Annotated in this window: 49 protein-coding genes (2 of these 49 running past the window's edge); 24 read left to right on the plus strand and 25 right to left on the minus strand. The window is 70.6% G+C overall.

The genetic code is table 11. The features are described from left to right. Positions 1-47, plus strand: partial view of a helix-turn-helix transcriptional regulator gene (locus ABZ794_RS23260; protein WP_210784696.1) — the 3' portion only. 703 nt of this gene lie to the left of the window's left edge; only the last 47 of its 750 coding nucleotides appear in the window; its start codon lies off the left edge, out of view; its stop codon occupies positions 45-47. 26 nt (positions 48-73) lie between these two features. After that, positions 74-544: an NUDIX domain-containing protein gene (locus ABZ794_RS23265; protein WP_210784695.1), complete on the plus strand. Its 471-nt coding sequence runs from the start codon at positions 74-76 to the stop codon at positions 542-544. 616 nt (positions 545-1,160) lie between these two features. Here ABZ794_RS23265 and ABZ794_RS23270 read toward each other — a convergent pair. The 3 genes from ABZ794_RS23270 to ABZ794_RS23280 all read right to left on the minus strand — a co-directional run bounded on the left by ABZ794_RS23270 (position 1,161) and on the right by ABZ794_RS23280 (position 8,307). Continuing rightward, entirely contained in the window at positions 1,161-4,403 is a 3,243-nt protein-coding gene (locus tag ABZ794_RS23270) for an NACHT domain-containing protein (RefSeq protein ID WP_210784694.1), read from the minus strand. 339 nt (positions 4,404-4,742) lie between these two features. Then, complete coding sequence (locus tag ABZ794_RS23275) at positions 4,743-7,130, minus strand: discoidin domain-containing protein (protein ID WP_357517522.1); 2,388 nt, start codon at positions 7,128-7,130, stop codon at positions 4,743-4,745. A gap of 124 nt (positions 7,131-7,254) precedes the next feature. Next, positions 7,255-8,307: an NAD-dependent epimerase/dehydratase family protein gene (locus ABZ794_RS23280; protein ID WP_210784692.1), complete on the minus strand. Its 1,053-nt coding sequence runs from the start codon at positions 8,305-8,307 to the stop codon at positions 7,255-7,257. Positions 8,308-8,607: 300 nt separating this feature from the next. Between ABZ794_RS23280 and ABZ794_RS23285 the strand changes: the two genes are divergently transcribed. Next, positions 8,608-9,915 carry a glycosyltransferase family 2 protein gene (locus ABZ794_RS23285; protein ID WP_210784691.1) on the plus strand — a complete coding sequence of 436 codons (1,308 nt, stop codon included), beginning with the start codon at positions 8,608-8,610 and terminating at the stop codon, positions 9,913-9,915. 93 nt (positions 9,916-10,008) lie between these two features. After that, entirely contained in the window at positions 10,009-10,446 is a 438-nt protein-coding gene (locus ABZ794_RS23290) for a hypothetical protein (protein WP_210784690.1), read from the plus strand. Here ABZ794_RS23290 and ABZ794_RS23295 read toward each other — a convergent pair. After that, positions 10,370-12,244 (minus strand): adenylyl cyclase, encoded by a 1,875-nt coding sequence (locus ABZ794_RS23295; RefSeq protein WP_210784689.1) that lies wholly within the window; start codon positions 12,242-12,244, stop codon positions 10,370-10,372. The two genes, ABZ794_RS23290 and ABZ794_RS23295, sit on opposite strands and share 77 nt — an antisense overlap. 320 nt (positions 12,245-12,564) lie before the next feature. Here ABZ794_RS23295 and ABZ794_RS23300 point away from each other — a divergent pair, with 320 nt between their 5' ends. Next, positions 12,565-15,606, plus strand: a complete 3,042-nt coding sequence (locus ABZ794_RS23300) for a BTAD domain-containing putative transcriptional regulator (RefSeq protein WP_357517525.1) — start codon at positions 12,565-12,567, stop codon at positions 15,604-15,606. Positions 15,607-15,613: 7 nt separating this feature from the next. On the opposite strand, the gene ABZ794_RS23305 is transcribed toward ABZ794_RS23300, so the two are convergent. The 6 genes from ABZ794_RS23305 to ABZ794_RS23330 form a co-directional block, all read right to left on the minus strand. After that, a complete protein-coding gene (locus tag ABZ794_RS23305) occupies positions 15,614-16,168 on the minus strand; it encodes a dihydrofolate reductase family protein (RefSeq protein ID WP_210784688.1) in 555 nt (184 codons plus the stop codon). Positions 16,169-16,241: 73 nt separating this feature from the next. After that, complete coding sequence (locus ABZ794_RS23310; protein WP_210784687.1) at positions 16,242-16,808, minus strand: hypothetical protein; 567 nt, start codon at positions 16,806-16,808, stop codon at positions 16,242-16,244. 17 nt (positions 16,809-16,825) lie between these two features. After that, complete coding sequence (locus tag ABZ794_RS23315) at positions 16,826-18,670, minus strand: S9 family peptidase (protein WP_210784686.1); 1,845 nt, start codon at positions 18,668-18,670, stop codon at positions 16,826-16,828. Next, positions 18,671-20,449 carry an N-acetylglutaminylglutamine amidotransferase gene (locus tag ABZ794_RS23320; protein WP_238688120.1) on the minus strand — a complete coding sequence of 593 codons (1,779 nt, stop codon included), beginning with the start codon at positions 20,447-20,449 and terminating at the stop codon, positions 18,671-18,673. Between the two features lie 99 nt (positions 20,450-20,548). After that, positions 20,549-23,218 carry a carboxylate--amine ligase/circularly permuted type 2 ATP-grasp protein gene (locus ABZ794_RS23325; RefSeq protein ID WP_357517528.1) on the minus strand — a complete coding sequence of 890 codons (2,670 nt, stop codon included), beginning with the start codon at positions 23,216-23,218 and terminating at the stop codon, positions 20,549-20,551. 113 nt (positions 23,219-23,331) lie between these two features. Then, the gene (locus ABZ794_RS23330) at positions 23,332-23,898 is read right to left on the minus strand and encodes a DJ-1/PfpI family protein (RefSeq protein ID WP_357517530.1); all 567 of its coding nucleotides are present in this window, start codon (positions 23,896-23,898) and stop codon (positions 23,332-23,334) included. Between the two features lie 53 nt (positions 23,899-23,951). On the opposite strand from ABZ794_RS23330, the gene ABZ794_RS23335 reads away from it, so the two are divergent. Next, a complete protein-coding gene (locus tag ABZ794_RS23335) occupies positions 23,952-24,896 on the plus strand; it encodes a DJ-1/PfpI family protein (protein ID WP_357517532.1) in 945 nt (314 codons plus the stop codon). Between the two features lie 123 nt (positions 24,897-25,019). Here ABZ794_RS23335 and ABZ794_RS23340 read toward each other — a convergent pair whose 3' ends face one another. From ABZ794_RS23340 to ABZ794_RS23360, 5 genes are all read right to left on the minus strand, one after another. Continuing rightward, on the minus strand, positions 25,020-26,390 hold the full coding sequence (locus ABZ794_RS23340; RefSeq protein ID WP_357517534.1) for a cellulase family glycosylhydrolase: 1,371 nt from the start codon (positions 26,388-26,390) through the stop codon (positions 25,020-25,022). 110 nt (positions 26,391-26,500) lie between these two features. Continuing rightward, entirely contained in the window at positions 26,501-27,103 is a 603-nt protein-coding gene (locus tag ABZ794_RS23345) for a dihydrofolate reductase family protein (protein ID WP_357517536.1), read from the minus strand. 136 nt (positions 27,104-27,239) lie between these two features. After that, a complete protein-coding gene (locus ABZ794_RS23350; protein WP_210784679.1) occupies positions 27,240-27,806 on the minus strand; it encodes a TetR/AcrR family transcriptional regulator in 567 nt (188 codons plus the stop codon). A gap of 4 nt (positions 27,807-27,810) precedes the next feature. After that, entirely contained in the window at positions 27,811-28,371 is a 561-nt protein-coding gene (locus ABZ794_RS23355) for a carboxymuconolactone decarboxylase family protein (protein WP_210784678.1), read from the minus strand. Positions 28,372-28,405: 34 nt separating this feature from the next. Continuing rightward, the gene (locus tag ABZ794_RS23360; RefSeq protein WP_210784677.1) at positions 28,406-28,765 is read right to left on the minus strand and encodes a hypothetical protein; all 360 of its coding nucleotides are present in this window, start codon (positions 28,763-28,765) and stop codon (positions 28,406-28,408) included. A 170-nt stretch (positions 28,766-28,935) separates the two neighbouring features. Between ABZ794_RS23360 and ABZ794_RS23365 the strand changes: the two genes are divergently transcribed. Further along, entirely contained in the window at positions 28,936-29,913 is a 978-nt protein-coding gene (locus ABZ794_RS23365; RefSeq protein WP_238688112.1) for an aldo/keto reductase, read from the plus strand. Here the strand turns inward: ABZ794_RS23365 and ABZ794_RS23370 are convergent. From ABZ794_RS23370 to ABZ794_RS23380, 3 genes are read right to left on the minus strand one after another with little or no spacing between them, the layout of a single operon-like run. Next, positions 29,907-30,671, minus strand: a complete 765-nt coding sequence (locus ABZ794_RS23370) for a DUF2071 domain-containing protein (protein WP_357517540.1) — start codon at positions 30,669-30,671, stop codon at positions 29,907-29,909. The two genes, ABZ794_RS23365 and ABZ794_RS23370, sit on opposite strands and share 7 nt — an antisense overlap. 37 nt (positions 30,672-30,708) lie before the next feature. Beyond that, on the minus strand, positions 30,709-31,866 hold the full coding sequence (locus ABZ794_RS23375; protein WP_357517541.1) for a winged helix DNA-binding domain-containing protein: 1,158 nt from the start codon (positions 31,864-31,866) through the stop codon (positions 30,709-30,711). Then, a complete protein-coding gene (locus ABZ794_RS23380) occupies positions 31,863-32,996 on the minus strand; it encodes an epoxide hydrolase (RefSeq protein WP_357517543.1) in 1,134 nt (377 codons plus the stop codon). Before ABZ794_RS23380 ends, ABZ794_RS23375 begins: the two co-directional genes overlap by 4 nt. A 62-nt stretch (positions 32,997-33,058) precedes the next feature. Here ABZ794_RS23380 and ABZ794_RS23385 point away from each other — a divergent pair, with 62 nt between their 5' ends. The 4 genes from ABZ794_RS23385 (at position 33,059) to ABZ794_RS23400 (ending at position 36,628) form a co-directional block, all read left to right on the plus strand. Beyond that, positions 33,059-34,027, plus strand: coding sequence for a YafY family protein (locus ABZ794_RS23385; RefSeq protein WP_357517545.1), 969 nt, complete (start codon positions 33,059-33,061; stop codon positions 34,025-34,027). 95 nt (positions 34,028-34,122) lie between these two features. Next, positions 34,123-35,046: a sigma-70 family RNA polymerase sigma factor gene (locus ABZ794_RS23390; protein WP_210784672.1), complete on the plus strand. Its 924-nt coding sequence runs from the start codon at positions 34,123-34,125 to the stop codon at positions 35,044-35,046. Positions 35,047-35,160: 114 nt separating this feature from the next. Further along, positions 35,161-36,045 (plus strand): alpha/beta hydrolase, encoded by an 885-nt coding sequence (locus ABZ794_RS23395; RefSeq protein WP_357517548.1) that lies wholly within the window; start codon positions 35,161-35,163, stop codon positions 36,043-36,045. A 121-nt stretch (positions 36,046-36,166) separates the two neighbouring features. Then, positions 36,167-36,628, plus strand: a complete 462-nt coding sequence (locus ABZ794_RS23400) for a DUF5709 domain-containing protein (RefSeq protein WP_210784670.1) — start codon at positions 36,167-36,169, stop codon at positions 36,626-36,628. A 125-nt stretch (positions 36,629-36,753) separates the two neighbouring features. On the opposite strand, the gene ABZ794_RS23405 is transcribed toward ABZ794_RS23400, so the two are convergent. The 4 genes from ABZ794_RS23405 to ABZ794_RS23420 all read right to left on the minus strand — a co-directional run bounded on the left by ABZ794_RS23405 (position 36,754) and on the right by ABZ794_RS23420 (position 41,677). After that, entirely contained in the window at positions 36,754-38,334 is a 1,581-nt protein-coding gene (locus ABZ794_RS23405; protein ID WP_357517550.1) for a DHA2 family efflux MFS transporter permease subunit, read from the minus strand. Between the two features lie 444 nt (positions 38,335-38,778). Beyond that, on the minus strand, positions 38,779-39,354 hold the full coding sequence (locus ABZ794_RS23410; RefSeq protein ID WP_357517552.1) for a DinB family protein: 576 nt from the start codon (positions 39,352-39,354) through the stop codon (positions 38,779-38,781). A gap of 78 nt (positions 39,355-39,432) precedes the next feature. Then, positions 39,433-40,236, minus strand: a complete 804-nt coding sequence (locus ABZ794_RS23415) for an IclR family transcriptional regulator C-terminal domain-containing protein (protein ID WP_210784666.1) — start codon at positions 40,234-40,236, stop codon at positions 39,433-39,435. Between the two features lie 4 nt (positions 40,237-40,240). Continuing rightward, positions 40,241-41,677, minus strand: coding sequence for an amidohydrolase family protein (locus ABZ794_RS23420; protein ID WP_210784665.1), 1,437 nt, complete (start codon positions 41,675-41,677; stop codon positions 40,241-40,243). A 195-nt stretch (positions 41,678-41,872) separates the two neighbouring features. Between ABZ794_RS23420 and ABZ794_RS23425 the strand changes: the two genes are divergently transcribed. The 7 genes from ABZ794_RS23425 (at position 41,873) to ABZ794_RS23455 (ending at position 48,426) form a co-directional block, all read left to right on the plus strand. Further along, complete coding sequence (locus ABZ794_RS23425) at positions 41,873-43,009, plus strand: CoA transferase (RefSeq protein WP_357517555.1); 1,137 nt, start codon at positions 41,873-41,875, stop codon at positions 43,007-43,009. After that, positions 42,994-43,764 (plus strand): citryl-CoA lyase, encoded by a 771-nt coding sequence (locus ABZ794_RS23430; protein WP_357517557.1) that lies wholly within the window; start codon positions 42,994-42,996, stop codon positions 43,762-43,764. The genes ABZ794_RS23425 and ABZ794_RS23430 overlap by 16 nt, the downstream gene beginning before the upstream one ends. Positions 43,765-43,794: 30 nt before the next feature. Further along, positions 43,795-44,658 carry an extradiol ring-cleavage dioxygenase gene (locus ABZ794_RS23435; RefSeq protein ID WP_210784662.1) on the plus strand — a complete coding sequence of 288 codons (864 nt, stop codon included), beginning with the start codon at positions 43,795-43,797 and terminating at the stop codon, positions 44,656-44,658. Next, the gene (locus ABZ794_RS23440; RefSeq protein ID WP_210784661.1) at positions 44,655-45,017 is read left to right on the plus strand and encodes a hypothetical protein; all 363 of its coding nucleotides are present in this window, start codon (positions 44,655-44,657) and stop codon (positions 45,015-45,017) included. The genes ABZ794_RS23435 and ABZ794_RS23440 overlap by 4 nt, the downstream gene beginning before the upstream one ends. Then, the gene (locus ABZ794_RS23445; RefSeq protein ID WP_357517560.1) at positions 45,014-45,985 is read left to right on the plus strand and encodes a zinc-binding alcohol dehydrogenase family protein; all 972 of its coding nucleotides are present in this window, start codon (positions 45,014-45,016) and stop codon (positions 45,983-45,985) included. The genes ABZ794_RS23440 and ABZ794_RS23445 overlap by 4 nt, the downstream gene beginning before the upstream one ends. 84 nt (positions 45,986-46,069) lie before the next feature. After that, positions 46,070-47,494: an aldehyde dehydrogenase family protein gene (locus ABZ794_RS23450; RefSeq protein ID WP_357517562.1), complete on the plus strand. Its 1,425-nt coding sequence runs from the start codon at positions 46,070-46,072 to the stop codon at positions 47,492-47,494. Between the two features lie 98 nt (positions 47,495-47,592). Beyond that, complete coding sequence (locus ABZ794_RS23455) at positions 47,593-48,426, plus strand: helix-turn-helix transcriptional regulator (RefSeq protein WP_210784658.1); 834 nt, start codon at positions 47,593-47,595, stop codon at positions 48,424-48,426. A 6-nt stretch (positions 48,427-48,432) separates the two neighbouring features. On the opposite strand, the gene ABZ794_RS23460 is transcribed toward ABZ794_RS23455, so the two are convergent. Next, entirely contained in the window at positions 48,433-49,236 is an 804-nt protein-coding gene (locus ABZ794_RS23460) for an AraC family transcriptional regulator (protein ID WP_210784657.1), read from the minus strand. Between the two features lie 50 nt (positions 49,237-49,286). Here ABZ794_RS23460 and ABZ794_RS23465 point away from each other — a divergent pair, with 50 nt between their 5' ends. Together ABZ794_RS23465 and ABZ794_RS23470 are read left to right on the plus strand one after the other, a co-directional pair. Further along, on the plus strand, positions 49,287-49,709 hold the full coding sequence (locus ABZ794_RS23465) for a DUF2000 domain-containing protein (RefSeq protein ID WP_210784656.1): 423 nt from the start codon (positions 49,287-49,289) through the stop codon (positions 49,707-49,709). A 96-nt stretch (positions 49,710-49,805) separates the two neighbouring features. Beyond that, on the plus strand, positions 49,806-51,416 hold the full coding sequence (locus ABZ794_RS23470; protein WP_357517565.1) for a ricin-type beta-trefoil lectin domain protein: 1,611 nt from the start codon (positions 49,806-49,808) through the stop codon (positions 51,414-51,416). Between the two features lie 52 nt (positions 51,417-51,468). On the opposite strand, the gene ABZ794_RS23475 is transcribed toward ABZ794_RS23470, so the two are convergent. After that, the gene (locus ABZ794_RS23475) at positions 51,469-53,988 is read right to left on the minus strand and encodes an ABC transporter permease (RefSeq protein WP_357517567.1); all 2,520 of its coding nucleotides are present in this window, start codon (positions 53,986-53,988) and stop codon (positions 51,469-51,471) included. An 8-nt stretch (positions 53,989-53,996) separates the two neighbouring features. Then, positions 53,997-54,755, minus strand: coding sequence for an ABC transporter ATP-binding protein (locus ABZ794_RS23480; protein ID WP_210784654.1), 759 nt, complete (start codon positions 54,753-54,755; stop codon positions 53,997-53,999). A 146-nt stretch (positions 54,756-54,901) separates the two neighbouring features. Here ABZ794_RS23480 and ABZ794_RS23485 point away from each other — a divergent pair, with 146 nt between their 5' ends. From ABZ794_RS23485 to sthA, 4 genes are all read left to right on the plus strand, one after another. Further along, positions 54,902-56,101 (plus strand): histidine kinase, encoded by a 1,200-nt coding sequence (locus ABZ794_RS23485; protein WP_357517570.1) that lies wholly within the window; start codon positions 54,902-54,904, stop codon positions 56,099-56,101. Then, entirely contained in the window at positions 56,098-56,736 is a 639-nt protein-coding gene (locus ABZ794_RS23490) for a response regulator transcription factor (RefSeq protein ID WP_210784652.1), read from the plus strand. Before ABZ794_RS23485 ends, ABZ794_RS23490 begins: the two co-directional genes overlap by 4 nt. Before the next feature lie 125 nt (positions 56,737-56,861). Beyond that, a complete protein-coding gene (locus tag ABZ794_RS23495; RefSeq protein ID WP_357517573.1) occupies positions 56,862-57,563 on the plus strand; it encodes a cellulose binding domain-containing protein in 702 nt (233 codons plus the stop codon). A 53-nt stretch (positions 57,564-57,616) separates the two neighbouring features. Beyond that, positions 57,617-57,671: the start of a Si-specific NAD(P)(+) transhydrogenase gene (sthA, locus tag ABZ794_RS23500; RefSeq protein ID WP_210784649.1), read on the plus strand. It continues 1,349 nt past the right edge of the window; only the first 55 of its 1,404 coding nucleotides appear in the window; the start codon lies at positions 57,617-57,619; its stop codon lies off the right edge, out of view.

Below are 57,671 nucleotides of genomic sequence, written 5' to 3' on the forward strand. Positions count from 1 at the left end.
TCAACCGAGTCCTCGGGAAGAAGCGGGCGGTTTGGCCTGAGCATTGAGATTCTGGCGGTGAAAGGCTAGGACCATGGCGCGGATCGAGCACTTCAACAACCCGAACGCCCCGAAGCCGAACAGCATCGTCGTCGCAGTGACCGTCTTCGTGCAGGACGAGCAAGACCGGGTGCTGCTCATCCAGCGCACCGACAACGGCCTGTGGGCGCTGCCCGGCGGTGCCCAGGACTTCGGCGAGTACATCGCCGAGACCGCCGCGCGAGAGGCGCGCGAGGAGACCGGTGTCGAGGTTGAGGTGACCGGCGTGGTCGGGATCTACACCAACCCGAACCACGTCGTGGAATACAGCGACGGCGAGGTGCGGCAGCAGTTCTCGATTTGCTTCCGTGGCCGGTACGCTGGCGGGCAGCTTACAACGAGCGATGAGTCGTCGGCGGTGTGGTGGACAGCTCAAGATCAGTTGAACGGTCTGTCGATTCACCCGTCTATGCGGCTGCGCATCGATCACGGTTTCGAGCGGCGAAACGAGCCCTACATAGGTTGAGCCGACGCCCGTGCCTGCGTCCGTCGCACGACTTCCAGCAGTGAGGGCTCGGCCTGTCGCCAGAACCACGTCACCAAATCACCAGGACCGTAACGCTCCCGTATTTCGGCTAGCCGTTCCGCGACCGATAGGTCTTGGCCGTCAGGTCCAGTCGTCATATCCGAGAACCATAGGGCGTCCGAGACGTCCGAATCCTCCCTCGGAAACTCGCAGTCCAGGACCTCATCGAGCCCTCGCCTTTCGGCCTCGTGGGATGCACAAGAGTGGTAAGCCACCAGTCCGGCTAGGCGATAGCCAAAGCCCTCATTCAGGACCCAACGCGCCCCGTCCAAGGCATGGAAGCCGGTTTCAGTGATGCCGGGCGCATATCCGACGTCGTGCAGCCAGGCTGAAGCTGTGAGGACATCCTGCTCTTCCACGCTCAGACCTAGCCTCAGCCCCGCAGCCTTCTGCGCGACAGCTTGGACGTGTCGCCAACGCCGTGGAAGTGCGGTCGCCAACCTACGTTCAGCTGCTTGGGCGGCTCGCTCCGAAAGAGACCTCACCCCTTCGAGCATAGAACCTGCCCGGAGGTCCGGCTAGATCCCAGAGCAGGTCTGCTGAAGTGGCCGGCCCATTAAAACGTCGAGCCGTTGATCGACAATTCGATCGTCGACCCGCGAGGAAGATTCGACCGGATTTCCCGGGCGACCGTCGGGAAGCTTTCAGCGCGCACGTATCGGATCCGGTTGTGTCGCACCGGTGAGTAAAGAGGACCTGCTGAGTCTGGTACGAGTATCCCTATTTCAAGCCGCTTTAACATTTTCAGTGCGCGGATTGTCCGTATCGCGCCCGAACTGACCGTCGGATAGTTATACTCGTGTCCGCCTGACAGGATCGCCTCACGCAAGCGATCCTCTGCGACCACAACTCGAAGGACTTCAAGTTGTGGCGATTTACGCAGCAGCTCAATTTCCGTTCCGGATGGCCATCCAGATATGGACACTTCCTTCAACGTGGGGAGATTACCAATCTTTGCCAGGCTCGGACGATGCCAATCCAGGGCAGTCCGGCCCGAACCAATGCAAGACCACGCCGGCGCGCGGTGAGCATAGTCTACCGCCGACGCCATCCAATGCTGCGCTAGAAAATCTACCCGTTCGAGGGCAGAGTTGTTTGGCAGATCGAGGCCATTCCCCGGAATTGCACTGACATCTATTGTCAAGCGCCGAAGATCAGGGAGCGTTCCAATCGCGTCGACGTGACGCTCAAGGGGTGCACTATCCGGAATACCGAGCAATGCCAGTTCCCGTAGTCGGGCGCCGCGTAGACCCTGCAGACCAGCGCGAATAAAAGAATCGTGAATGATCAAAGTGTTCAGTTCAGGGCAAGTCGCCGCATCCTCCAAGTCGATGACGGCTACCCTATCGAGGATAAGAGTGCGAAGGTTGCTGTGGCCCTTGAGGTCCGAAAGTCGATCGAACGCTACGATTTCAGGACCGGGCATCTCTTGCACTACAAGCGTGGTTAAACCCCCCAGTCTCGCAGCCGCGCGGAACTGTCCCGGGCCGCTAGCGCGGACGGACACATCATCAAGGCGCATATCACCGAGAACAGCACTGGCGTAAGATTCCACTGCGGATTCAGGCCAGTAGGTGGCAAGCTTACCCCTCACTGCCCGGCTTTGCGATTTGCTAATTCGAGCCAGCACGGGAAGCGAATCCTCGACATCGAATCGATTGACAACGTCGATCAGTAAGATGCCTTCTAAATCCGTCAGATGGGTGGGGTCCGGAATCACATCCAATACCACCTCGCCGGCAGCAGCAATTAGGTCGACCTGCCGCCATTCTTCCGGCACAACGAGCCGCGAAGCCTTCTCTCGTACTTCCAAGACGAGCGTCGGATCGAGGGCGCCAGGGTGCTCTAGGCATGAGACCGCTAGCAGATATAGCCGGCGCTTGACGTCCTCATCTTCCTCTCCGCGCTTCACAAGCCCTCGTATGATTCGCTCTCGCTCGTCCCTACGACTATGTCCGACGGCCATCACAACGACTTCACGCCAGTGATCCTCGTGGGCATGCTTTATCATGGCGTCGATATCGCCATCGTCAAGGATGGCCTGCGCAGCCAGATACTCTTGAAACGTCTTATGCAAAAAGTCGATTCTTCCAACGACCGGCTCTCTCAACGTTCCGGATCGAAGAAGGAGGAAGTTTAGAACCTCAGAAGGTCGAGACTCAACATACGGCATCGCCTTCATGTAACGCGACAATCGAGTAGTCGCGTCCCGCCTGTCGCAATCCGACCATCCGTTACGCACGAGCCAATACGCCAACTGGCCAAGCAATGCTTCTTGGTCCTGCTGAGACAAGTTGACTCTATCTGCGTTGATGCCCCGCGATTCGTCGCGACGTACGAGCAGCATTTCAAGGGCGGCTCGATACAAACCCATCCGGTCCTGCGGCAACTGCCGGTAGCGCTCAAGGTGTAGAGCGCAAATCAGAGCGCAAAGTAGCGGGTTAGTGGCTAACCTACGGAGGTCACGGCGCCGCGCGAGTTTGTCTAGGAGTTCTGACTCGTAAGTCGCCAATGCATGCCCAGAATCGTCCCGAACCTGTCGAATCGCCTTGTGCCATTGACCGACGAATGCTCGAACATCAGATGACCCCATTGGTAAAAGCATAAAGGTATCGAACTTGTTCGGTACAAGGGCCTTCCCGTCGACGGCAGGTGGACGAGACGTAATCACGTAGGTGGAATCCGGGTAGGTCTTCACTAGGTCATTGAGCCATACCCACACATCTCCTCGTCGGTTTTGCGGCAGTTCGTCCACCCCATCGATTAGGACGAGAGCCCGACCCGCTTTCAGAACCGATGCCACCCACTTCGGAGGCGCCTCGGATGACAGGGCGGGAGCGATCTCCCGCAGAAAGAGGTCAGGCATCGGCAGGTCTTGTAGCGCATATCGGCGGAGCGGAAGCAGGAACGGCACGCCCGCCGACCATCCGTCCGGCAGACTCTCGGGGGACTGCACCGCGTTAACTGCCAGCCATTGCAGCAACGTCGTCTTTCCTGAGCCCGCTTCTCCTCGTATTAGAACCCGTTTCGCGTCGGCTAAAGCTTCATGAACTCTCAACCGATCCGCGCCAGCACGCCCGTTGCGTCGATTCGCCTGCTCCGGGGACGCATTAAGACTCAGATAGGCAGTACTCAGGGAGTAAGCATCGCTGTGCCGAAGGGTTACACCGAAGAGTTGCAGGTTGTCGAGTTTATCAAGCACCAACTCCAGGTATCTTCTCTCGAAATCGAAGAGGTCGTGAGAATCCGAGCCTTCCGAGAGCCTGTCCAGCGAGTCAGCTATCTCGCCCGTGCGACGTACGAGCTCTACCTGCACCCGACGCGTAAACTCTGGCTGCCGCGTAATGAACTCAACGATCTGCCAGCAGCACTCTCGCAGAACACGCTCATATGCGATTGTTTCCTCGGAACTCAACGCAGCTTTTTCGGGTCGATCGGGATCGCTCCTGCGGATTTGTGTATATAGGCGATCTGGCTCTAAGTCAACCGCCAGGAGACTTGAAGCCGTGAACGTTGGCATTTTCCCGAGGGTGTCGCAGGCGGCAATGACAACGCAGGCCCAGTCGTCTTCTCCAACCGAGCCAAACTCGATCGCGCGAAGTTCAGAAAGCGCTGCGCCGACCTGGACCGCCAACTTACCGCTCAGGGAGCGCGTTAGACCGTTCAGTCGGCGGCCAGGAAGCTTGACTCGACCTTCGGGATAAACTGGACTTCTCGCAAGTCCTGCGCCTACGGGTCGTTCGATGGCAACTCGAACGAGTGTTCCGATAGCCGGTCCCAGTAGTTTGGCGAGATCCACTGCCCAGCCTCCATGAGTTTGGCTCACCATTGTGCACTGGTTGAAGCCGGGCGTCACTCGCCAGTCAGCGGAGTTCGGTCTACCAGGACGCTGAGTCAGGGATCCGACAGGTGTTGCTGTTGCCTGGATGCTGGTTCGCCAGGCCAAGTCATGGATGATCTTGCGCGGCCCTTATTTATCTACGCAGCCACATGCCTGTCACCCAGCCAAAGGTGCATGAGGGGGCGATGTAGTCGGCGGCGAGGATTTTCATCCTGGCCGAAGGCTCAGTTCTGATCCGCAGAGTGTGCTGCGTCCGGATGGGCGGCCGCCGCTCCCCGGCGGCCGCCCAAGCCTCGGTCAGCTGGCGTAGACCTCCAGCGTCGACAGTTGCCCAGCCGGCCAGCCGGTGTTTCCGGTGACGGCGATCCGCACGTAGCGGGCCTGCGCAGCGCTGAAGGTCAGCGTCACCTGATTACCAGTGGCCGGGTTGAAGGTCCGCCCCGCCGATCCGACAAGCGTGCCGAAGCTCCCCCCATCAGCGCTGCCCTGCACAGCGAGGGTCTGCGTCCGGCTGCCCCACGCCGACGACGGCGGCAGCTTCAGCACCACCCGCCCAACAGTGCGCGACGAACCCAGATCAACCTGAACCCACTGCGGGAACGCGCTGTTGGCACTCTCCCAGTAACTGTTCGCGTCACCGTCGACAACGTTCCCCGACCCGTAGGTCTGGACGTGGCTACTCTCGCTGGTGGACCGACCCCGGGCGAGGTCCGAGTTCGCCGCGGCGTCAGTCGTGACGATGACCGCCGAGGACGCGCTGGAGGTGTTCCCGGCGGCGTCGCGGGCGGTGACGGTGAAGGTGTACGCGGTGGACGGGCTGAGCCCGCTCACCGTCGCAGTGGTGCCCGTGACGGTGGCGACGACGTTGCCGCCCTGGCGCACCTGATAACCCGTCACTCCGGTGTCGTCGGTGGAGGCCGTCCACGCCAGGGACACGCTCGTCGACGTCTTGCCGGTGACCGTGAGGCCGCTCGGGGTGGTCGGCGGGTTGTCCGGGACGGTGGTGCCGGCGTACACCTCGACCTGGGCGAGTTGGGCGGCCGGCCAGCCGGTGTTGCCGCTGATGCTGAGACGGACGTGGCGGGCCGTGGTGGTCGTCAGCGTGCGGGTGACGGTGTTGCCGGTCGCCGGGTCGAAGGCGAAGGCGGAGGCCCCGGCGATGGTGGCGAAGGAGTCGCCGTCGACGCTGCCCTGCACGGTGATGGTCTGGGTGCGCGCGCCCCAGCCGGCGGGCAGCCGCACCACGAGTTTGTTGACCTGGTGGCTGGCGCCGAGGTCGACCTGCCACCAGTGCGGGAAGGAACCGCCCCCGCTCTCCCAGTAGCTGCCGGCGTTCGAGTCCACAGCGTTCGACGCCGGGAACCCGCCGCCCTGGCTGCTCGCCGAAGTGGGTCGGCCGGCGGCCAGGTTGCCGGTGACCGGTGGCGGGGTGCCGACCATCGGCGGGGTGGGGCGTACGGCGGTGAGCGCGAGTTGCCCCTTGAGCATCCGGCCGCCGTCGGCGGTGATCCGCAGGTAGTAGTCGGATGAGCAGGCGACGCCGTCCTCGTCGAGGGCTCGGATGTTCGCGCCGGCCGGGGTGGTGGCCTGGGTCTCGGACGTCTTGGCGATCTGGTTGCCCTCGTTGTATTCGTCGAACATGGACACGTACAGGCCCTGGGAGCCGAGTCGAACCATGTTGTAGATGTGCCGCCAGTAGAAGTCGCCGTGTTTGCGGTGGCCCCCGGCGAGGTCGCCGGGCATCACGCAGGGCAGGTAGTCGATGCCGCGCGCCGCGCAGTCGGCCATGTCGCCGACGTTGACGTTGTTGTAGTAGGAGTCCAACTCCTCCACGGTCCTGGCCCGGTAGACCATCCACGGGGAGATCGCGTGGAAAGCGTGGTAGACGTCGAGGAAGCCGGGGCGGGAGTCCTCGATGCCCTGCCGCCACCAGGTGGGCACGCCACCGATGACGTAGCAGCCCTGGGCCTTGAACCAGTTGATGACCTCCAGGCAGGGCCCGGGAGTGAAGGGGCGGCTGGGCTCGCTGAAGCCGAAACCCCAGATGCAGACGACCGGTTTGCCGTTCTGTCGGGCGTACGCGGAGGACGCGGTGTGCGCGGCCATCTTCGTCGTCCAGTCGGTCTTGATCTCCGATTGGAAGGTCAGCCAGTCGGTGACGTCGTACATGATGTAGAACTTGCGGTTGTGGCGCTCGGCGGCGGAGCGGACCTTCTGGGTCATCGCGTCGCGGGTGGGGCCCTCGTCGCCCATCGGGTTGAACCGTTGCAGCGCGGCGGTGTCGCAGCCGTTCTCCTGCATCCAGCGGAAGTGGGTGTCCACCGTCTGCTGGTCGTACGAGGAGAAGAGGGTGGCCGGCTGACCGTTGCCCAGGTTGGGGTACGCGGTGGGATAGGTGCGGGTGTACTCGCGCATGTCCGGCCAGGACACGATCGTGGTGTTGGCGGGTGAGGGCGGTTGGAACCGGTCGCGGCCCCAGTGCCACCAGCCGCCGATCGGCGCCCCGTCGCCGGGTGCGCTGAACCAGCCCTGGTAGCCGACCGTCACCTTGCCGACCACGTCCCCGGGAGGGCTGGCGGCGTGCGCGGGGCTGGACATGCTGGTGAGCAGCTCGGTGGTGGAGGCGGTGGCGAGGGCGGACCCGGCCAGCACCGATGTGACGAACCTGCGGCGGGAGACCGCCATGACGACCACTCCTTCGGGACGGAAGGCATTGACGGCCATCGTGGCAGCAGTGGATGCCGACCCGCAAGAGTGAGACTGATCTATGAAAATCCCGATCAGATGACGGGAATTACGCGCTGAGCCGTCACTGGCTGACGGCGCGCTCCAGCGCCCACACCGGAGACAGGATCTGACTTGGGGCTTGGCGGCGGCGGGCGTCGCGCACCGTCATCCGTACGCCCTCGATGAAGCCGATCTTCGGGTACCACCCGAGCAGCTCGCGCGCCTTCCTGGTGTCCAGCGCCATGTTGCGCACCTCGCCCGGCCAGGGCAGCGGCTCGTAGCGGGCCACGTTGTCGACGCCGGACGCCTCCCGGACCGTGTCGTACACCTCGTTGACGCTCGTCTGCCGACCCGAAGCGATGTTGACCATGCCCACCCCGGGGTGGTGACAGGCGACCGCGATCGCCTCGGCGACATCGCTGACGTGGACGAAGTCCCGGGTCTGCGTACCGTCGTCGTAGATCACCACCTGCCGGCCCCCGAGCAGCGCGTCGACCATCAGGGACACCACGCCGCAGTCGCTGCCGTCCTGCCGGGGCCCGTAGACATTGCCGAAAACCATCGAGGTGTACGACAGGCCGTGCTGACGTCCGTACCAGTCGAGGTAATGAACGCCGGCGGCGGTGCTGACGCCGTACGGGCTCACCGGGGCGATCGGGTGGTCCTCACGGACCGGCAACTCGTGGGCGGCGACGTTGCCGAAGATGGCGCTGCTGGCCGCGTTGATCACCAGGCGTACGCCGCCGCGGGCGCAGGCGTCCAGCACGTTGACGGTGCCGAACACGTTCACGTCGGCGTCGTACAGGGGTGAACGATGGGCGGCGGGAACGCTCGGCTGTGCGGCGAGGTGCACCACCACGTCCGGCTGCCACTGGTGGATGACCTCGACACCCTCCGGCGTACGGATGTCACCCGAGATGACGTCCGCCTCGGTCAGTCCGCCGATCGCGGCGTCGGCCAGGTTCTCGAACCGGCCGGTGGAGAAGTTGTCGAGCACCCGGACCTGGCTGCCCATCAGCATCAGCCGGGCGACCACGTGGCTGCCGATGAAGCCGGCACCCCCGGTCACCAGCACGCGCCCGGGAATCAGGTCCGTCGGCGGGCCGACGCCGACGGCGGTAACGGGCAGGTCCATGTCGGACTCCTTGGAACGACGGAACGGTCGGCCCGCTGCGGCAACCGGACGGCCGGACACGACCATAGCCCACCAAAAGGCCACCAAACGGACGATCCGTCGAATGTCTTACGTAGAGATATGCGAGGTTAGTACGAATATCCCTGTTTCGCCTATTCATCACGATTGAACCTTTATCGCTAGTACTTTCTCCCCGGGGGGGTGTCCGCCGGCATGCCCTCGGAGCACCGGACGGAGAGGGAGGACGGCGTGTTGAGAGAGACTGCGGGTCCGCCGCCGCGACAACCGGGCGGTGGCGTGATGAGCGCTCCGCTGCTGTCGGTACTGCTGGTCAGCTGGAACACCCGCGAGCAGACGCGACAGTGCCTGGAGTCGCTGGCGTCGACCGCCGATCCCGATCTGGACTACGAGGTGGTGGCCGTCGACAACGGCTCGTCCGACGGCTCAGCCGACCTGCTCGCCGACCAACCCCGGGTACGACTGATCCGCAACAAGCACAACAACGGTTTCGCCGCCGCCGTGAACCAGGCGTACCGCCGGGCGAACGGGCATCTGATCCTGCTGCTCAACAGCGACATCCGGTTCCACCCGGGCGCGCTGTCCCGAATGGTCGACCATCTGCGGGAGCGGCCGGACGTCGCAGGGGTCAGCCCGCTGTACCTCAACCCGGACGGCACCTTTCAGCAGCACTACGTTCAACAGCCCAGCTTCGCCGCCACCATCGCGCTGGTGACCGCGCTGCGTCGGCTGCCTGGGTTCCGCCAGGCGCTGCACCGGTTCCAGATGCGGGGCGAGGACTTCAGCCGTCCCCGGCAACTCGCCTCGGGCAGCTGCGTGCTGCTGCGCCGCACGGTCCTCGGGCAGCAGACCATCTTCGACGAAACGTTCCCCGTCTACTGGACCGACGCGGTCCTCGCGCGGCAGCTCGACCAGGCCGGGCACGAGCTGTGGATGCTCCCGGACGCCGTGGTGACGCACAGCCGGGGCGCTTCCTGCCGGCTGCTCGGGCCGACCATCCGCTTCCGACACCTGTTGGGCAGCCTGGTCGGATATCTGCGGCTGACCCAGCCCCGGTACCGGTTGCCGGTGTTCCGGGCCGCGCTGCTCGCCGACCACCTGGTCAAGCGGCTCTTCGGTCGATCCGTACAGCTGGGCCTGGGCGACCTGCTCGCCGCGCTGCGCGGCGACGTCGGCCCGCTGCCCGACGGTGACACCCGCGACTGGGTGGTGCTGTTCAGCCGGACCCGATGGTCCGTCGACGGGCATTCGACGGTGCTGGGGCAGTTGGCGCCCGGGCAACGGTTGCTCTTCGTCGACCCGCCGGGACGCCGGCCGCGCTGGCGGTGCGAGGTCACCCCGATCGGCTCGGCGGCCTGGCACGCCGTCGCACCGACCGCGCTGCCGCTGGGTGATGCGGCGCCGCTGGTGAACTGGATCAACCGGCGGATCGCGGCCGGCGCACTGCGTGGCTGGCTGGACCGGCACGCCGGCGCCCGCCTGCTGCGACTCGACGACGAGCGCGCCCGCCCGGTGCTCGGCCGCCTCGGCGAGGACGAGTTGCTGCCCGCCGGAGCGCCACGGCCGATGGAACGGTCGGGCCGTGGCTGAGCACAGCGCCGCCCGGCGCCGCGAGGTCGCCACCGGCAACAGCTGGTCGGCACGGGGTGTCCAGCTGCGTTCCCTGTTGGAGGGGTTGCCACGATGAGAACGCCGATCGTCGCGCCCGGTGTGCTGCTCGCCGGTGCCGGGCTGGGCGGCGTGGTCACTGTGGTCACCCTGCTCCCCGGGCCGGTCGGTCTGGCAGCCGCCATCGGCGTGCTGTGTGCCGGTGTGTTCCTGCTCTGGCCCTGGGCCGTGCTGCCGGTCGGCATCATCGGCGGCACGGTGGTCGGCGCCCTGCTCAGCGGCGGTGGCGTACGCGGCTACAACGTGGTGGAGGTGCTGCTGCTGGCCGCTGGCGGCGCCGCGCTGGCCGCGCGTCACCGGCTGGGTTCGAGACGGCCCCGCGACGATGGGGCCGGAGCCAGGCTGGCTCCGGCCCCATCGGTACGCCCGATCCCCGTTACGGGGTCGGATACCGGGTCAGGTAGACCGGAGCGCCGACCTTGGTCATGTCGGCAGCGTCCCCGACGCCGTTGACCACGTGGTCGATCGTGCCGGCGCTGAGGTTGACGGTCATGATGTGGTGCAGCCGCACCCCGGCCCGGTTCGGCACCTCGAAGCCGTTCTCGGTGTGGATCGACGGGTTGTTCTGGTTGAACACGTACACCCCGCCCCCGTACAGGGTGTGGTGACGCACCCGGTCACCGACCTTGTACCCGGCCCAGCCCTCGACCGCGCCGTTCATCCAGTCGGCCTGCGTCGGCGGGTCGTACGGCAGCTCGTTCTGGTAGAGGATCGTGGTGCCGTGCTCGCCGTTCCAGACCGTGTTGTAGCGCTGGAAATGCTCGACGAAGAGGCCGGTCGCGGTCACGTGGTCGCCGTTGATCACGGCCCCGTAGCGACCGGTGTTGGTACGCCAGCGGTCGGTGTCACCGTTGACGCCCTCGGTGAAGCCCTCGACGCCGTGATCGCCGCGCCACACCCAGGTGTGGTCGATGAGCACGTTGTCGCTGTTGACCTCCAGCGCGGTGTTCGTACGCCCGATGTGCGGGCCGCCGACCCGGAAGTACACGTCGGAGAGCGTGGTCGGGTTGTGCGGGCTGCTCGCGTTGCGGCCGTGCTCACGTCCGACCCGCAGCAGGACCGGCGACTCGACGAGGCCGGCGTCGATCGTGACACCGGCGACGACCACCCCGGGGACACCGGCCACGTCCAGCGGGATCGCGCCGTTCACGGCGGTCAGCGTGGCGTGCCCGATCCCCAGCACCACTGTGTTAGCACGCCGGACCTCGATGCTGCGCGCGATGTCGTACGTGCCGGGCGTGAGCAGCAGGTGCTTGCCGCGCGCCAGCTGACTGTTGATGACGCGCACCGAGTCCGACGGCTTGGCGACGAAGAAGTCGCCGATCCCGATGGTCCGCCCCGGCGTGATGCCGTCAGCCCAGGAGACGCCCCGGCTGTCGCGCTGCGCGGCGGGCACCCGCACCTGGTAGCGCCCCTTGCCGTCGACGAAGAGGTAGGGCTTCTCCCGGCTGAGCGGGGTGGTCTGCAGTGTGGTGTACGGCGGGTCGGGGAACGTGGCGTCGTCCGGCGCGCCCTCGACCCCCGCGAACACCTGGTTCCACACCGCGTTGGACCAGCTACCGACCTCGCTGTTGCGGGTCAGCCACTGTTGCTGCGAGCCGTTCGTCGTGGCCGGCAGCCGTGAGTCGGCGATGAACCCGCCGCTGGCGTACTGCGGGCCGGCGGTGCAGTAGTCCATCAGCGACAGACCGCCGCCGCCGATGTTCAGCCGGCGCATCGAGACCGCCTGGGAGACCGCCCAGAAGTTCGCCGACGACCGGCAGTCGTCCTGGCCGGCCGCGTTGATGGTGAGCGAGAGGTTGGACAGGGTGCGCCAGAAGTTGACCAGCGCGAGGCAGTTGCCGGTGCCGCCGTCGGCCAGGCAGCGGTTGTAGACCTCCAGCTTGCCGTTGACTGTGACGTCGGTGGGCGAGGCGCCCAGGCCGGACACCTCGGTGTAGTAGCCGACCTTGGCCTGCAACGGCTGCGCGGCCGTGCCGTACGTGCCGGGCTTGAACAGGTAGGCGTGCCGCTCGGTGCCCATCTCGTTGTCGACCTGCCGGGCGTGCGCCGCGTCGAGGGTCTGCTGGATCTCGCCGACCGGCATGGACGGGTCGAAGATCGTCACGTTCGGGCCGAAGTCGGGTGCGCCGTGCGTCGGGCGGCCGGCGCTGGCCGCCGTGCTGGTCATCGTGGTGGCGGTGGTCAACACCAGGGCGAGCAGAAAGGCGCGACCGGATCTCCGGCGCACGTCTCGGGACGGGGTTGTCATGTGGTTCGTCCTCTCCGCTGGCCGGGCGTACTTCCGGCGCAGCTGGGGGCGGTGAGAGCGCTCTCTGACCCTTGCCGCCGGAGGTTGGGCCGGGCCGGAAGGGGTTGAGATGTTTCTACCCGTTAATCCGCCCACACGCCACGACCACCGGTGGCGAACCTTCGCGCCGGGCCGCGACGCGAGCCCTCTCCCCGCGATCTTGCACTTTCTGCGGGCGTTACGCGGCTTTCGCGGCTTATGGCACTGCACAAAGCGCAAGATCGTGGAGTTTGGTCGGCGCGCTGACGGTTCACTTCGGGTCGCGCGTTACCGGCACTAGGATGACCGCCGTGCAGTTCGGGGTGCTCGGGCCGCTCGCCGTGACCACGGACGCCGGCGAGCCGGTGGTGGTGCCCGGCACCAAGGTGCGGGCGTTGCTGGCCGACCTGTTGGCCAACCGCAACCAGGTGGTCTCGGCGGACCGCCTCATCGACGACCTGTGGGGTGACGACGCCCCCGCCAATCCGGCCGGAGCCCTCCAGGTGCGGGTGTCGCAGCTGCGCAAGGCGCTCAACGATGCCGAGCCCGGCGCCCGCGAGCTGGTCGAGTCCCGGCCACCCGGCTACCTGCTGCGGGTCGACGCGGTCGACGTCGGCCGCTTCGACGAGCTGGCCCGCTGCGCCGACGTCGAGCGGCTGACCGAGGCCCTCGCGTTGTGGCGCGGCGAGGCGTACGCCGACGTGGCCGACGCCGAGTTCGTGCGGGCCGAGGCGGCCCGCCTCGCCGAGCAGCGCCTCGTCGTTCAGGAGCGGTTGGCGCAGGCCCGGCTGGCCCGGGGTGAGCATGACCTGGTGGCCGCGGACCTGGCCGAGTTGGTCGCCAAACACCCGCTGCGCGAAGGACTGCGGGCGGTGCAGCTGCGCGCGTTGTACGCGGCCGGCCGCCAGTCCGAGGCGTTGGAGAGCTACGCCGAGCTGCGGGCCCGGCTCGCCGAGGAACTGGGCCTCGACCCCGGCCCGGAGCTGGTCGCCCTGCACCGCAGGATCCTCGACCAGGACGCCGGCCTGAACGCCCCGCCGAAGGCGGCGGTCATCCGGAACAACCTGCCGGCCCCGCTCGACGAGTTGATCGGGCGGGACGAGGCGCTGGCCGAGCTGCGGGCGCTGCTGCCCCGGCAGCGGCTCGTCACGCTGGTCGGGCCGGGCGGCGTCGGCAAGACCCGGCTGGCCACCGAGACGGCCCGCGCGACGTCCTACCCGGACGGTGTCCGACTGGTCGAGCTGGCCCCACTCCCGGCCGGTGACGCCGGCGTCGCCGAACAGGTGCTCGGCGCTCTGGGCGCCCACGAGGCCGCCGGAACGACCCAGTCCCCCGCCGACCGGGTGGTCACGGCCCTGCGGCACCGGCAGCTGCTGCTCGTGCTGGACAACTGCGAACACGTCATCGAACCGGTCGCCGAGCTGGTCGCCCGGCTGCTGCGCGACGTGTCCGGGGTGAGCGTGCTGGCCACCAGCAGAGAGCCACTCGGGCTGACCGGTGAGCTGCTCTGGGAGGTACCCCCACTGCCGGTGCCGGACGACGGTGACCTGGACGCGGTCCGGCGCTCGGCGGCGGCCCGGCTGTTCGTCGCCCGCGCCGCCGCGCAGCAGCGCGGTTTCCGCCTCGACGGGCAGACCGCGACGGCGGTGGCCCAGCTGTGCCGCCGCCTCGACGGTCTGCCGCTGGCGTTGGAGCTGGCCGCGACCCGGGTCCGCGCGCTGGGCGTACGCGGGGTGGTGGACCGGCTCGACGACCGGTTCCGGCTGCTCACCACCGCGCAGCGGGACATGCCGCCCCGACAGCGGACGCTCACCGCGGTGATCGGCTGGAGCTGGGACCTCCTGGACGAGTCCGACCGGGTGGTGCTCGCCCAACTGGCGGTGTTCCCGGACGGCTGCACCCCGGAGGCCGCCGAACAGGTCTGCCGAACCGACCTGGACGCCCTCGCCCGGCTGGTCGACCGGTCGTTGGTGGTGCTCGACGACTCCGGCGCGGCCCCCCGCTACCGGCTGCTCGAGTCGGTGGCCGCGTTCTGCCTGGAACGCCTCACCGACGCCGACGAGGTACGCGGGCGGCACGCCAGCTACTACACCGAGCTGGCCGAACGCGCCGACCCCGGGCTGCGCGGGGCCGACCAGCAGCGGTGGCTGGCGCTGCTCGACACCGAGCTGGCGAACCTGCGGTCGGCGCTGGCGCACGGTGGCGGGCTGCGCCTGGCGGTCGCGCTGAGCTGGTACTGGTTCCTGCGCGGCCGGCTCACCGAGGCGCGGCGGGCGCTGGCGGTGCCCGGCGACCCGGAGCAGGAGGCCCGCGCGGCACCCTGGCGGGTCGGTTTCGCCCTGTCGCAGGGGGAGGTGATCGCCCCGGACGACGTGCGCGCCGCAGTGGCCGCCGACCCGAGCAGTCACGCCGCGTGGTTCGCTGTCAACGCGCTGATCGAACACGGCGACCTGGCCCTGGTGTCGGAGCTGCTACCCACCGCCGCCACCGACCCGTGGACCGAGGCCGCGGTGCTCACCTCCCTCGCCCACATCGCCCACGCCAACGGTGACCAGGCCACCCTGGAGCGCACCGCGACCCGCAGCGCCGCGCTCTTCGCCGACCTCGGCGACCGGTGGGGTCGGCTCCGGGCGACCGAGTGGGTGGGTGGGCTGGCCGACATGCGCGGCGAGCACGAGCGCGCCGCCGCGCTGCACCGGGAAGGGCTGCGCTGGGCCGAGGAGTTGGCGCTGTGGCCGCAGGTCTGCGCCGAGCTGTCCTGGCTGGCCTGGCTCGCCGTGCAGACCCGCGACTACGCCCAGGCTCGGGAACTGGCCGAACGCGCCTACGATCTGGCGGTGGAGCAGGGCTCGCCCGGCGCGCTGATCTTCGCGGAGATGAGCCTCGGGCTGGCCGCCCGCCGCGACGGCAAGCTCGACCTGGCCGTCACCCACCTCAGCCACCTCGCCGACCTGGGTCGGGGAGAGAGCCAACCCGCGCTCTACCTGCCGATGGTGCTGGTGGAGCTGGGCTACGCGATCGAGCAGGGCGGCGACCCCGACGCCGCGTTGGCCCTGCACATCGAGGCGTTCGAGGTCGCCGAGGCGATGGCGACGATGCGCGACGCGGTCGGCCCCCTGGAGGGGATGGCCGCGGCGGTGCGCTCACCCGAGGTCGCCGCCCGGCTGCTGGGCGCCGCGGCCGCCGCCCGGATCGCCACCCAGTCCCCCGCCGCGCCGGCCGAACGCGACGACACCGACCGGGTGACCGCACGACTGCGGGCCGAACTCGGGCCGGAACGCTTCGACGCGCTGCTCGCCGAGGGCGCGCGGCTGAGCCCGGGCGAAGCCCGGGCCCAGCTCTGAGCGGTGCTCAGGAGGTCACCTTCGGCTGGTACGAGGCGACGATCACGCCGCTCTTGTGCACCCGGGTGTCGACCAGGTCGAACGACCCCTTCACGTCGCTCAGCGGCGCGGTGAGGCTGGGGCCGCCCTCCAGCACCGGGTGGATCCAGAACCGGACCTCGTCCACCAGGCCCGCCCGGATCAGCTGGGCGGTGACCGAGCCGAAGCCGTACTGGATGATGTTCTTGCCCTCCTGGGCCTTGAGCGCGGTGACCGCCTCGACCAGATCGCCCTGGAGCACCTCCGTGTTGTTCCAGGTCGGGTTGGTCAGGGTGGTCGAAGCGACGTACTTCTTGACGTTGTTGAAGTACGCGGCGCCAGTGGTCGGGTCGCTCTCGTCCATGTTCGGCCAGGCGGCGGACATGCCGTCGTAGGTGGCCCGGCCCATCAGCATCGCGTCGGCCTCCTCGGTCTGCGCCCCGGCCAGGCTGGCGGCCTCCTCGTCGAAGTACGGCGCGGTCCACATCGGGTTCTCGATGACGCCGTCGAGGGTGATGTAGGTCGAGTTGATGAGCTTGCGCATCGGGATCTCCTGGGTGTGTGTCGTGCTCTCCGGTGACACCCAGAACTCTGCCGGAGGCCGCTTACGATTCGCTTCAGGTGCCCTTACCCGCGTCGTCGGCCGGGGCCTGCACCGGGTCGGTCGACGGGATCGGCAGCGCCTGCGGGGTGACAGTGCCGCCGCCGGTCGAGTGGGCCGGGGCGGGGCGGTCGCCGCCGCGGCTGTGCAGCCGTCCGCGCCCGGCCGGACCGGCCCGCCGGGTCACCTCGACGGTCACCATCCGCACCGGCGGTGGCGGCGCTGTGAAACGCCCGACGCCCCACCGCACCCAGATCGGGATCCGGCCGGCGTCCGCCTCCGCGCGCAGCTTCTGCACCGTACGGGCCCGGTCGGTGTGGTCGACCTCCACCACGACGGGCGGACCGTCGGGACGGGCACACGCCACGTCGAGCACCGAGTGCCGCTGCTCCAGCGGCGGTGGCAACGGCAGCACGCTGGGCGCGCGCCGGTAGACCCGCCAGCCCTGGGCCTCGGCCCACCGCACCACCGAGTCGATCACCCGCGCGGTGACCTCGTCGGTGTCCAGGTCGACGAAGGTCACCTCGGCCAGCCAGCGACCCAGGTCCGCGGCCAACCGCTCGTCCTGCGCAGCGACCTCCACCGGCGCAGGATAACGCCTCAGCCGACGACGGTCGCGGTCGCGGCGAGGTGCCGGGTCAGCCAACCGGTGGTGGCCGTACGGGCCGCCTCGGCGTTGGTCCGCGACAGGAAGTCGTGCCCCTCCCCGGCGAGCACCAGGTGCCCGTGCGGCACCCCCCGGTCGGCGAGGGCCTGGGCTACCTGCGCCGACTCGCCCGCCGGCACGTTGGTGTCGTTGGCGCCGTGGATCAGCAGCACCGGCACGTCCAGCCGATCGATGTGGGTCAGCGGGGAGAGGTCGCGCAGCAGGTCGGCGTCCCGCTGGGGGTCGCCGTACTTGCTGACGGCGGCGGCGGCGATCCACGGCTCGGTGCCGGCGAAGAAGGTCCGGAAGTCGGAGATGCCGCACTCGGCGACCCCGGCGGCGAACAGACCGGGGAAGTTCACCAGCACCGCGAGGACCAGGTAACCGCCGTAGGAGCGGCCCAGAACGCCGAGCTGGCCGGGCCTGGCGACGCCGGCGTCGACGAGGAAGTCGGCGCAGGCCGCCACGTCGGCGATCGCACCGTAGCGGCCGGCGAGGTTGTCGGCGGCGACGAACGAGCGGCCGAAACCGGACGACCCCCGGACGTTGGGCGCGAAGACCGCGATGCCCTGCGCCACGAGGGCCTGGAACAGTGGGTTGTAGCCGGGGCGCTCCTGCGCCTCCGGGCCCCCGTGCAGGCTGATCGCCGTCGGCCAGGGGCCCTGCCCGGCCGGGCGGTAGAGCCAGCCGGAGAGCGGCAGCCCGTCACGCGCGCGCAGGTCGACCAGTTGCGGCGCGACACCGGCATCGTCAGTGCGCGGGCCGGTGTCCGGCCGCAGCGGGCGCGGCGCCCCGGTCGACGGGTCGACCAGCCACACCTCCCGGGGCTGCACCGACCCCTGCGCGGTGAGGCAGAGCAGGCCGCCGTCGGCGGCGAAGACGGCGTCGCCGAGCACCTCGCCGGGTGCGGTGACGGCACGCTGCACACCGCTGGCGAAGTCGAGCAGGCTCAGCTCGCTGCGCCCGCCGTAGGTGTTCCACAGCAACGCCCCGCGCTGCCCGTCCGCGCTGGGCGTGACGTGTTCCAGCTCGGCGTCCGGTCGCCCGGCCAGCCGGGTCGGCGGCTGCTCCGGTCGGGCCAGGTCGACCCGTACCAGCGCGGCGAGTTCGGAGTACGCGTCGGTGCGGGCCAGCACGCTCGTGCCGTCCGGGCCGAACCAACCCTGGTCGGTGCTGCCCCGCCCGGTATCCGGGAAGAGTCGCCGGCGAACGCCGGTGGCCACGTCGAGCACCTCCAGCCAGCGGGCGTTACGGGGGCCGCGGCGCAGCAGCGCGGTGCCGGCGTCCGGGGTCACGTCCAGGAGGGTGAGCAGGTCGCCCTGGGCGAGCACCCGCCGGTGCCCGGTGGCCGCGTCGACCAGCAGGGCCTGCCCGTGCTCGTCGGTCTCGGTGACCGCCAGCACCGCGCCGTCGGGCAGCCAGCCGGCCAGCGCGGCGCTGCGGCGACCGAACCCGGCGACCTGGTGGCGTCGCGTGCCGTCCGGGCGCAACACCCACAGCTCGGTGCGGGGCGCGCCACCGGGGGCGACGACACAGGCCAACCACTTGCCGTCCGGGGACCAGCTCAGCGCGAGGACCGGCTCGTCGCCGACGGGCAGCGCGACGGGCGGGCCCGCGTCGACCGGGCAGACCCAGACGCCGGGCGTGCCCGCCCGGTCGGAGAGGAATGCCACCTGGCGCCCGTCGGGGGACGGCGCGGGGGCGAAGTCCTCGCTGATCGGCACCGGCGACGACACCGGCCGGTGGCTCGCGGGTCGGGGCCGCCGGGTGGTGCGCGGCGGCTCAATCCGTACGCTCATCTAAACCCCGATCCGCTGCAACCAGAGCTCCAGCAGCCCGAGCTGCCAGAGCGCGTTGGAGCCCAGCGTGGTCCGCTGGGCGTTCGGCGCGTCCAGCAACTCCTCCAGGTAGTCCTTGCGGAACAGGCCCCGCTCGCGCGCCGGTCGGGCGGTCAGCGCGTCCCGCACATCGTCGAGCAGTGGGCCGGAGAGGTGCCGGATGGCGGGCACCGGGAAGTAGCCCTTCGGCCTGTCGATCACCTCGTCCGGGACGATGCCCCGGCTCGCCGCCTTCAGCACCCCCTTGCCGCCCTGCGCCAGCTTCATGCCGGGTGGGCAGGCGGCGGCCAGCTCGACCACCTCGTGGTCGAGGAACGGCACCCGCGCCTCCAACCCCCACGCCATCGTCATGTTGTCGACCCGCTTGACCGGGTCGTCGACGAGCATCACCAGGCTGTCCAGACGCAGCGCCGCGTCCAGCGCGGTGTCCGCGCCGGGCGCGCCGAAGTGCGCGGCGACGAACTCCAGGCTGGCGTCGTGGTCGAGCATCCACTCGGGCGCCAGCTGCCCGCCGAGCACGTCGTGGCGACGATCGAAGAACACCCGGGCGTACGCCTCGACGGCGTCCGCGCGGGCCACGTTGGCCATCGGCGGGTACCAGTCGTAGCCGGCGAGGATCTCGTCGGCGCCCTGCCCGGACTGCACCACTGTGATGCGCTGCGAGACCTCCTCGGAGAGCAGGTGGAACGCGACGCAGTCGTGGCTGACCATCGGCTCGCTCATCGCCGCGATGGCCTGGTGCACGGCGGGCACGAACCGCTTCGCGCCGATGCGGATCTGCTGGTGGTCGGTGTCGAAGTGGCGGGCCATCAGGTCGGAGTAGTGGAACTCGTCGCCGCTCTCCCCCGCCGCCGCCTCGAAGCCGATGCTGAAGGTGGCCAGGCCGGTCTGACCCTGCTCGGCCAGCAGGGCGACGATCAGGCTGGAGTCGAGACCGCCGGAGAGCAGTACGCCGACCGGCACGTCGGCGACCATCCGCCGTCGTACGGCGGTGCGCAACGCCGCCATGAGCCGTTCCTGCCACTCGTCGGCGGACATGGCGGGGACGGCGCCCCGGTTGAACTCCGGCCGCCAGTAGGTGGTGTCGGTGCTCCGCCCGTCCGCGGTGATCACCCGCACGGTGGCCGGTGGCAGCTTGCGGACCCCGGCGAGGATCGTGCGCGGCGGCGGCACCACCGAGTGGAAGCTCATGTAGTGGTGCAACGCCACCGGGTCGAGGTCGGTGTCCACGTCACCGGCGGCGAGCAACGCCGGCAGGGTCGAGGCGAAACGCACCCGGCCATGTCCCTCGGCCAGGTAGAGCGGTTTGATGCCGAGCCGGTCGCGAGCCAGCACCAGGGTGTGCGTGGCCAGCTCGACCAGGGCGAACGCGAACATGCCGTAGAACCGCTCGACGCAGGCCGTCCCCCACCGGTGGTACGCCTTGAGGATCACCTCGGTGTCCGAGGTGGACCGGAAGGAGTAGCCGGCGGCGGTCAGTTCGTCGCGCAACTCCCGATAGTTGTAGATGCAGCCGTTGAAGACCATTGCCAGACCCAGCTCGGTGTCGACCATCGGCTGGGCGCCCGCGTCGGACAGGTCGATGATGCGCAGCCGGCGGTGCACCAGGGCCACCGGCCCCTGCTGCCACCGACCCTCGCCGTCCGGGCCCCGGGAGGCCAGCGCGGGGAGCATCCGCTCGACGGCGGCCAGGTCCGCTGGCGCCCCGTCGAGGCGGAACTCGCCTCCGATACCGCACATGGCACACACCTTTCGTCGGCTGAATCCGCTGAGGGCCGCTGACCGGTCCAGGCTTGGCGGACCGGGTTGCGTCCCGATGACGGGTGGGTCAAGCGTCGGTTACGCCGACGGTTCGTCGGCTCCACCGAGCAGCCAGGTGTCCTTCGACCCGCCGCCGCGTGACGAGTTGACGATCATGCTGCCGGCCGGAGCCACCCGGGTCAGCGCCACCGGCGCGACCTCGGCGGTGTCGCCGAGGAACACGAACGCCCGCAGGTCGACGTGGCGGGGAGCCAGCGCCGTGCCGTCGAAGACCGGGTGGGTGGTCAGCGCGATCATCTCCTGGGCGATCCACCGGTGCGGGGCCGCGAGGATCTGCTCCCGGACGGCGTCCAGCTCCTCCGCCTCGGCACGCGGGCCGATCACCACCCGGTCACCGCCGTACCCGTCGACCGGCTTGAGCACCAGCTCGTCGAGCCGGCCCAGCACCTCGGCCCGCTGCTCGGGCAGCCCACACAGGTACGTCGGCACGTCCCCGAGCAGCGGTTTCTCGCCCAGGTAGTACTCGATCAGCCGGGGCACGTACGCGTACAGCGCCTTGTCGTCACCGACACCGTTGCCCAGCGCGTTGGCCAGCGTGAGCCGTCCGGCGTGCACGGCGGCGAGCAGCGGCCAGCCCAGCGGCACCCCGTCCGCGCCAGGCGCGTGCAGCAGCGCCTCCTCGTCCATCCGCAGGTAGATCACGTCGACCTCGCGGCGGCAGCCCTCGCGGACCAGCCGGACCCGACCCTCCTCCACCAGCAGGTCGCTGGTCTCGGTCAGCGGAACCCCCATCTCGTCGGCGAGCAGCCGATGCTCGAACCACGCCGGATCACCGGGGCCGCTGCTGAGCACCACCACGGCGGGGTCGTCGGCCGCGGCGGGCGCGGCGGCGACCAGCGCCCGGTACAACATCGCCGGCGTCTCGTCGGCGGGCAGCAGATCCTCCGGCACCGGCAGCTCCGGCAGCACCGCCTGGGTCAGCCGACGGTTCTGCACCGCGTAGCCGATCCCGGAGGGCACCCGCAGGTTGTCCTCCAGCACGTACCAGCCGCCGTCCGGGTCCCGGACGAGGTCGGTGCCGGACACCTGGGCGCGCGTGCTCCGTCGGCCCATCAGCGCCCCGGTCGGGCGCAGCCCGGGTGAGGACTCCACCACCCACGCCGGAACCACGCCGTCGGCCACCACGGCCCGGTCGGCATAGACGTCGCGCAGGAACGCGTCGAGGGCGCGGGCGCGTTGCACCAGGCCGGTACGCAGGGTCCGCCAGTCGGCGGCGGGCACCACCCGGGGCACCAGGTCGACCGGGAAGAGCCGGGTGCTCGCCTCGCCGGCCACGCTGAACGTCACCCCCCGGGCCCGCTGCTCCTCGTCCCGGTCGTGTTCGCGTTGGCGCAGGGCGCCGGCACCGAGTTGGCGCAGGGCCGCGAGCATCGGGGCGTACGCCGGTTGCGGTCCGGCCGGTCCGAAGACCTCGTCGCCGGCGTCGGCGTACGTGGGCAGCGCCGGCGGTGTCGGCGCACCCGGCAGCGGACCGCGGACCCGGCCCCGGGTCTCGTCGAGCAGCAGGTCGACCACGTCGGCCAACCGGCCCCGTCGCTCGTACGCCCGCCGCTGCCGGGCGGCGGAGCTGCCGCGTTCCAGCGCGTACCGGGTCAGCTCGCCGACCTGCTCCCAGTCCCCGGTCGCCTCCAACTGTGGGCGCAGGTCGGTCACCAGGCGGCGGACCGCCTGGGCGGCCGGCACCGGTCGGGCCGACCGGGGCAGGTCGAGCAGGTCACCTTCCAACCCGGAGCGGGCGGCCCGCCACACGGCGGCGCGCAGCACCGGTGGTCGTACGGCAGTGCGCTCCGCCCCGGCGCGCAGGGCGGCGACCTCCCGCCGGACGAGCGCCCGGAACAGGCCGGTGAGCAGGACGATGGTCTCCACGTCGGCGTTGGCGTCGGTGATCCGCAGCTCCACCGTGGGCACGTGCGCCGACGGCCGGACGTCGAAATAGATCATGGCGGGGTCGGTGATGGTCTCGGAGGAGATCAGCTCGGCGACCAGCGCCTCGTGGTCCGCGGCGCTGGTCACCTCGCCCGGGTCACCGGCGGTGGGCCAGCGCTGCCAGACCAGGGACCGGACGCTGGCATAGCCACTGTCCTGGCCCATCCAGTACGGCGAGCTGGTGGAGAGGGCGAGCAGCACCGGCAGCCACGGCTGGACCCGGCGGGTGACCGCCACCGCCAGGTCCCGGTCGGAGACGCCGACGTGCACCTGCGCGCCGCAGATCAACTGCTCCCGGGCGAGCAGCTGGTACTCGTCGAGCATCCGCCGGTAACGGGAGGTGGGGGTGACGCTGGGGTCGCCGTCGGCGCGCAGCGGCACCGTGCCGGCCGCCACGATGCCCAGACCGGCCCGGTCGGCGACCTGGACGGCCGCCTGACGCAGCCGGGTCAGCTCGGCACGGATCTCGTCCAGGGTGCGGCAGACCGCGGTGTTGGTCTCCACCACGCTGCGGTGCAGCTCGGCGGTGAACGAGGCCGCCGGCAACCGGTCGAGCAACTCTCCGGCGCGGGGCACCAACTCCCGGGTGTGCAGGTCGACGACGTGGAACTCTTCCTCCACCCCGATCGTGGCCAGGTCCGCCGGATCGCCGTCGTCCAGCGACAGGAGCGGGTTCGTACGGGGGGTGGGCAGCGTCCGGCCGTTGCCGGACCGGCCCACCGGCTCGTCGTACGTCGGCGCGTTCGTGGTGTTGTCGGCCATGGTCACCCCGGTTCGCGTGTCGGTGGTCTCGACTGTCCGACGAGCGTTCCCAGGGTTGGTACCGGGGGTGTTTCCGGCGCGTTAAGGTGACGCGCCCGTTCTGTCCGGGCTGCTCAGCGACGCGGCGCCCGGTACTCGATGGACGCCGCGACCCGATCGGCAGTGGCGGCGCCGAGTTCCCGTTCGGTGAGCCACAGACCCAGATCGAGCCCGGCCGAGAGCGCGCCAGCGGTGACCCGGTCACCGTCGTCGACCACCCGCTCGTCGAGGACTGTGACGTCGTGGGCGCGCAACTCGTCGTACGCGTTGCGGTTGGTGGTCGCCCGCCGGCCGGTCAGCAGGCCGGCGGCGGCGAGCAACAGCGCACCGGTGCACACCGACGCCATCCACCGCGCCGATGGCGCCAACGCCGCCAGCTTCGCCGGCAGCACACCGCGCTGCGCCTGCGCCCAGGCGCCCTCGGGGGCCCGGTTCAGCCATCCGCCACCTGGGACGACCACGCCGTCGGTCTGACCCAGCACCTCGGGCAGCTGAAGTTGGACACCACGCATGCTGGTGACCGGCCCCGATCGTTCGACGGCGACCAGCGCCACGTCGAAGCCGGCCATCGACAACACCTCGAACGGCCCGAAGACGTCCAGTTCGTCGAAGCCGTCGAACACCACGATCTCGATTCGCATACGGCCCAGAATCTCCTGCCGACCGGGCGGCGGCGAGTGGCATCCTTGCCATCATGCGTAAGAAACCCGCCACGCATCGGGTCGCCGTCCTCGCCCTACCCACTGTTGTCGCGTTCGATCTGACCATCGCAACGCAGGTGTTCGGCCACGAGGGCCACGGCCGGTACGCGATGACGGTGTGCGCACTGGACGGTGGTCCGGTCACCACCACCACCGCCGGCCTGGAGCTGACGGTCGCCGCGACGCTCGACGCGCTCGACGGTGCCGACACGGTGATCGTTCCCGGATTCCGCCGTGGCCCGGCACCGCCGCGTGCTCTCGAGGCCCTGCGGCAGGCACACCGTCGTGGCGTCCGCATCGCGTCGATCTGCACCGGCGCCTTCGCGCTGGCCCAGGCCGGTCTGCTCGACGGCCGCCGCGCGACCACCCACTGGGCACACGCCGACGCGCTCGCTCGCGAGCATCCACTGGTGTTCGTGGACGCGAGTGCGCTGTACGTCGACGAAGGCGAGATGATCACCAGCGCCGGACTCGCCGCCGGTCTGGACATGTGCCTCTACCTCGTCGGCCGCGACCACGGGCAGGCTGCTGCCATCCAACGGGCCCGCCACATGGTCACGCCGCTGCACCGAGCCGGCGGTCAGGCCCAGTTCATCCCGGTCGGCGTTCCGGGTGAGGGCGACGAATTGGCCGGGGTCATCACGTGGGCGAGCGGCAACCTGCACCGCCCGATCACCGTCGCGGACCTTGCCCGGCAGGGTGTGATGTCCAGCCGTACGCTGCACCGCACCTTCCAGAGTCGGTTCCGGATGAGCCCACGAGCGTGGTTGATCCAGCAACGGCTGCGTGCGGCCTGCACCCTGCTCGAGAACGGCGGGATCACCATCGACGAGGTCGCACGGCGTACCGGCCTGGGCACGGCGACCAACCTCCGTGCGCATTTCCAGCGGGCCTTCGCCACCACCCCCACCGCGTACCGGCGGGCTTTCACACAGTGACCCTTCGGCGGTGGCGGTGGCGTGGCCGTGGTGGCGGTCGGTGATGTCGGGGTGTCCCGCCGGCCTGGACACCCCGACATCAGCAGTCTCGATTCGATCAATCCCGGTCAAGCAGGGGCGGGATCACCTCATGTTCGTCACCACGAACGGCGCGTGGCCGTGCAGGTAGTTGGTCCACCCACCGGTCACCGGCGCCCCCGGGCTGAGCAGATTGGTGGTGTCGGTGCCGACGTCGAGCTTCCAGGCCGTCCAGGAGATGCCGTTCGCCTTCATCCAGTCGATCCAGGACTGCGCCTCCGGCAGGCAGGCCCGACCGTCGAGGCCGCCATCGGCGTTGCTGGCGCCCCACTCGGTGACGAACAGCGCCAGACCCGCGCGGATCGCCGCGTCGCCCTTGGCACGCAGCGACGCCCCGTGCGTGCAGGAGTAGAAGTGCAGGGTGTACATCAGGTTGGTGCCGGTGACCGGGCTGGCCGCAGCGACGTCCACGTCCTGTGACCAGGTCGGGGTGCCGAGCACGACGATGTTGTCCGGGTCGGCGGCGCGGATCGCGGACACCACCGCCTGGTGGTACGGCTTGATGACGTTGGTCCAGCTGACCTGGAGCGGCTCGTTGTAGGGCTCCCAGATGACGTTGGGCAGGTGGCCGTACCGGCGGGCCAGGTCGCCGAAGAACGCCACCGCCTGGGACTGGTTGTTCTGCGCCTCGTGCGCGTGCCAGTCGACGATCACGTAGACCCCGGCGGTGACCGCGTTGTTGATGATGGTCTCCACCTGCGCGCGCGCCTTGGCCGGATCACTGAGGTACGCCCCGGCCGGCTCCACGCCCATCGCCGCGCGGATCACCTGCAGGTTCCAGTTGTCGCGCATCCAGGTCAACGCGGAGAGGTTCTCGGCGTACGGGGCGGTCTCCCAGTTGAGCCACATGCTGCTGATGCCCCGCAGCTGCACCCGCGCGCCGGACCTGTCGCACATCGTGGTGCCGCAGACCCGCAGTTGCCCGTGCCGCTCGACCGGCGTACCGGTGGTCGGCGGCGGCGTGGTCGGCGGCGGGGTCGTGGGCGGCGGGGTGGTCGGGGGCGGCGGGGTGGTCGGGGGCGGGCCGCCGGCGCAGAACGCGCCGTTCACTGTGCAGTTGACCGGGGTGCCGGTGCCGTTGACGAGGAAGCCGAACGAGGTGGAGGCGCCGGCGGCGAGGGTGCCGTTCCAGGACACGTTGGCGAAGGTGTAGTGGCTGCCCGAGGTGCTCTGTTGCGCGTTCCACGACTGGCTGACGGTCGAGGAGGACGGCAGGTCGAACTCGACCCGCCAGCTGGTGATCGGTGCGGAGGTGTCGTTGGTGACGGTGACCTGCCCCTGGTAGCCGTTGCCCCAGTTGTTCGTCACGGAGAACACGGCTGTCGCCGCGGCGGCCGGCGTGGCGGCGACAAGTGCCACCCCACCGGCGAGCAGGCCGGCGACGGCCAGGGTCGTGACAAGTCTCAGTGTGCGCATACGGAACCCGCTTCGGATCGACGGTGATGGCCTGAGGCGGGGCGGCGCCTGCGCGCAGGATATAGATCAATCCCTATGGGGGCAAGATGGGGGATTGGTCCCCGCGGCGCTCAGGTCGTTGGGCGTACCCGGTAGGCCAGGTGGGTGACGCCGTCGCCCTCGACGACGCTGAACGGGCCGTCCAGCCGAAGTGGCGCGATCTTCAGGTCGGCGAAGAGCGGGATGCCGGCACCGAGCAGGACCGGGACGAGTTCGACGTGCACCTCGTCGAGCAGGCCGGCCTCGACGACCTGGGCGGCGATGGTGCCGCCGTTGACACCGACCTCCTTGTCCCCGGCGATCGCCTTCGCCCGGGCGATCGCGCTCTCGATGCCGTCGGTGACGAAGACGAAGGAGTCGTTCTCGGGTGCCCAACCCTCCGGCACGCTGTGCGTGACCACCACGACCGGCACGTCCAACGGATGCCGGCCACCCCACCCGCTGGTGATGTCGAAGAGCCGCCGGCCGACGACGAGCGCGCCGGTCCGCTCGGTGAGAGCCCGCAGGTGCCGGGCGCTCGTGGCGGAGGTCCGAAAGGTCAGCTCGGGGTCGGCCGTCGGCGTCTCGACGTCGCCGTTCTCGTACCACTGGAAGAGGTACTCGAAACCACCGTGGGACGCGTCCGCGATGTAGCCGTCCAACGACATCGTCGCCCAGGTCGTCACCTTCGTCATCGATCCACTCCTCGGTCCGTGCCGTGTCGACTCGTCGGCGAGGCCGGCTGCCTCCGGCCCTCGACCCATTGTCGAAGCCGGCGCGACCGCCCTCGACCCGTCGGTCGAGCTTTCCCCTCAGTGTCAGCCTTGGCCGTCAGGGGCGCAGCGCGTTGAGCACGAGGTCGGCGTACCGGCGCCACACCGCCGGGTCGCGCTCGTCGAGCACGATGAGCTGCCGGACCGCTCCGCAGAGGATTACCCGGATGTCCAGCTCCCCGGCGTCCGGGCGAATCTTGCCGGACGCTCGGGCCGCCGCCACCAGTTGCCCGATCAGATCCAGGATGCGCGCGGCGGGCACCAGCCTGCCCTCGAAGAACGCGTCGGCGAGGACCCGGTCGCGGGCGAGGCGTCCGAACAGGTCGGGCACGAAGGAACACCACTCCCGGTACGCGTCGGCGCCGTCGAGCGCCGCGCGGGTGCGCTGCTCCAGCTCCTGAAACTGCCGCTGGACGACCGCGACGATCAGGTCTTCCTTGCTGGGGTAACTGCGGTACACCGTGGCGCGTCCCACCCCGGCCCGCTCCGCCACCTGCGGCACCGTCACCTGGAGACCCTGCTCGCTGAAGAGTTCCCGGGCGGCGGCGATGACCCGCTCCTGGTTACGACGGGCGTCCAGACGCCGGTGGGGAGCATCCGGGTCGCTCGGCGTCGGTGGGGTCATGGCCTCAGTCTGCCCGCTCGGTCTCGTCGGTCAGCAGCGGCTCGTCGCCGTAAACGGTGGTGAGTTCGACGTCGAGCACCGTGGCCACCCGGCCGAACGACCAGTAGTAGCCGATCACCTGGAGCACCTCGACGATCTCGCGCTCACTGAGGGTGTTCCGCGCCTGCTCGAAGAGGTCGTCGGGAACGCGCGGTGACCGCACCACCTCGGCGGCGAACCGGATGAGCGTCCGGTCGTACCTGGAGAGGTGCGGGTTGTCGGCGTCCCGGCTGCTGATGATCTCCCGGGTGCGCTCGTCGACGCCGGCCGCCTCGGACATCGGAGCGTGCTGGGCCGCCACGAACTCGCAATCGGTGTACTCGGCCACGGTGAGGATGACCAGTTCCCGCGAGCGGGCGGGCAGCTCCAACGAGGTGAACTGCGCCCTCGCGAGCTGGATGAAGAGGTTCACCGTGCCGGTCGAGTGGGTCAGCATCTTGACCATCGGGTCGGGCGGCAGGGCGGACAGGACGTCGCGGACGTCGGCCGGAATCGCGTTCGGGTCGGGGTCGGCAAGGCGGGGCATGGCTCTCTCTCCTGCGTTGGTCGTCGAGACGGTTTCAGGCGGGCAGGTCGAAACCCGTCTCGCTGAGGTGGCGGAAGCGGCCGTCCTCGGCGTACGTCCCGAAGATGGCGATCTCCCGTCGGGCGGTCGACCCGTCGGCCAGGGTGATCTCGTAGACGTGTCGTTCGGCGTAGCGGAGACCGTCGCGCAGCTCGTCGAGGACCCGCACGGTGCCGCTGGCGATCTGACCGCGTACCCGGGTCACCATCGCGACGAATCCGGCCCGGTCGAGGGTCTCGCCGTCGCTGCGGTGGGTGTAGTCGGGGGCGTAGAACTCGTCGAGCGCCTCGGTCAGGTCGCGCGTCGGCTCGAAGACCACGGCGCGCAGGGCGTCGCTGATCCGTACCGGATTCATGGGGCTCCTCGTGGGTCGCCGTCGGGCACATCCGGACTCGTAGGTCCGCTTAGCGCCCACCGTACCGGACTCCCGAGTCCACTTCCGGTGAGAGTCGTCACGTGCCCGGGGAGCAGCCGCACCCACCACGGCGGGTGCGGGTCCGCCGGTCCGGTCGTAGCGTGGGGCGCATGCGAACCACCACGCTGGGCAGCACCGGGCCCGAGGTCGGCGTCATCGGCCTCGGCTGCATGGGCATGAGCCACGGCTACGACATCACCGGCCCTCGCGACGACGACACCTCGATCTCCGTCATCCGACAGGCACTGGACCTGGGCGCGACGCTGATCGACACGTCGGACGTGTACGGGCCGTACACCAACGAGGAGCTGGTCGGGCGGGCGCTGGCCGGCGGGCACCGGGATCGGGCCGTGCTGGCCACGAAGGTCGGCCTGGTGGCCACCTCCCCCACCGGCGGCCCCGGCAACTCACCGAAGATCGGCAACAACGGCCGTCCGGAGCACATCCGAGCGGCGATCGACGACAGCCTGCGCCGGCTCGGCACCGACCACGTCGACCTCTACCAGCTTCACCGGGTCGACCCGGAGGTGCCCATCGAGGAGTCCTGGGGTGCGATGGCCGAGGTCGTGGCGGCGGGCAAGGCCCGGCAGCTCGGCCTGTCCGAGGTGACTGTCGCGCAGATCGCGCGGGCCCAGGCGGTGCACCCGGTGGCGTCGGTGCAGTCCGAGTTGTCACTGTGGACGCGCGACCCGTTGACCGAGGTGTTGCCGTACTGCGCCGAGCAGGGCATCGCCTTCCTGCCGTTCTCCCCACTCGGTCGCGGTTTCCTCGCCGGCCGGTTCAGCTCGTTCGACGACCTGCCCGCCGACGACTTCCGGCGCGGCCTACCGCGCTTCCAGCAGGACGCGCTGCGCGCCAACCTCGCCATCGTCGCCCGGGTCCGGGAGATCGCCGACCGGGCCGGCTTCAGCCCCGCGCAGGTCGCCCTCGCGTGGGTGGTCGCCCGGGGTGACCAGGTCATCCCGATCCCCGGCACCAAAACCCCGAAGTACCTGGTGGACAACTGCGCGGCCGCTGACGTGCGGCTCAGCGCCGAGGACCTGGCCGACCTGGACGCGCTGCCCGCGCCCGAGGGTGGCCGCTACTGAGGCTCCGGCGGCCCGGCACCAGGCGGCCGGGCCGCCACCGGCGGGCCGAACCTGACCCCGACACCTGGCGAGTAGAGCACGCTGACCGGTGGCCCGACCGGTGCCGGCAGCCCGGCGGCGGCCACCAACTCGTCATCCAGGTGCAGCACCTCGGCCCGGTGCAGCGGCCAGCTCGGATGCCAGTTCGGCAGGTGCAACGTGCGCCCGTACGCCCGGGTGTGCAGCCCCCAGCGGGCGGTGACGAAGTGTTCGAGCGGGGTCGGCTCGGCGATCGGCTCCCCCACCCGCACCACCATCCGGCTCGTCGCGCCCGCCGGCCCCGGCGAGCGTCGCCGGCAGCGGTAGGTGCGACGGTCGCCGTCGCGGTCCAACCGCATCGACGACCAGAGGTACGGCAGGCGCAGCGTCGCCCGCGCCACCAGCACCGGCAGCAGTCGAGACGCGTCGAGCGACCGGAACACGACGGCTCGTCGGCCGGCGTCGTCGACTGAGTAGAGCCGGACGTTCGTCTCCCAGAAGGTGCCGAAGTACGGCACCCCCGGGCCGCGGCCGAAGCCCAGCCCGACCATCCGGAAACCGATCAGGCCCACGTAGCTGATCCCCTGCAGCGTGTCCGGACGAGTGCCGGCGGGCAGCAACGGCGCGACCACCTCCGGAGCGACGGCCCAGTGCAGGAAGGTGAGGTCCTCCCAGCGCTGACGCAGGAGCGCCCAGGGGAACGCCTGCCGGGGCGCGTGGTCGACCGGATCGGGGTGCACGCTCTCATAGTGGCCCAGGCGGTGGGCCGGCGTGGCCTCAGGCGTGCGGACCGACACTGACGGTGCCGATGGTCAGCGACGCCCTGCCATCCAGGATCTCGCCGACCCGTTCGACCTCCTGCCCCAACGCCCGCTGCTGGGCGGCGCCGAGCGTCCGCAGCGGCTCGACGGTGACCCGGATCGCGCGGCCGGAGCGGCGTTGATGCCACACGCCGGCGACCACCCCGTCGACCAGCAGCACCGGATAGTTACCGGCCTGGCCACCGGCGAGCGCCCGCTCGGCGGCGGCATCGGGGAAGAGCCGTTCGCGGGGGTGGCAGCCGACGGCGTACGCGTCGAAATACGGCAGCAGCCGCAACCCGGACGGCCGGTCGTCGGGGAATTCGGTGTCGTCGGCGCTCACCCAGGACCGGGTGCCCTCCACCGTCACCTCGGCCAGGTCCAGCGAGTCGAACAGCGACGTCCCCCACCCCGCCGGCACCCCGAGCCACCGGGCGAACTGTGCCGGGGTGGCCGGCCCGTACGCGTGCAGGTAGCTGCGGACGAGGGCGGCCAGGGCGGCGGGACCGGGCATCGGCGCGAAGTCGGGCAGCCACCGGGTCGGGCTGGTGTACGTGCTGGCCCGACCGCGATTCGGGCCGAAGCAGATCACTCCGCCCCGGGTGGCGGCGGTCATCGCGGCGATCCACCGGGGCCATTTGTCCTGGAACGCCTCCATGACCAGGTCACCCGCCCACGGGCCGGTGCGGGCGACGACCTCCTCGGTCAGCTCGGCGGTGGTCAGGTCGGCCTCGGCAACGGCGTCGGCGATGGCCGCGAGGACCTGCTCGGTCTGCCGGGGCGTCAGCAGGACCGCACTGCGCTCCCACGAGGGGGTCGGCAACGCGGTCAGCGCGCCGACCCACATCGGCAGGTCCGCCGCGGCGAGCAGGTGCACGGTCCCGCGTGGCCCACGGGTCTTGACCAGGGTGCGGTCGGTCCACAGTGCCCGGCGCACCAGGGCGCGGGTCGTGCCCGGCACCCGCAGCCCGATGGACAGCTCGGCGGCCGACGCGACCTGGGCGTGCGCGCCGCTGATCGCCGACACCACCTCGGCGACGCGCACCGCGTCCGGTGCCGCGTCCGCCGCCGGCGTGCGGAGCCGGTGCCGCTGTAGTCGTCGGGCGGACACCTGCGCCCAGCTCAGCTCGGTCATCGCAGGCCCTCGAAGAACGCGCGGATGTCCGCCGCGTGCGCCAGCGGCTCGTCCATCGCCACGAAGTGGCTGCCCGGGTTGCCCTGCGGCCAGTGGACGATGGTGTTGTCACGCTCGGCGATGCGGCGCATCAGCGCGGAGCCGCCGCCGTACACACCGGACGGCACCCGCCGCTGGCCCGTCGGCCAGACGAAACCGCCGTCGTCGGCGACGGTGAGTCGCTCGTACATGGGCCACGACGACGTTCCCGAGGTGCCGGTGAACCAGTAGAGGCTCACATTGGTGAGCAGGTGGTCCCGGTCGATGGCCTGCTCCGGCGTCGGCACCGTCATGGTGAACTCCTTGAACTTGTGCATCATCCAGGCCAGCAGCCCGACCGGCGAGTCGTTCCAGGCGTACGAGAAGGTTTGCGGCGCCGCCCGCAGCAACGCGTGATGGTCGACGCCGCCGCTCATCCACTGCTGCATCTGCTCCCACTCGGCGCGTTCCGCCACGCTCATGTCCGGCACGTCGGCGGCCGTCGGAAAGCCGAACCCGCCGTCGATGTGCACGCCGACGACCTGCTCCGGCGCCACTGCGGCGACCCGTGGCGCGATGTACGCGCCGAGGTCGCCACCCTGGGTGCCGTAACGGTGGTAGCCGAGGCGGACCATCAGCTCGGCCCACATCCGGGCGAGCCGGTCGATCGTGAACCCGGCCGGCGGCGCCTGCGAGAAACCGTATCCGGGCACCGACGGCACCGCCACGTGAAACGCCTGCGCGGGATCCCCGCCATGAGCGCGTGGGTCGGACAGCGGGCCGATCAGCTCGGTGAACTCGACCACCGAGTTCGGCCAGCCGTGCGTCAGCAACAACGGCAGCGCGTCCGGCTCCGGCGAGCGGACGTGCAACACATGCACATCCAGACCGTCGATCTCGGTGACGAGCTGGGGGAAGTCGTTCAGACGAGCCTCGTGGGCCCGCCAGTCGTAACCGTTCGCCCAGTACTCGGTCAGCTCGCGCAGGTACTGCACCGGCACCCCGCGGCTCCAGCCGGTGCCGGGCAACGAGCGGGGCCACCGGGTTCGGGAGAGCCGGTCACGCAGGTCGTCGACGTCCGCCTGCGGGATGTCGATGCGAAAGGGCGTCATGCCGGAAACGCTACGGCCCATATAGGACAGGTTCTGGCACACATCGCTGGCATCCTGGGATCATGTCCGACACCCCCGCCCGACTACTGGGCCTGCTGTCGCTGTTGCAGACGCCCCGCGAGTGGCCCGGCAGCGAGCTGGCCACCCGGCTCGGCGTCAGCCTGCGCACCATCCGCCGCGACGTGGAACGACTGCGCGACCTCGGCTACCCGGTGCAGGCGACGATGGGCGCGATCGGCGGATACCGCCTGGTCGCCGGCAAGGCGATGCCGCCGCTGCTGCTCGACGACGACGAGGCGGTGGCGATCGCTGTCGGTCTGCGCACCGCCGCCGGTCACGCGGTGGCCGGCATCGAGGAGGCCTCGGTGCGGGCGCTGACGAAGCTCGAACAGGTGCTGCCGTCCCGGCTGCGGCACCGCGTCAGCGCGCTGGGGGCGGCCACCGAACCACTGCTCACCTGGGACCAACCGACTGTCGACCCGGAGCACCTGAGTGCGCTGGCCGCCGCCGTCAACAATCGTGAGCAGCTACGGTTCACCTACCGCCGTCGCGACGGCGTGGACACCGAGCGGCTCGTCGAGCCGTACAAGCTGGTGTCGGCGGGCCGGCGCTGGTATCTGGTGGGCTACGACAACGACCGCGACGACTGGCGGATCTTCCGGCTCGACCGGATCACCGACCTGCGGCCCACCCGGGCCCGGGTCGCCGCCCGGCAACTGCCGGCGTCCGACGCCGCCTCGTTCATGACGGAGAAGCTGCTTGAGCTGACGCCCGTCTACCGGGCGGTGGTGACGTTGCACGCGCCGATCGAGCGGATGGCGGGCCCGCTCGGTGGCACCGGCGTCGATCTGGAGCCGATCGACGAGACCTCGTGCCGGTTACGCAGCAGTGCCGACACTCTGGAGTGGCTGGCGTGGCGCCTGCTGACTCTCGGTTGCGACATGGAGGTGCACGAGCCTCCGGAGTTGATCGTGCACCTGCGGCAGATCGGCTCCCGGGCGACCCGCGCCGCCAGCTCGTCCGCAGCGTAGGACGGCCGACCGGCCCGGGGCACCGGCACGCCGCTCCGCCGTACGCTTGATGGAGCACATGCGTTCAGAACAGGTGTTTCGGGGAGGAACTGGGCGTGACGCAGAGCGACGGGGAGCTGGTAGTGCTCGCGCAGGCGGGAGACGCGGCCGCGCTGGGGGCGCTGCTGGCACGGCACGAGGCCGCGATGCGGGCCGTCGCGCTGAGCGTCCTCGGTTACGGGCCGGACGCCGAGGACGCGGTGCAGGACACGATGGTCGTCGCCCTGCGTCGCATCGGCGAGGTCCGCGACCCGAACGCCGTCGGCCCCTGGTTGCGGGCCATCGTCCGCAACAACAGCCGGATGGCGTTGCGCGGGCCCAGAGCCGTCCCGGTCGCCGAACCCGAGTGGTTCACCCGCCCCGCCGACACACCCACCCCGGAGGAGGCACTGGACCGGGCCGCGATGCGCGACTGGGTGTGGCACTCCATCGGTCAACTGTCCGAACCTGACCGGCTCGTCACCCTGCTGCGGTACTTCAGCGACGCGTCCTCGTACGAGCAGATCGCGGCCGTGTGTGGCGTGCCGGTCGGCACCGTCCGCAGCCGCCTCAGCCACGCCCGCCGGGCGCTCGCCGGCGGCCTGCGGACGGCGGCGGACGCCGCGCACCCGGACGTCGCCGCCTCGAACGACTCGCGGTGGCGGGAGGGCCAAGACATGATCACCACGGCGATGGGCGGCGACTTCGAGCGGGTGGTCCACGAGAGCTGGTGGCCGGACGCCGAGATGATCGTGCCGGGCGGTCCGCGCGGTGGCCGTGACCTGGCCATCAACGGTATGAACCGCGACCTGACCGCCGGGGTACGTCAGCGGCTGCGCAACGTGGTGGCCAGCGGCGACGTGCTGATCTGGGAAACCGACCTGATCAGCCCACCCGACGACCCGGAGCACTGCCCACCCGCGGCGCTGTGGTTGCAGGTGCTACGCGAGGGCCGAGTGCGCCAGCTCACCCTCTTCCATCCCGTCCCCGCGCTGGTCTGAAAAAACTTCTCCGACCGAGCGAACTTTCCTCCCGACCCGCGCATCTGGTCCGCGTCATTGCATCAGTCGCCGTGTCGGCCGACGCCGCGCGGGTCTCGGATCGGGAGATAGTTCATGGGTTTCACCAGCCACGACGTCAGCGCCCTCGCACCCGGCGCCCACACGTTCACAGTGGATGGCGTTCGGCAGGTCTACCACGTCGCCGGCACCGGTCCGGTCTGCGTGGCGCACTCCGGCGGGCCGGGCATCGAGTGGGCCTACCTGCGGACGCCCAGCCTTGAGACGCACTTCACAATGGTCTACGTCGAGCCGGTGGGCACTGGCGCGTCGGGGCAGCTCGACAACCCCGACAACTACCGTCTCGACACGTATGTCCGGTTCCTGCACGCCGTCGTCGAGCACCTCGGCGAACCCCGGGTGTACCTCCTCGGGCACTCGCACGGCGGTTTCGTCGTCCAGCGGTACGCGCTCGCCCACCCGGACCGGATCTCCGGCCTCGCCCTGTACGACACCTCGCCCGTCACCGGCGCCGAGTTCTGGGGCGAGGCCATGGCCGGCCTCGCCGCCTACCCGCAGCGGCACCCGGACCGGCCGGAGGCGGCAGCGGTCCCGGCTGCCTTCGCGCAGATCGGCGGCGCGACGGACGACGAGTCGTTGGGGGCCGCTCTGCGCGCCGCCCTGCCGGTGTACTTCGCGGACTTCTGGGGCCGACAGGACGAGTTCGCCCCGTTTCAGGCGGCCGTCCGGATCTGGGCGACGCCGGCCGGCGCGCAGGACCCCACGCCCTTCGACGTGCGGGAGAGCCTCGGTGAGATCACCGTGCCCGTCGTGGTGATCGTCGGGGCGTACGACTTCATCTGTGGCCCTCGCTGGGCCGAGCAGTTGCACGCGGGGCTTCCGGACTCGCGGCTGGTGACGCTGGAGCGAAGCGGACACTTCGCGCACATCGAGCAGCCGGTGGAGTTCACCGACGCCGTGGTGGAGCTGCTGAAGCGGTGACCCACAGTGGCACCGCCCGTCCCGAGGTCCGTTCGTCACAGCGGGCAGACCTCGGCGGGCGGACGCGTTGCATGGTCATAGGCTGAGCGCTTTGCTGCACCGTGACGAAGAGGAGACCGCCGTGAGCCAGACCGAACGGATGGATTCCGTCGACGAGTGGAACGTCGCCGAGGACGACGGGGTCCTGGACGCCTCCGACACCCTCGACGACGACCGGGTCGGCGACCCCCTCGACACCGGCATCATCGCCGAGGACCACTGGACGGCGGCAAACCGGTTCGGCACCACGCCGGCCGAGGAACGCGCGGGCGAGTCCCTGGCGCAACACCTCGCCCAGGAGGTGCCAGATGTCGACCCGTACGCCGAGGGTGGCGACGACGAGGACGAGCTGACCCGTCGGGGGTACGAGGCGGAGGCGCGCGCCGGCCGTCTCGTCGCCTACGACGAGGGCGTCCGCGAGGACGACGAGGCCGAGTCGGTGGCGTGGGATGCCGGCATCGACGCGGGTGCCGCCAGCGCGGAGGAAGCGGCGGTCCACGTGGTCGAGGACCCGGACGGGCCCGGCGACGGTCCGTTGCGCTGACGCCGAACCGCCGCGCCCGGCACCTCACGGGGTGCAGGGCGAGCAGGTCAAGACGCCCGTCGTCATCCACTGACCGACCCCGCCGCGCCCGGCACCACCCGGGGTGCCGGGCGCGGCGGGGTCGGTCAGTGGATGACGACGGGCGTCTTGACCTGCTCGCCCTGCGGGTCGTCGAGCTGCGCCGGCTGACGTCGGCGCGGCAGGAACGCCGCCGGGATGATCGTGAGCACGACCAGCGCGAACGCGACCCAGAACGTGGTCGCGAACGACTTGGCGGCGAAGTCCAGCCCACGCTCGATGATCGACGGGTCGACCGGCATCTGCTGGAGCAGCTCCGGCCGCTGCTGGGCGGCGATGGCCAGCCCGGCCTCGGTGACCGGCTTGCCGCTCTCGTCCACCAGGCCGGGGATCGGCCGGGAGCCGTTCAGCTCGTTGGTGAGGATCACCGACATCACGGCGGCGCCGACCGAGCCGCCGATCTGCTGGAGGATGTTGACCAGCGTCGAGCCGCGAGCCACGTCGTTGGCCGACAACGTCCGCAGCGCCGACGTCATGATCGGCATCATCGTGCCGCCCATGCCCAGACCCATCACGAACAACGACCCACCGAGCAGCCAGTACGAGGTCTGCGGGTCGACCTGGGTGAAACCGAAGAACCCGACGACGATGAGACCCAGCGCGAACGGGACGGTACGCCCGATCGGCACCCGGTCGGCCAGCGTGCCGGCGATCGGCATGGTGATCATCGCGCCGATGCCCTGCGGCGCCATCAGCAGACCGGCGGCCAGCGTCGACTCACCGCGCACCTGCAGGAAGTAGCTCGGGAACAGCAGGCCGGCGCCCATGAACGCGATGATGAACACGAACATCGTCACCGACGCGATGGTCAGGCTGCGGTTGCGGAACAGCCGCAGGTCGAGCAGCGGGTGCCGGGGCTTGAACGAGTAGAGCACGAACGCCACCACCAGCGCGCCGCCGACCAACATCGGGGCCCAGACCTTGGCCTCGGCGAAGGTGCCCGCCTCCGGCAGGGACGAGACGCCGTAGAGGAACAGGGCGAGGCCCGGCGAGAGCATGAGCATGCCGACGAAGTCGAACGACTCTGACGGCTCGGGCGCGTCCTTCGGCAGCGCTACCTGCGCGTAGATCAGGGCGATCAGACCGATCGGCAGGTTGATCAGGAAGATCCAGTGCCAGCTCGCGGTGTCGATCAGCCAACCACCGAGGATCGGGCCGCCGATCGGCCCCAGCAGCATCGGGATGCCGAGGACGGCCATCAGCCGGCCGATCCGGTGCGGCCCGGCCGCCCGGGTCATGATGGTCATGCCCAGCGGCATGAGCATGCCGCCACCGAGGCCCTGCAGGACCCGGTAGCCGATCAGCTCGCCGATCGTGTCGGCCATGGCGCAGAGCCCCGACCCGATCGTGAACAGGGCCAGCGCCACCATGTAGAGCCGTTTGGTGCCGAACCGGTCCGCCGCCCACCCGCTGAGCGGGATCACGGTGGCGAGCGCGAGGGTGTAGGCGGTCATGGTCCAGGCCACGCGGGCGTAGGACGCGTCGAACTCGCTCTGGAATGTGGGCAGCGCCACGCTGACCACAGTTACGTCGAGGATCGACATGATCGCGCCAAGGACGACGACGCCCGCCACCTTGAGCACCGCGGCGTCGAGTTTGTCCGATGTCGCGAGGGATTGCTGTGTCACTAACTCTCCTGAAGTCGATTGAGCCGGCCGACGGTGGGCGGTGGCGGCGATGCCGCGCCAACCGGGCGCGGGGCGCGACGTGCCAGGACGACGGCGCGCGGAGGAAGACTAACCGCCAGCTGTGACGATTCGCCGCCGGATTTCGTGACGGCCCGGCCACGTATCCGATCGGCCGTGCGACTGTGGCCGGACGTCGGGGTGGCAATCAGCCGGCAGAGCCGCGAGCCAGGTGTTTGCCCAGTGAGGTTGCGTGGCGTACCCCGGGGTTGCCGGTGTCCAGGACGGCGGCGAGGTCGACGAGGCGGCGGGCGGCCGGGGATGGTGAGGCGTAACCGTTCGCGGAGCCAGACCGCTGTGGAGGAGGCGCCGTGCGTGGTGGCGGCGCCTCGGCCGTCGAGCTCACGGATCAGGGCCGGTGATCTGGCCGCCATGACCGGCAGAGAGCTAGTTGCTGCGCTTGCTGGCGTCGAGGGCAGCCTGCTCCACTCGCTGGCGGTGGTCCAGCCACCATGACTCGTCCACGCGGGGCAGGTTGTCGTTCCTGGGCAGCAGCCCGGCCGTGCCGTCGATGAGTTCACGCACGATGTCGGCGTGGCCGGCGTGCCGTTGGGTTTCCGCGATGACGTGGACCAGGACGTGGTGCAGCGTGACCGCCGCATCGCCCCACCACGGCACGTGGCCTACCTCATGCAGTGCAAGGGCATCGATGGTGGTGTCGGCGTGGGCGATCGCGCGACGGTACAGTGCGACGATCTCCTCGCGGGTCTCATCAGCGCTCGCCCACATGTCGCCATTGGTCTCCGCCCCGTCGCCCACATAGGGCAGCTCCTGCTCGAACGGTCGGCCGAACACGACGCCGAAGTAGAGGATCTCCATGGCCGCCGAGTGCTTCACCAGACCGAGCAAGTTGGTCGCGGTCGGGGTCAACGGACGCCGGATGTCATATTCGCCGAGCCCGTCGAGCTTCCACAGCAGCGACTCGCGGCCGCCCTTCAAGTAACTGTGCAGATCCGCCTTCATCGCGGCACTATGGCATCCGGTTGGGTGTCCCCGTTGTCCCGGACGACGCGCGAAGCTCAGGATCAGTAGGTCGCGGCCCTAGGCGGTGACCACCGGCACGGCGGCGGTGAGCGCCCAGTCGTGCCCGATGTCGGCGGCCGCGCGCAGCAACCTCGGAAGGTGCTCCTCGCGCAGGGTCTCCAGCGAGGTCTCGGCGGCGTGCACTGTCACGTTGATGGCGGCGACGACCCGCCCGTCGCCGTCGCGTACGCCGGTGGCGACGGACCGGATCCCCGGCGCCAGGTCCTGGTCGGCGAGCGCCCAGCCCTTTGCCCGGACCTCGCGCAGCACGGCGTCGAGCTCACCCGGCGCGGGCTGCCAGCGCGCCGTGATGCCGGAGCGGCTGGGCTCGGCGAGGACGGTCGCCAGCGTGTCCGGTGGGAGGGCCGCGAGCAGCACCTTGCCCATCGACGTCGCGGATGCCGGAAAGCGGGTGCCGATGGTGACGCCCAGGGTGACGATCTTGGGGACGGCCACCCGGGCGACGTAGACGATGTCGCTGCCGTCGAGCTGGGCCATCGAGGTCGACTCGTTGGTCTGCGCCACGAGCTTCTCCATGTGCGGCCGGGCGACGTCCCACATGTTCAGCGCGTTGACGTACGCCATCCCCAGCTCCAGGACGCGCGGGGTGAGGGTGTGGCCGCGGCCGACCGCGCGGACGTAGCCCAGCGATTCGAGCGTGATGAGGATGCGCCGGACGGTGGGGCGGGCCAGGCCGGTGGCGGCGGCGAGTTCGCTGAGCGTCATCGAGGGGCAGGCGGGACGGAAGGAGCGCAGGACGTCGAGGCCACGGGCGAGAGCCTCGATGAAGTCGGGCCCGGCGCCCCTTCCGTTGTCACTCATGTCCTTAATGCTTCCATTGCGCCGACCCGGCGTCCCACTCGGTGTACTGGTACGGGTTCTCCAGGATCGCGGTCTCGGGGACGTCCGGGTTCATTCCCCGCTGCCAGGCCTCCTCCCCCATCGTCTCGCGCAGGTGCTCGATGGTCGCGGCCGCCCTGGCCCGCGCGGCGGCGAGGTCGACGCCGACGAGGCGACCGTCCCGCTTCACGACCCGGCCACCCACCAGCACCGTGTGCACATCGGCACGCTGGGCCTGGAAGACGACGTGACCGTGCGGGTTCAGGATCGGGAACATCGCTGGCGAGGCGTCGTTCTTGATCAGGACGACGTCGGCCTGGCGGCCGGGGGTGAGCGCGCCGATGGTGGCGTCCATGCCGAGCGCGCGGGCGCCGCCTCGGGTGGCCCACTCGACGACCTGCTCGGCGCGCAGGTGGCAGTGGGTGATGGTCTCCTGCTTGGCGTGCGCCTCCAGGTGCTCCCGGGAGCGGTCGGCTCCGAGCGTGCTGCGCATCGCGGAGAAGAGGTCGCCGCTCCACCACACGCTGGTGTCCATCGACAGTGACACCGGGATGTCGTGGTGGCGCAACTGCCAGGTGGGTGGGTAACCCTGGCCGGCGCTCTGCTCACTCTCGGTCGAGACGGAGACCGAGCCGCCGGTCGCGGCGATCCGGTTGTACGAGTCCTGGGTGAGCGTCGCCGCGTGCACGTACACGGTCGACGGGTTCATGAAGCCGTTCTCGTGCATGAGCCGGATACCGTCGTCGTTGGTGGCGCCCCACACGCCCGCGTGGGTGGTCACCGCGACGCCCAACTCCCGGGCCACCTCGAACGCGGCCCGTTCCGGAAAGGCGGGGTCGCCGGTGACGTCGAACGCCAACTGGAAGCCGGCCAGCTTGCCACCGTCGATGCGGCGGCGGTGAAAGTCGCGGAACTCCGGCGAGGTGGCCCACTCCCACGGCCCCTGCTGGATGTTGCCGTAGGCGAGCACGAACCGTCCGTCGACCGCCTCCAGGGCGTCCACGGCGGCGTCGGCGTGCTCGGGTGTCTGCAACCCGTGTGACCAGTCGACAGTGGTGGTGACGCCGGCGTCGATCGCCTCGATCGCGCCGAGCAGGTTGCCGGCGTAGACGTCCTCGGGCCGGAACAGCTTGCCCGACTCGAGGTAGTACCAGACGAAGTACTGGGTCAGGGTCCAGTCGGCGCCGTACCCGCGCATCGCGGTCTGCCACAGGTGCCGGTGGGTGTCGACCATGCCGGGCATGAGGATGCCGTCGGTGGCGTCGATCTCCAGGGCGTCGTCGGGTGCGGTGAGGCCGACGCCGACCTGCGCGATCCGGCCGCCGATGACCAGCACGTCGGCGCCGGGCAGCACCGTGCGCGCGTCGTCCATGGTGAGAACCAGGCCGTTACGGAAGACCACCGGCCGGTCAGTTGCGCTCATTCGCCACCCTCCTTTCGGAGTACGAGGGGAATCCGGACTGTTGTCCGCTGTGCGGCCAGCCCGAGTGGCGCAAGTGTGGTCCCGGTCACGAAACGTGTCAAGAGTGCGATCCCTTCGATAGACGCACCGTTGACACGCACCGTGCGGTATCGCAAGCTGTCTCGGCGGACAGGTGTCCGCAGAACGGGCGGAAACATGGTGCAGCATTCGACAGGCCCCCTGGCCGGCCTGCTCGTCGCGGACTTCTCCCGGATCCTCGCCGGGCCGTACGCGACGATGCTCCTGGCCGACCTGGGCGCCCAGGTGATCAAAGTTGAGAGCCCCGGTGGCGACGACACCCGCACCTGGATGCCGCCCACCCGCGACGGGGTCTCGACCTACTACCTCGGCATCAACCGCAACAAGCGGTCGGTCGCCCTGGACCTGAGGAAACCCGACGACCTGGCCGCCGCGCAGGAGTTGGCCCGCCGCGCCGACGTGCTGATCGAGAACTTCCGGCCCGGTGGCCTCGCCCGGTTCGGCCTCGACTACGACACCGTCACCGCGACCAACGACAAGATCGTGTACGCGAGCATCAGCGGCTTCGGCACCGGCGCCGGTAGGGACTTCCCCGGCTACGACCTCATGGTGCAGGCCATCTCGGGCCTGATGAGCCTCACCGGCGACCCGGACGGCTCGCCGTACCGGGCCGGCATCTCGGTCTTCGACGTGATGGCCGGGCTGCACGCCAGCATCGGCATCCTCGCCGCGCTGCACCACCGTGGCGAGACCGGACGAGGCCAACACGTCGAGGTCAACCTGCTCAGCTCCGCCCTGTCCGGGTTGGTCAACCACTCCAGCGGCTACGTCGCCGGCGGCACCGTCCCGTTCCGGATGGGAAACGCGCACCCCAGCCTCTTCCCGTACGAGCCACTGCCCACCGCCGACGGCGAGCTGATCGTCATCGCCGGCAACGACGGGCAGTTCCGCAAGCTCTGCCAGGTGCTCGACCTGCCCGGCCTGCCGGACGACAGTCGCTTCGGCCGCAACCAGGACCGCACGGCCAACCGCGAACAGTTGCGGCCCCTGCTTGTCGAACGCCTCGCCAAGCGGACCAAGGACGAGTGGTTCCGGGACCTGCTCGCCGCCGGCGTCCCGTGCGCGCCGATCAACACCATCGACGGTGGTGTGGCGCTCGCCGAGGAGCTGGGGCTCGACCCAGTCGTCACCGTCGGAGACATGCCCGGTGTCCGCAACCCCATCACCTTCTCCGACACCCCGGCCCGGTACGAGCTGCCGCCGCCGGGGCTCGACGAACACGGCGAGGAGATCCGCGCATGGCTGAAGAACTGAGCTTCCCCACCGGGATCGGCACCTCCGACCCGACCACCATCTCCCTGCTCGGGCAGGACCTGGCCGCCGACCTGATGGGCACCGTGGGCTTCGGCGAGCTGGCGTACTGGCTGGTCGCCGGCCGCCGCCCCACCCTGGGTGAGGTACGGGTCTTCGAGGCGGTGCTGGTGGCCCTCGCCGACCACGGCTTCACCCCGACGGCGATCGCCGCCCGGCTGACGTACCTGTCCGCGCCCGAGTCGTTGCAGGGCGCACTCGCCGCCGGCCTGCTCGGCGGCGGCTCCCGCTTCCTCGGCGTCACCGAGGACTGTGGACGCTTCCTCGCCGACACGCTCGCCCAGGCCGGCGAGGTGACCGACTACGACGCGGTGGCGCTCGACGCGGTCACCCGGGCCAAACGGGAGCGTCGACTGGTCCCCGGGCTCGGGCACCCCGTGCACAAGGAGCAGGACCCGCGCACCCCCGTGCTGATCAGGATCGCCGCCGAGGAGGGTCTGCACGGCCCGCACCTGCGGCTGTTCGAGGCGATCGGACGCGTACACCCGCAGGTGCTCGGCCGCACCCTGCCACTCAACGGCGCCGGAGTCTGCGGGGCGGCCCTCGCCGACCTCGCGCTACCGGTCGAGATGCTGCGCGGTTTCGCCCTGCTGGCCCGCGCGGCGGGGCTGCTCGGGCACCTCGCCGAGGAGCGACGACGACCGCTCGGCATGGACATCTACCGCACCGTCGACCGCAACGCCGTCTACGAACCCTGATCTCCTCCTCCACCCCCGAAAGGAGCGGGAATGGCCTCCATCGTCGCGGTCATCGCCTCCACCCACCACCCCTTCTACTACCGGGCCAGCACCGCCACCGGCGAGGACCGGCCACCGTTCGCCGACGAGTGGACCCGCAAGATCCTGGCGTTCCGGGAAACGTTGACCCGGGCCCGACCCGACGTGCTGGTGATGGTCGGCTCCGACCACTTCCACCAGCTCTGGCTGGACAACATGCCGCAGTTCCTGGTCGGCAAGGCGCCCCACTACGACGCCAACTGGTACAACGAGGAGCGCGAGTTCGGGCTGCCCCGGATGCTGCTCAAGGGCCAGGAGGACCTGTCCGGGCACATCCTGCGGGCCGGGCTCGACGCCGGCTTCGACCTCGCGTTCAGCAACGAGCTGCGCATCGACCACAGCATCACCTGCCCGATCATCACGCTGCGGCCCGAAGCCGACCTGCCGATCGTGCCGATCTACACGAACATCTTCGCGCCGCCGCTGCCACAGCCGAAGCGCTTCGTCCAACTCGGCCAGAGCATCCGCGACATCGTCGAGTCGTGGCCGTCGCACCTGCGGGTGGCGGTCATCGGCACCGGCCACCTCTCGCTGGAGCTGGGCGGCCCCCGGCAGTTCGGCCCGCACGGCCCGGACCCGGAGTTCGACCAGCGGGCCGTCGAGTGGATCGCCAACGGCGACCTGGACGAGTGCCTGCGCGAGGTCACCCTGGACAGCCTGCACTCACCGGGCAACGCCACCCACGGCTTCATGGACTTCATGCTGATGATGGGCGTGGCCGGCGCCGGCGTGAAGGCCGACTACGTGGACACCCTCGATCTGTTCCACACCATGGAGGCGTACTTCACCTGGTACCCGAACGGAGCGCCGACGTGAGCAAGTATCTGCTGAACAAGTTCCTCTTCATGGTCGACCGGGATCCTGAGCTGGTCGAGCGCTACCGCAGCGAACCGGGTGAGCTGGTCGCCTGGTGGGAGGCCGAGTGCGCCAACACGGTGCTGAACTGCCACACCGGCGAGGCGAGCACCTGGCTGCGCTTCGACGACGTGGAACGCGAGGCGTTGGCCACCCACGACCACGTGAAGCTCTTCGAGCTGGGCGCGCACCCGTTCCTCACCCTGACCCTCTTCATCGCCCTCTTCGAGCGGGACAACACCGAGCCGCTGGAATACCAGAAGTCGTACGGCGCGCGGCTGGCCCACTTCTCGATGCCCTACCCGGACATCGCGACGTGATCCGCGCGGCAGTGCTCACCACCTGCGGCGTCGCACCGACGATCGCCGAGCGGCCGGCGCCGGTGCCGGTGCCGGCCGACGGTGCGGTGGCGGTCACCGTCGAGGCCGTGCCGATCACCCCGCTGGACGTGCTCTGCGCCAGCGGCACCAGCTACTTCGGGCCGCCGAGCACCCCGTACGTGCCGGGTGTGCAGGGGGTCGGTCGGCTCGTCGACGGCACAGCGGTCTGGTTCGGCACGTCGGCCGGGATGCGCTCCGGTGTCGACGGCAGCATGGCGACCACTGTCACAGTCCCCACCGTCGACGTGGTGGCGCTGCCGGCCGGCGTACCGCTGACCCTGCTCGCGGCCCTCGGCCTCTCCGCGGTCGCCGCGCACGCGGCGCTGACCCACGCCGGCGGCCTGGCGGCCGGCGAACAGGTCATCGTGCTCGGCGCCGGGGGTGTGGTCGGTCAGGCCGCCGTCCAGCTCGCCCTGCTCGGCGGCGCCCGCCGGGTCATCGCCGTGGCCCGGTCCGCCGCGGCGCGGGCCCGAGCCGAGAAGCTCGGTGCCGCCGTCTCGGTCCCGCTGCTCCCCGACGACGATGTCGCGTCGGTGGCCGACCGGCTGCGCCACGCCGCCGACGGGCCGGTCGACCTCGTCCTCGACCCGGTCTTCGGTGTCCCGGCAGCGGCGGCGCTGCGGGTGCTGCGCCCGGGTGGGCGGCTGGTCAACCTGGGTAGCGCGGCCGGCGCGACAGCACCCATCGAGTCCGCCGTGCTGCGCAGCGGCGCACTGCGGATGGTCGGCTACACGAACAACGGGTTGTCGGCCGGCGAGCGGGCCGCAGCGCTGACAGTGGTGGCCGGGCACGCGGCGGCCGGCCGGCTCACCGTCGACCACGAGACAGTGCCGTTCGACGCCGTCGCGGACGCCTGGGCCCGGCAGTGCGCCGGCACCACAGCCGGCCGGATCGTCCTCGCGCTCTGAGGGGGCCGAGCCCCAGCCAGGGATCGCGGAACCGTGGATAAACCGCACCTGGTTGGGGTTCGGCAGCGGTGCGACGGTCGGTCCATGACACCTTCCACCTACACCGTCGCCGGCCACTGGATCGGTGGCGAGACCGTCACCGGCTCCGCCGGCACCCTTCCCGTCGTGAACCCGGCCACCGGCGAGGTCGTCGCCGAGACCCCGGCCGGCACCGCCGCCGACGTCGACAGCGCCGTCGCCGCCGCCCGAGCCGCCTTTGCGGCCTGGTCGGCGACCACCCCGCAGCACCGGGCGGACGTGCTGCGCCGCCTCGGCGCCGGCCTGGCCGCCCGCACGGAGGAGATCGCCCAGGCGATCACCGCCGAGATGGGCTCTCCGATCGGTATGTCCCGCACCGCCCAGGTCGCGTTCCCGGCCGCTGTGGTCGAGTCCGTCGCCGGTCTGGCCGACGACTTCGCCTGGGCCGAGGAGGTCGGCAACTCGCTGATCGTCCGCGAGCCGATCGGCGTGGTCGGCGCGATCACGCCGTGGAACTTCCCGCTTCAGCAGATCGTCTCCAAGCTGGCGCCGGCCCTGCTCGCCGGCAACACGATGGTCTTCAAGCCGTCCGAGAACGCCCCGCTGACCGCGCGCATCCTCGCCGAGGCCGCCGCCGAGGCCGGCGTACCGGCGGGTGTCTTCAACGTCGTCTACGGCACCGGCGCGACCGTCGGTGAGGCGATCTCCGCCCACCCGGACATCGACATGATCTCGTTCACCGGCTCCACCCGGGCGGGGCAGCGGATCTCCGCGGTGGCCGCGGCGACCGTCAAGCGGGTCGCGCTGGAGCTGGGTGGCAAGGGCGCGAACATCATCCTCGACGACGCCGACCTGCCCGCCGCTGTCGAGCGGGGTCTCATGATGGCGTTCAGCAACGGCGGTCAGGTCTGCGGCGCGTGGCCGCGGATGCTGGTGCCCGCCTCCCGGCAGGACGAGGCCGTGGCGTTGGCCGTCGAGGCCGCGAAGCAGTACACCGTCGGCGACCCGGGCGACGAGGCCACCCGGATCGGCCCGATGGCCTCCGAGGCCCACCGGCAGAAGGTCGTCGGCTACATCGAGCGGGGCATCACCGACGGCGCCCGGCTCGTGTTCGGCGGCCCGCAGCGGCCCGAGGGGCTGACCGTCGGGGCCTACGTCCAGCCGACGATCTTCGCCGACGTCGACCCGGCCTCCGCGATCGCCCAGGAGGAGATCTTCGGCCCGGTGCTGACGATCATCCCCTACGCCGACGAGGAGGAGGCCGTGGCCATCGCCAACGGCACGCTGTACGGCCTGACCAGCGGCGTCTTCGGTGAGCCGGAGCACGCGCTGGCGATCGCCCGGCGGCTGCGCGTTGGCCAGGTCGACGTGAACGCCGGCCACTGGAACCCGCTCGCCCCGTTCGGCGGCTACAAGCACTCCGGCAACGGCCGCGAGTTCGGCCGCTTCGGGCTGGAGGAGTTCCTGGAGACCAAGTCCATCCAGCGCTGACGGCACGGGACGGCCCGGGAGGCGGAACACCCTGCCGGGTCTCCCCTGTTGCACTCGATGCGCCGGTCGACAGCCGGCATGCAGTGATCGGAGAAACCGTGGACCGCGCCCAACTCGCCAGCTTCCTGCGCACCCGCCGAGAGGCGCTCCAGCCCGAGGACGTCGGGTTGCCCCGGGGCCCGCGCCGGCGCACCGGAGGGCTGCGGCGCGAGGAAGTCGCCACGTTGAGCGGAATGTCTACCGACTACTACAGCCGGTTGGAGCAGCAGCGCGGGCCGCACCCGTCGGAGCAGATGCTCGCCGCCCTGGCCCGGGGCCTGCGGCTCTCCCTCGCCGAACGGGACCACCTGTTCCAGCTCGCCGGTCACGCCGTCCCACACCGCGCGGTCCGGGCCGACCACGTCAACCCGGGGATGATGCGCATTCTCGACCGGATGCACGACACTCCCGCCCAGGTGGTGAACCACCTCGGCGAGACCCTGGCGCAGACCGCGCCGGCTGTCGCCCTGCTCGGTGACGAGACCCGGTACAGCGGGTTGGCGCGCAGCGCGCACCACCGCTGGTTCACCGACCCGACGGCACGGCAGCTGCACCCGGTGCAGGACCACGAGACGCAGAGTCGACTCCTCGTGGCACACCTGCATGCCTCCTACAGCCGCGACGGGCGCGGCTCGCGGGCCGCCGCGCTCGTCGACGACCTGCTGGCCAGGAGCCCGGAGTTCGCGCAACTGTGGCGGGAGCACCCGGTGCCCGCCGGCTACTGCCCGCCCAAGCACTTCGTCCACCCGGAGGTCGGGGCGTTGGAGTTGCACTGCCAGACGCTGGTGGATCCCGACCAGTCACAGACACTGTTGGTCTTCACCGCCGTACCCGGGTCGCCGAGTGACGAGAAGCTGCGCCTGCTCGCCGTCATCGGCGGCCAGCGCGTCTGACCCCACTCAGCTCGGGCGGGGGTAGCGGGCCGGGCTGACGCCCAGGTAGCGCCGAAAGTGGCGGGTCAGGTGCGCCTGGTCGAAGAACCCGGCCGCGACGGCGGTCTCGACGGGCCGCTGCCCGGCGAGGAGCAGGCGACGTGCCAGGTCGACCCGACGGCCGGTCAGGTACGTGTGCGGTGGCACGCCGTGCACCTGCGTGAACGTCCGGACCAGGTGGGTCGGGTGGGCGTGCAGCAGCTCCGCGGCCTCCCCCAGCGTGACGCCCTCGACGGTCCGGGCGTCCAGCAGCTCCCGTAGTCGCACCGCGAGGCCGCGTCCGGGAGGCTGGACAGCGGCCGGGGAGCGCTGGCGGAGCTGGCGGCGGAGCCGGTCCAGGATGAACGCGAGCCGGCTCTCGGCCTCGAACTCGTCACCGGGTGCGGCGAGCACCTGGTGCAGGTGGTGGACCCGGTCGCGCAGCTGCGGATCGGCCAGGTCCGGCTCGTCGACGGCCCGGCCGACCAGCTCGGCGTCGAGCGCCGAGGTGTCGAGGTACAGGACCCGCTTGCGGAAGCCGTCGGGTGTGGCGGAGCTGCCGTCGTGCGGCACGTACGGCGGCAGCAGGGTGACCGACGTGCGCAGCGCGCCGTGCCGGTGCCGGTCCAGGTCGAAGCGGACCGCGCCGTCGTCGACGATCAACAGCGTCCACACCTCGTGGATGTGCCGGGGGTAGGCGTGGTCGACGAAATGGGCGTGGAAGACCTCGGCGACCCCGGCTACCGCGGGTCGCCACGCGCTGACGTGCGAGCCCGCCGGGCGGGTGTCCACGCTAAGAACGTACAAGACCGGTGGGCGTCGGGGCGGGCAGGCTCGACGCCATGACCGAACCGATCCGCTTTCCCACCAAGATCGCCGTACTGCTCCGCAACGACCTGGCGAGCTGGCAACGGCTGAACATTACCGCTTTCCTGGTCAGCGGCATCGCGAGCACGCTGCCGGAGCTGGTCGGCGAGGAGTACCGCGACGCGGACGGCACCAGCTACCTGCCGATGTTCGGCCAGCCGGTGCTGGTCTTCGCCGGGGACCGGGCAACCTTGGTCGGCGCGCACTCGCGCGCCCTCGCCCGTGGCCTGCGGCTGGCGATCTTCACCGCCGAGTTGTTCGCCACCGGCAACGACCGGGACAACCGCGCCGCCGTTCGGGCGGTCGGACGGGAGAAGCTCGACCTGGTGGGCCTGGCCCTGCACGCGCCGCGCAACGTGGTGGACAAGGTACTCAAGGGCGCGTCCATGCACCCGTAACGGCATCCGTGGCGACGAAGACATTGATATCGGTGTGTATGACTGTAATGATTAACACACTTTACAGTTGTTTCGCCGCCCCGGAAGGACCCCCACATGGCGCGACGATCGGCCGGGCTCCTGCCCCGCCGCCCCCGCATCAGACTGACCTCCGCGCTCGCCGCGGCCCTGCTCGCCGTACCGACCGGCCTGGTCGTCGGCGCATCGCCCGCCATCGCAGCCGCGACCGGCGCCATCACCGGGTACGGCGGCAAGTGCGTCGACGTGGCCGCCGCGAACCCGGCCAACAACACACCGGTGCAGCTCTTCACCTGCAACGGCTCCACCGCGCAACAGTGGACGGTGGCCGACGACGGCACGATCCGAGCGCTGGGCAAGTGTCTCGACATCGCCGCCGCCAGCACCGCCAACGGTGCCCGGGTGCAGATCTACGACTGCAACGGCACCGGAGCGCAGCAGTGGTCGCCCAGCGCCGGGCAACTGGTCAACCCGACCTCGGGCAAGTGCCTCGACGCGACCGGTCCCAGCTCGGCCGACGGCACCCCGCTGCAGATCTGGAGCTGCACCGGCACCGCCAACCAGACCTGGGCGCTGCCGACCGGCGGCGGCACACCACCGCCCTCCGGTGGTTTCACCCACCCCGGCGTGCTGGTCAGCCGAGGCCAGCTCGACTTCGTCCGCGACCGGGTGCAGGCCGGCGCACAGCCGTGGGCGGCGGCCTACAACCAGATGATGAGCAGCCGGTACGCCTCCCTGTCGCGCACACCGGCGCCCCGTTCGGTGGTCGAGTGCGGTTCCTACTCCAACCCGAACAACGGCTGCACCGACGAGCGGGAGGACGCGATCGCGGCGTACACCGACGCGCTCGCCTGGTACGTCACCGGCGACGCCCGGTACGCGCAGAAGTCGATCCAGATCATGGATGCGTGGTCGGCCACCATCACCGCCCACACCGGCAGCAACGCCCCACTGCAGACGGGCTGGGCCGCCTCGGTCTGGCCCCGGGCCGCCGAGATCATCAAGTACACGTACACGAGTTGGCCCAACGCCAACCGCTTCGCCACCATGCTGCGCAACGTCTACCTGCCGGTGGTGCGCAACGGCTCGAACAGCAACGGCAACTGGGAACTGACAATGATGGAGGCCGCCGTCGGCATCTCGGTCTTCCTGGAGGACCGGTCCGCCTACGACGCGGCGGTCAGCCGCTTCCTCAACCGCACCCGGGCCTTCGTCTACCTGCCCAGCGATGGCGCGTTGCCGTACACGATGCCCGGCAGCGGCCTGGACACCAGCGCGGAGATCATCGGCTACTGGCAGGGTCAGTCCACCTTCGTCGCCGGCCTCGCGCAGGAAACCTGCCGCGACTTCGTCCACACCGGATACGGGATCTCCGCCATCTCACACGTCGCGGAGACCTCCCGGATCCAGGGACGGGACCTGTACCCACAGGTCGGTGAGCGGCTGCGTCAGGCGCTGGGATTCCACTCGCGCTACCAGCTCGGCGAGGCGCCGCCCTCCTGGCTCTGCGGTGGCAGCCTCACCCGGGGCCTCGGGCCGATCACCGAGGTCGGCTTCAACGCGATGAGCACCCGGCTGGGCAACGTCATGACCAACACCCAGACCCTCACGCTGCAACAACGTCCGGCCGGAACCAACAACCTCTTCGTCGCCTGGGAGACGCTGACCCACGCCAACAACCCCAACTGACCATGCTGCCGTGGGGTGGCGCCGAAGGCGCGGCGTCACCCCACGGCGGTGCTCAGTTGTCGGCCCCCAGCGCCTCCACCGGGCTGACCCGCGACGCCCGACGGGCGGGTAGCACCCCGGCCAGCGCGGTCAGCCCGACCAGCACCACGAAGAGCCCGGCCAACGGCAGCACCGGCGCGGTCAGCGGCGCCTCGATCCCGAGGGTCTGGACCGCCAACCAGGCGTACGGAATGCCGAGCACCAGGCCGATGGTCGCGCCGATCACCCCGTACAGGCCGGACTCGACGGTCAGCATGGTGCGCAGACCGGGCCGGGACAGCCCGATCGCCCGGAGCAACCCGGACTCGCGTACCCGCTCCACCACCGAGAGCGCGGTCGTGGAGCCCACGCCGACCACAGCGATCAGCACGGTCAGGCTGACCAGACCGACAGCGATCCAGACCAGGGTGCGCACCAACGCGTCGTTGCGGTCCCGTTCGTCGGCGAGCACCGCGAGGCCCACCCCGTCGCTGCCCCCGATCGCCTGCCGCAGCGCCCGCACGCCGGCGGTACGACCGTCCTCGCCGGCCCCGGCCGCGTCGGCCAGCAGACCGGTGTACGCGGCCGGCACACCGAGCCGGTCCAGGTCGGCCGGATCGGCGAGAATGCCGGCGTGCAGCGGCCCGTCGCCGGGCAGGACCGCTGCCACCCGCACGTCGACACTGCCGGTGGCGACGGCGAGCGTGACCGTGTCGCCGGCCCGCAGACCCGCGTCCCGCGCGACCCAGCTGTTGAGCACGATCCGGCCGGGGCCACGATCGGCCAGGGTGCCCTGGGCCACGTCCAGGGCACCGGTGCTCGGCAACGCGCCCAGGTCCAGGTCGCTGGTCGGATAACCGGACTCGACGTCGCCGAGCTTGTCGCCGCCGCGCAGCAGCGTGACGTCGCCGACCATCCGGTACGGCACCACATTCGCCAGCGCGCCGTGTGCCGCCTCGGCCCGGGTCACGACGGCCGGCGGCAGCGTCCCACCGTTGCTGGTGACCTCGAAGTCGGTAGGGGCCGAGAGCGCCATCTCGCGGTCGGCGAGAATCTGCAAGGACGCGCCGCCGATGACCACCCCTGAGATCAGGGTCACGCCCAGGGCGACCACGACGGAGACCGCGGCGGCGCGGCGCGGCGTCCCGCCGATCCCGCCGACCGACATCCGCCCGACCGGCCCGAGCTGGCGCAGCGGCCAACCCACAACGGCCAGCACCGGGCGCACCAGTAGCGGGCCGAGAGCCACCAGCGCGAAGAACGCCAACGCGCCGGACCCGACCAGCAGGAGCAGCGGTATCGACGGGTCGTAGTCCGACTGCTCCGGCTTCGGCAACTGGCTGATCGTCCCGACCGCCGCCAGGATCGCGCCGACGGCCAGGAGCAGCCCGAAGACCAGACGCAGCAGGCCGATGCCGCGACGGCCGGCGGTGACGCTCGCCGCCCGCAGTGCCTCCAGCGGGGAGACCCGGGCGGCCGACAGCGCCGGTGCCAGCACGGCCAGCACGGTGATCACGACGGCGCCGATCACCACAGTGACCGCCTCCACCAGTGGCAGGCCCGGCGAGGAGACCGCGTGGCCGGCGGCGCGCATGATCGCCGGCAGCGCGTACCCGAGGGTGAGGGCGCTGGCGACCCCGACGACGCCGGCGACCAGCCCGGTCAGGGCTCCCTCGGCGGTCAAGGCCGCGACCAGTGTGGCCCGACTCGCACCGACCGCCCGCAGCAGCGCGAGCTGCCGCATCCGCTGCGCGAAGACGATGCGGAAGGTCGAGGTGACCACCAGCGCGGCCGCGACGACAGCGATGGAGACGAACATGCCGACCAGGATGAAGAGTCTCCCGACCTGTTGGGCCGCCGCCTGGGCCTCGGCCTCGCGCACCTCGGCGCCGGAGCGGATCGGCTGGCCGGCGACCGCTGCGGTCACCCGTTGACGGACCGCGTCGGTCGAGGCGCCGGGCGCCACCCGCACGTCGACGCGCTCCACAGTCGTCAGGCGCGCCCAGGCGATCAGGGCGCTGTCCGGGGCGTACGCGTCGTAGCCGGCGTCGGCGCTGGTCTCCACCACGCCGGTCACGGTGAGTGGGGCGGGCGTGGTGAGTTCACCGCCCGTGCCGCTGGTGGTGGTGCCGACCGAGAGCCCGAGCCGTTCGGCGGTGCGCGGCGTGATCGCGATCTCGCCGGGCTGATCCGGGTAGCTGCCCTCGATGACTCGGACCGTGCTCAGCGGGCCGGTGCCCGGATCGGACTGGAGGTTGAGGTACCCCTCGCCGATGGAGACCCCGGTCGAGACCCGGGCCACCGCCTCGGCCACCCCCGGCACGGCCCGGATCTGCCGCACGTCGATCACTGTGGGTGGCGGCACGTCGACGCTGCCGATCACCAGTTCGGTGACGGACGGGGTGCCGCTCAGGTTGTCCCGCACGGTCCGTTCGGTGATCTGCTGCACCAGCACGGTGCCGAAGACGACGAACGACGCGACCAGGATCGCCAGGCCGGTCAGGACCAGCCGGCCGGGCCGCCGGGCCGCGGCGGTCGTCTGGGTACGCAACACTGTCGCCCTCATCGGCGGGCCGCCAGGTCACGCAGGGCGTCGGTGACCGACACCTGGTTCGGCTTGTCGATCTCGCCGGCCAGCCGCCCGTCGGCGAGCAGCACCACCCGGTCGGCGTACGCCGCGGCGATCGGGTCGTGGGTGACCATGACGACGGTCTGACCGAGGTCGCGCACCGAGTCGCGCAGGATGGTGAGCACCTCCGCGCCGGAGCGGGAGTCGAGGTTGCCGGTCGGCTCGTCGGCGAAGACCACCTCGGGCCGCGCCACCAGCGCCCGGGCCAGCGCCACCCGCTGCTGCTGGCCGCCGGACAGCTCGCTGGGCCGGTGGTCCAGGCGATCGCCGAGGCCCAGCACCCGCACCAGGTGCGCGAGGAGTTCAGCGTCGGGCTGCCGACCGGCGAGGTCCAGCGGCAGCGTGATGTTCTGTGCGGCGGTGAGCTGCGGCAGCAGGTTGAAGGACTGGAAGACGAACCCGATCCGCTCCCGGCGTACCCGGGTCAGCGTCCGGTCCGACTGGCCGGTCAGCTCCGTGCCGCCGAGCAGGACGCGACCGGAGGTGGCCGTGTCGAGGCCGGCGAGGCAGTGCATCAGGGTCGACTTGCCGGACCCGGACGAGCCCATGATCGCGGTGAACTCGGCCCGGCCGAAGTCGACCGAGACCCCGTCCAGGGCACGGACGGCGGTGTCGCCGCTGCCGTACACCTTCACCAGGTCGACCGCGGCGACCGCGGCGTGGCTGGTCTCCGGCGGGGCGTGGGTTGTCATCGTTCCTCCAGTGGCTGCGTGGTGACCCGGAAAGCGTCGCCGCCGCCGGCGGGTGTTCGCATCGGCCCGGGGCCGGGTATCGCCGGTGCCGGGTCTGCCTTTTGGCCGATCCGCCACCTCCACCCGGCTGGCTACGCTGGGTCACCATGAGCACGCCGGATCTTCGACGACTGTGGGTACGCCTGGCCCAGGCGGCCGGGCTGGTGGCCTTCGGCCTGCTCGCCCTCTTCGACTTTGCGGCCAGCACGGCGGATGACTCCGGCATCGGTACTCTCCTGCTCCTGGTGCCGATGGGGTTGGCGGTGGCGACGGTGCCGCTGTGGCTGCCGGTGCACCGGCTGGGCTCCCGCCGGCTGCCGCTGGCCGCACTGGCACTCGCCAGCGCCTCACTGGCCGTGACCGCAGGGGTGGTGCTCCTCTCCGGAGGCGGCGGCATCCTGCTCGCCCGCACCTGGGGGCTCGCCGAGTCGGCAGGGCTGATCGGCGTGGTCTTCGTGGTGGCCCGCTGGGGCGCGCCGCGGCTCGCCCCGTGGGCCGCGGTGGCCGCCGGGCTCGCCGTCGCCGCGATGCCGCTGCGCGTCGGCACCGAGAGCCTGTTGGTGATCTTCGGCCTGCTCCAGGTGCTGGCCGCGGCCGGCGCCGCCGGGGTGGGGCTCTACCTGCGCATCGTGGCCGCCGGCCGGGAGCGGGCCATCGCGCTGGTCCGGGCCGAGCAACGTGCCGAGTTCGCCCGGGATCTGCACGACTTCATCGCCCACCACGTCACCGGCATCGTGGTGCAGGCACAGGGTGCCCGGTTCGTCGCCGAGCAGGACCCGCGACGGGTGATCGTCGCCCTGGAGCAGATCGAGCGGGCCGGCGCGGAGACGATGGCTTCGATGCGGCGGATGGTCGGCATCCTGCGCAACCCGGACGCCCCGCCGGACGCGCCGCTGGCTCCACTGGCCGGGTTGACCGAACTGGAGCCGCTGCTGACCGGGTTCAACGGCGCGGCGAACGCGCCGGCACGACTGCACGTCGACGGCGACCTGAACGGGCTGCCGGTGGAGGTCTCGACGTCGGCGTACCGGGTGGTGATGGAGGGGCTCACCAACACCCGCCAGCACGCGCCGGACGCGCGGTCCGTGACCGTGGCCGTGCGGCGTACCCCGGACTGGCTGCTGGTCCGCGTCGCCGACGACGGCGCGTCGCCGCGGACCGCGCCGGCCCGGGGGCACGGCTTCGGCCTGATCGGCCTCACCGAGCGGGTACGCGCCCTCGGCGGCACGATCACCGCCGGGCCCGGCGTCGCCGGTGGCTGGGTGCTCGACGCGGCGTTCCCGCTCCAGGTGGCGGTGACGCGGTGATCCGGGTGCTGATCGCCGACGACCAGGCCATGGTCCGGACCGGCTTCGGCATGATCATTGGAGCCCAGTCGGACATGGAGGTGGTCGGCGAGGCCGCCGACGGCGTCCAGGCCGTCGAACTGGCCCGACGACTGCGCCCGGACGTGGTGCTGCTGGACATCCGGATGCCCCGCCTCGACGGTCTTGAGGCACTGCGGCTGCTCGCGGGGCCGGGCGTCGCCGACCCGATCCGAGTGGTCGTCGTGACGACCTTCGACCTCGACGAGTACGTGCACACCGCGCTCTCCAACGGCGCGTGCGGCTTTCTGCTCAAGGATTCCGGCCCGGCCCTGCTGGTGGAGGCGGTCCGCGCGGCCGTGTCCGGCGACGCGCTGATCAGCCCCTCGATCACGGTACGGCTGTTGGCGCACCTCAGCTCGCCGGCTCCGGCGCGCGACGACGGTGGCCTGTCGCCCCGGGAACTCGACGTCGTGAAGCTCGTCGCCCGGGGCCTGACCAACGCCGAGATCGCCACCCAGCTCTTCATCGCCGTGGGCACTGTCAAGACCCACCTGGCGAGCGTGCAGATGAAGCTCAAGGCCCGCAACCGGGTCGAGATCGCCGCCTGGGCCTGGGAACGCCGCCTCGTCGGCTGACGGGACACCGCACCCGGCCCGATCACTGTCGTCGCCATCGACACCACCTCGGTCGAGCTGACCTGGGCGGCCTCGACCGACAACGTGGGCGTGGTCCGCGGCCGTCGCGCACGTACACCTTCTCGGTGTGGGCGCTGGACGCGGCCGGCAACAGCTCAGTGTCCAACCCGACCCTGCGGCTGACCATGCCACCGGGAGACGACCAACCGCCGAGCGCGCCGGGTCAACCGGTGGCGTACGACGTCGGCGCCACACAGGTGTGGCTTCGCTGGGCTCCCTCCGTGGAGAACGTCGCGCTGGACCGGTACGAGGTGTTCCGGGTCGACGCCAGCGGCACTCTCACCCGGGTCCGCGAGCTGTACCAGTACCCGCCCACGCCCACCAAGACCCAGATCAGCGGGTTGACGCCGAACACCACGTACACCTTCGTGGTGCAGGCCCGCGACGAGGTCGGACACCTTTCGCCCCTGTCCGCACCGGTCACGGTGACCACCCTGCCGCCGCCGCCGAGCTGCGCGGTCCGATCCGTCGTGCGGCAGTGGTCGGACGGCTTCGTGGCGCGTCTCGTCGTCGAGAACACCGGCACCACGGCGGTCGACGGGTGGACGATGACGTGGCGGTTCTGGGCCAGCCAGCAGGTCCACGGCATCTGGGGCGCGAAGGTCGTCGACCGTGTCAACAACAGCTACCTGCGGGTGCGCGACACCGGTCGCAACGCGGTGATCCCGCCGGGTGGCACCGTGTCGCTGGGGCTCGTCGCCTCCGGCACGCAACTGCCGGAGGAGTTCACGCTGAACGGCGGCCTCTGCACTGTGGCAGACGAATAACGCTCGACTCCGGGGTCTGGCGCCGGCCGCGACATCTTGCGACGCTAACGCCTGTGTATGACTACGACCTGTTGGTGCTGGGCTCCGGACCCAGCGGTCAGAAGGCCG

It is taken from the genome of Micromonospora sp. NPDC047187, from assembly GCF_040643355.1.
Classification (GTDB): domain Bacteria; phylum Actinomycetota; class Actinomycetes; order Mycobacteriales; family Micromonosporaceae; genus Micromonospora; species Micromonospora salmantinae.

Bases quoted from the DNA above. Each gene is read 5' to 3' on its own strand.
- ABZ794_RS23265 (WP_210784695.1), top strand. From the start codon at position 74: ATGGCGCGGATCGAGCACTTCAACAACCCGAACGCCCCGAAGCCGAAC.
- ABZ794_RS23275 (WP_357517522.1), bottom strand. From the start codon at position 7,130: ATGGCGGTCTCCCGCCGCAGGTTCGTCACATCGGTGCTGGCCGGGTCC.
- ABZ794_RS23280 (WP_210784692.1), bottom strand. From the start codon at position 8,307: ATGGACCTGCCCGTTACCGCCGTCGGCGTCGGCCCGCCGACGGACCTG.
- ABZ794_RS23285 (WP_210784691.1), top strand. From the start codon at position 8,608: ATGAGCGCTCCGCTGCTGTCGGTACTGCTGGTCAGCTGGAACACCCGC.
- ABZ794_RS23290 (WP_210784690.1), top strand. From the start codon at position 10,009: ATGAGAACGCCGATCGTCGCGCCCGGTGTGCTGCTCGCCGGTGCCGGG.
- ABZ794_RS23295 (WP_210784689.1), bottom strand. From the start codon at position 12,244: ATGACAACCCCGTCCCGAGACGTGCGCCGGAGATCCGGTCGCGCCTTT.
- ABZ794_RS23300 (WP_357517525.1), top strand. From the start codon at position 12,565: ATGACCGCCGTGCAGTTCGGGGTGCTCGGGCCGCTCGCCGTGACCACG.
- ABZ794_RS23305 (WP_210784688.1), bottom strand. From the start codon at position 16,168: ATGCGCAAGCTCATCAACTCGACCTACATCACCCTCGACGGCGTCATC.
- ABZ794_RS23315 (WP_210784686.1), bottom strand. From the start codon at position 18,670: ATGAGCGTACGGATTGAGCCGCCGCGCACCACCCGGCGGCCCCGACCC.
- ABZ794_RS23320 (WP_238688120.1), bottom strand. From the start codon at position 20,449: ATGTGCGGTATCGGAGGCGAGTTCCGCCTCGACGGGGCGCCAGCGGAC.
- ABZ794_RS23325 (WP_357517528.1), bottom strand. From the start codon at position 23,218: ATGGCCGACAACACCACGAACGCGCCGACGTACGACGAGCCGGTGGGC.
- ABZ794_RS23330 (WP_357517530.1), bottom strand. From the start codon at position 23,898: ATGCGAATCGAGATCGTGGTGTTCGACGGCTTCGACGAACTGGACGTC.
- ABZ794_RS23335 (WP_357517532.1), top strand. From the start codon at position 23,952: ATGCGTAAGAAACCCGCCACGCATCGGGTCGCCGTCCTCGCCCTACCC.
- ABZ794_RS23340 (WP_357517534.1), bottom strand. From the start codon at position 26,390: ATGCGCACACTGAGACTTGTCACGACCCTGGCCGTCGCCGGCCTGCTC.
- ABZ794_RS23345 (WP_357517536.1), bottom strand. From the start codon at position 27,103: ATGACGAAGGTGACGACCTGGGCGACGATGTCGTTGGACGGCTACATC.
- ABZ794_RS23350 (WP_210784679.1), bottom strand. From the start codon at position 27,806: ATGACCCCACCGACGCCGAGCGACCCGGATGCTCCCCACCGGCGTCTG.
- ABZ794_RS23355 (WP_210784678.1), bottom strand. From the start codon at position 28,371: ATGCCCCGCCTTGCCGACCCCGACCCGAACGCGATTCCGGCCGACGTC.
- ABZ794_RS23360 (WP_210784677.1), bottom strand. From the start codon at position 28,765: ATGAATCCGGTACGGATCAGCGACGCCCTGCGCGCCGTGGTCTTCGAG.
- ABZ794_RS23365 (WP_238688112.1), top strand. From the start codon at position 28,936: ATGCGAACCACCACGCTGGGCAGCACCGGGCCCGAGGTCGGCGTCATC.
- ABZ794_RS23375 (WP_357517541.1), bottom strand. From the start codon at position 31,866: ATGACCGAGCTGAGCTGGGCGCAGGTGTCCGCCCGACGACTACAGCGG.
- ABZ794_RS23380 (WP_357517543.1), bottom strand. From the start codon at position 32,996: ATGACGCCCTTTCGCATCGACATCCCGCAGGCGGACGTCGACGACCTG.
- ABZ794_RS23385 (WP_357517545.1), top strand. From the start codon at position 33,059: ATGTCCGACACCCCCGCCCGACTACTGGGCCTGCTGTCGCTGTTGCAG.
- ABZ794_RS23395 (WP_357517548.1), top strand. From the start codon at position 35,161: ATGGGTTTCACCAGCCACGACGTCAGCGCCCTCGCACCCGGCGCCCAC.
- ABZ794_RS23410 (WP_357517552.1), bottom strand. From the start codon at position 39,354: ATGAAGGCGGATCTGCACAGTTACTTGAAGGGCGGCCGCGAGTCGCTG.
- ABZ794_RS23415 (WP_210784666.1), bottom strand. From the start codon at position 40,236: ATGAGTGACAACGGAAGGGGCGCCGGGCCCGACTTCATCGAGGCTCTC.
- ABZ794_RS23420 (WP_210784665.1), bottom strand. From the start codon at position 41,677: ATGAGCGCAACTGACCGGCCGGTGGTCTTCCGTAACGGCCTGGTTCTC.
- ABZ794_RS23425 (WP_357517555.1), top strand. From the start codon at position 41,873: ATGGTGCAGCATTCGACAGGCCCCCTGGCCGGCCTGCTCGTCGCGGAC.
- ABZ794_RS23430 (WP_357517557.1), top strand. From the start codon at position 42,994: ATGGCTGAAGAACTGAGCTTCCCCACCGGGATCGGCACCTCCGACCCG.
- ABZ794_RS23435 (WP_210784662.1), top strand. From the start codon at position 43,795: ATGGCCTCCATCGTCGCGGTCATCGCCTCCACCCACCACCCCTTCTAC.
- ABZ794_RS23450 (WP_357517562.1), top strand. From the start codon at position 46,070: ATGACACCTTCCACCTACACCGTCGCCGGCCACTGGATCGGTGGCGAG.
- ABZ794_RS23465 (WP_210784656.1), top strand. From the start codon at position 49,287: ATGACCGAACCGATCCGCTTTCCCACCAAGATCGCCGTACTGCTCCGC.
- ABZ794_RS23470 (WP_357517565.1), top strand. From the start codon at position 49,806: ATGGCGCGACGATCGGCCGGGCTCCTGCCCCGCCGCCCCCGCATCAGA.
- ABZ794_RS23480 (WP_210784654.1), bottom strand. From the start codon at position 54,755: ATGACAACCCACGCCCCGCCGGAGACCAGCCACGCCGCGGTCGCCGCG.
- ABZ794_RS23485 (WP_357517570.1), top strand. From the start codon at position 54,902: ATGAGCACGCCGGATCTTCGACGACTGTGGGTACGCCTGGCCCAGGCG.